The sequence below is a fragment of the Streptomyces sp. NPDC086023 genome (genome assembly GCF_044540325.1).
GTDB lineage: Bacteria > Actinomycetota > Actinomycetes > Streptomycetales > Streptomycetaceae > Streptomyces.
Genome location: NZ_JBITRX010000010.1, coordinates 158,009 through 215,679, shown reverse-complemented (window position 1 = coordinate 215,679; position 57,671 = coordinate 158,009). Strand labels below are relative to the sequence as shown.

At 72.6% G+C, this 57,671-nt stretch carries 44 protein-coding genes (1 of these 44 cut by a window edge); 23 read left to right on the top strand and 21 right to left on the bottom strand.

Annotated features, from left to right (window positions below; all coding sequences use genetic code 11):
• Positions 1-91: 91 nt before the first annotated feature.
• The gene (locus ACIF6F_RS21330; RefSeq protein ID WP_399948764.1) at positions 92-580 is read right to left on the bottom strand and encodes an adenylyltransferase/cytidyltransferase family protein; all 489 of its coding nucleotides are present in this window, start codon (positions 578-580) and stop codon (positions 92-94) included.
• A 172-nt stretch (positions 581-752) separates the two neighbouring features.
• Here ACIF6F_RS21330 and ACIF6F_RS21325 point away from each other — a divergent pair, with 172 nt between their 5' ends.
• From ACIF6F_RS21325 to ACIF6F_RS21315, 3 genes are all read left to right on the top strand, one after another.
• Positions 753-1,958 carry a glycosyltransferase family 4 protein gene (locus ACIF6F_RS21325; RefSeq protein WP_399948991.1) on the top strand — a complete coding sequence of 402 codons (1,206 nt, stop codon included), beginning with the start codon at positions 753-755 and terminating at the stop codon, positions 1,956-1,958.
• On the top strand, positions 1,955-3,736 hold the full coding sequence (locus tag ACIF6F_RS21320; RefSeq protein ID WP_399948762.1) for a lipopolysaccharide biosynthesis protein: 1,782 nt from the start codon (positions 1,955-1,957) through the stop codon (positions 3,734-3,736). The genes ACIF6F_RS21325 and ACIF6F_RS21320 overlap by 4 nt, the downstream gene beginning before the upstream one ends.
• Positions 3,737-3,819: 83 nt before the next feature.
• A complete protein-coding gene (locus ACIF6F_RS21315; protein ID WP_399948760.1) occupies positions 3,820-5,061 on the top strand; it encodes a hypothetical protein in 1,242 nt (413 codons plus the stop codon).
• A gap of 56 nt (positions 5,062-5,117) precedes the next feature.
• Here ACIF6F_RS21315 and ACIF6F_RS21310 read toward each other — a convergent pair whose 3' ends face one another.
• From ACIF6F_RS21310 to ACIF6F_RS21300, 3 genes are all read right to left on the bottom strand, one after another.
• Positions 5,118-6,041: an RNA polymerase sigma-70 factor gene (locus tag ACIF6F_RS21310; RefSeq protein WP_399948759.1), complete on the bottom strand. Its 924-nt coding sequence runs from the start codon at positions 6,039-6,041 to the stop codon at positions 5,118-5,120.
• 68 nt (positions 6,042-6,109) lie between these two features.
• Positions 6,110-6,583 (bottom strand): carboxymuconolactone decarboxylase family protein, encoded by a 474-nt coding sequence (locus ACIF6F_RS21305; RefSeq protein WP_399948757.1) that lies wholly within the window; start codon positions 6,581-6,583, stop codon positions 6,110-6,112.
• 95 nt (positions 6,584-6,678) lie between these two features.
• Positions 6,679-7,809 carry an AI-2E family transporter gene (locus tag ACIF6F_RS21300; protein WP_399948755.1) on the bottom strand — a complete coding sequence of 377 codons (1,131 nt, stop codon included), beginning with the start codon at positions 7,807-7,809 and terminating at the stop codon, positions 6,679-6,681.
• A 132-nt stretch (positions 7,810-7,941) separates the two neighbouring features.
• Here ACIF6F_RS21300 and ACIF6F_RS21295 point away from each other — a divergent pair, with 132 nt between their 5' ends.
• Positions 7,942-8,817 (top strand): DMT family transporter, encoded by an 876-nt coding sequence (locus ACIF6F_RS21295; RefSeq protein ID WP_399948753.1) that lies wholly within the window; start codon positions 7,942-7,944, stop codon positions 8,815-8,817.
• 38 nt (positions 8,818-8,855) lie between these two features.
• Positions 8,856-9,218, top strand: coding sequence for a DUF4180 domain-containing protein (locus tag ACIF6F_RS21290; RefSeq protein WP_399948751.1), 363 nt, complete (start codon positions 8,856-8,858; stop codon positions 9,216-9,218).
• A gap of 54 nt (positions 9,219-9,272) precedes the next feature.
• Here ACIF6F_RS21290 and ACIF6F_RS21285 read toward each other — a convergent pair whose 3' ends face one another.
• Positions 9,273-10,745, bottom strand: coding sequence for a hypothetical protein (locus ACIF6F_RS21285; protein ID WP_399948749.1), 1,473 nt, complete (start codon positions 10,743-10,745; stop codon positions 9,273-9,275).
• Between the two features lie 195 nt (positions 10,746-10,940).
• Between ACIF6F_RS21285 and ACIF6F_RS21280 the strand changes: the two genes are divergently transcribed.
• Both ACIF6F_RS21280 and ACIF6F_RS21275 read left to right on the top strand, forming a co-directional pair.
• A complete protein-coding gene (locus tag ACIF6F_RS21280; protein WP_399948747.1) occupies positions 10,941-11,480 on the top strand; it encodes a WcaF family extracellular polysaccharide biosynthesis acetyltransferase in 540 nt (179 codons plus the stop codon).
• A gap of 10 nt (positions 11,481-11,490) precedes the next feature.
• The gene (locus tag ACIF6F_RS21275) at positions 11,491-12,609 is read left to right on the top strand and encodes a glycosyltransferase (protein WP_399948745.1); all 1,119 of its coding nucleotides are present in this window, start codon (positions 11,491-11,493) and stop codon (positions 12,607-12,609) included.
• A gap of 77 nt (positions 12,610-12,686) precedes the next feature.
• Here ACIF6F_RS21275 and ACIF6F_RS21270 read toward each other — a convergent pair whose 3' ends face one another.
• From ACIF6F_RS21270 to gmd, 3 genes are all read right to left on the bottom strand, one after another.
• Positions 12,687-13,364: a hypothetical protein gene (locus tag ACIF6F_RS21270; protein ID WP_399948743.1), complete on the bottom strand. Its 678-nt coding sequence runs from the start codon at positions 13,362-13,364 to the stop codon at positions 12,687-12,689.
• Positions 13,365-13,443: 79 nt separating this feature from the next.
• Positions 13,444-16,230, bottom strand: coding sequence for a DNRLRE domain-containing protein (locus ACIF6F_RS21265; protein ID WP_399948741.1), 2,787 nt, complete (start codon positions 16,228-16,230; stop codon positions 13,444-13,446).
• Positions 16,231-16,463: 233 nt separating this feature from the next.
• Positions 16,464-17,477 carry a GDP-mannose 4,6-dehydratase gene (gmd, locus tag ACIF6F_RS21260; RefSeq protein WP_399948739.1) on the bottom strand — a complete coding sequence of 338 codons (1,014 nt, stop codon included), beginning with the start codon at positions 17,475-17,477 and terminating at the stop codon, positions 16,464-16,466.
• 86 nt (positions 17,478-17,563) lie between these two features.
• Between gmd and ACIF6F_RS21255 the strand changes: the two genes are divergently transcribed.
• Complete coding sequence (locus ACIF6F_RS21255; protein ID WP_399948737.1) at positions 17,564-18,508, top strand: GDP-L-fucose synthase family protein; 945 nt, start codon at positions 17,564-17,566, stop codon at positions 18,506-18,508.
• Positions 18,509-18,526: 18 nt separating this feature from the next.
• Here ACIF6F_RS21255 and ACIF6F_RS21250 read toward each other — a convergent pair whose 3' ends face one another.
• Positions 18,527-20,002 carry a sugar transferase gene (locus tag ACIF6F_RS21250; protein WP_399948735.1) on the bottom strand — a complete coding sequence of 492 codons (1,476 nt, stop codon included), beginning with the start codon at positions 20,000-20,002 and terminating at the stop codon, positions 18,527-18,529.
• Positions 20,003-20,457: 455 nt separating this feature from the next.
• Between ACIF6F_RS21250 and ACIF6F_RS21245 the strand changes: the two genes are divergently transcribed.
• Entirely contained in the window at positions 20,458-22,665 is a 2,208-nt protein-coding gene (locus tag ACIF6F_RS21245) for a M4 family metallopeptidase (RefSeq protein WP_399948988.1), read from the top strand.
• A gap of 182 nt (positions 22,666-22,847) precedes the next feature.
• Entirely contained in the window at positions 22,848-24,275 is a 1,428-nt protein-coding gene (locus tag ACIF6F_RS21240; protein WP_399948733.1) for a nitronate monooxygenase, read from the top strand.
• A 205-nt stretch (positions 24,276-24,480) separates the two neighbouring features.
• Here ACIF6F_RS21240 and glgP read toward each other — a convergent pair whose 3' ends face one another.
• Positions 24,481-27,117, bottom strand: a complete 2,637-nt coding sequence (gene glgP, locus ACIF6F_RS21235) for an alpha-glucan family phosphorylase (protein WP_399948731.1) — start codon at positions 27,115-27,117, stop codon at positions 24,481-24,483.
• Between the two features lie 355 nt (positions 27,118-27,472).
• Here glgP and ACIF6F_RS21230 point away from each other — a divergent pair, with 355 nt between their 5' ends.
• The 4 genes from ACIF6F_RS21230 (at position 27,473) to glgB (ending at position 35,387) form a co-directional block, all read left to right on the top strand.
• A complete protein-coding gene (locus ACIF6F_RS21230) occupies positions 27,473-29,482 on the top strand; it encodes an alpha-1,4-glucan--maltose-1-phosphate maltosyltransferase (protein ID WP_399948729.1) in 2,010 nt (669 codons plus the stop codon).
• Entirely contained in the window at positions 29,479-31,176 is a 1,698-nt protein-coding gene (treS, locus tag ACIF6F_RS21225; RefSeq protein ID WP_399948727.1) for a maltose alpha-D-glucosyltransferase, read from the top strand. The genes ACIF6F_RS21230 and treS overlap by 4 nt, the downstream gene beginning before the upstream one ends.
• Positions 31,177-31,359: 183 nt before the next feature.
• Entirely contained in the window at positions 31,360-32,865 is a 1,506-nt protein-coding gene (locus tag ACIF6F_RS21220; protein WP_399948725.1) for a maltokinase, read from the top strand.
• Positions 32,862-35,387 (top strand): 1,4-alpha-glucan branching enzyme, encoded by a 2,526-nt coding sequence (gene glgB, locus ACIF6F_RS21215; RefSeq protein ID WP_399948723.1) that lies wholly within the window; start codon positions 32,862-32,864, stop codon positions 35,385-35,387. Before ACIF6F_RS21220 ends, glgB begins: the two co-directional genes overlap by 4 nt.
• Before the next feature lie 20 nt (positions 35,388-35,407).
• On the opposite strand, the gene trxA is transcribed toward glgB, so the two are convergent.
• Positions 35,408-35,746, bottom strand: coding sequence for a thioredoxin (gene trxA, locus ACIF6F_RS21210; protein WP_399948721.1), 339 nt, complete (start codon positions 35,744-35,746; stop codon positions 35,408-35,410).
• A 26-nt stretch (positions 35,747-35,772) separates the two neighbouring features.
• Positions 35,773-36,177, bottom strand: a complete 405-nt coding sequence (locus ACIF6F_RS21205) for a MerR family transcriptional regulator (protein WP_399948986.1) — start codon at positions 36,175-36,177, stop codon at positions 35,773-35,775.
• A gap of 103 nt (positions 36,178-36,280) precedes the next feature.
• On the opposite strand from ACIF6F_RS21205, the gene ACIF6F_RS21200 reads away from it, so the two are divergent.
• The 3 genes from ACIF6F_RS21200 (at position 36,281) to ACIF6F_RS21190 (ending at position 39,828) form a co-directional block, all read left to right on the top strand.
• A complete protein-coding gene (locus tag ACIF6F_RS21200) occupies positions 36,281-37,177 on the top strand; it encodes an NAD-dependent epimerase/dehydratase family protein (protein ID WP_399948719.1) in 897 nt (298 codons plus the stop codon).
• Between the two features lie 190 nt (positions 37,178-37,367).
• A complete protein-coding gene (locus ACIF6F_RS21195; RefSeq protein WP_399948717.1) occupies positions 37,368-38,945 on the top strand; it encodes a hypothetical protein in 1,578 nt (525 codons plus the stop codon).
• Between the two features lie 184 nt (positions 38,946-39,129).
• Entirely contained in the window at positions 39,130-39,828 is a 699-nt protein-coding gene (locus ACIF6F_RS21190; RefSeq protein ID WP_399948715.1) for an XRE family transcriptional regulator, read from the top strand.
• Between the two features lie 104 nt (positions 39,829-39,932).
• Here ACIF6F_RS21190 and ACIF6F_RS21185 read toward each other — a convergent pair whose 3' ends face one another.
• Positions 39,933-40,958 carry a 6-phosphofructokinase gene (locus ACIF6F_RS21185; protein WP_399948713.1) on the bottom strand — a complete coding sequence of 342 codons (1,026 nt, stop codon included), beginning with the start codon at positions 40,956-40,958 and terminating at the stop codon, positions 39,933-39,935.
• 293 nt (positions 40,959-41,251) lie between these two features.
• Here ACIF6F_RS21185 and pta point away from each other — a divergent pair, with 293 nt between their 5' ends.
• From pta to pyk, 3 genes are all read left to right on the top strand, one after another.
• Entirely contained in the window at positions 41,252-43,345 is a 2,094-nt protein-coding gene (pta, locus tag ACIF6F_RS21180; RefSeq protein WP_399948711.1) for a phosphate acetyltransferase, read from the top strand.
• Positions 43,346-43,374: 29 nt separating this feature from the next.
• Complete coding sequence (locus tag ACIF6F_RS21175) at positions 43,375-44,580, top strand: acetate kinase (RefSeq protein WP_399948709.1); 1,206 nt, start codon at positions 43,375-43,377, stop codon at positions 44,578-44,580.
• A 63-nt stretch (positions 44,581-44,643) separates the two neighbouring features.
• Positions 44,644-46,074 carry a pyruvate kinase gene (gene pyk / locus ACIF6F_RS21170; RefSeq protein ID WP_399948707.1) on the top strand — a complete coding sequence of 477 codons (1,431 nt, stop codon included), beginning with the start codon at positions 44,644-44,646 and terminating at the stop codon, positions 46,072-46,074.
• 119 nt (positions 46,075-46,193) lie between these two features.
• On the opposite strand, the gene ACIF6F_RS21165 is transcribed toward pyk, so the two are convergent.
• The 4 genes from ACIF6F_RS21165 to ACIF6F_RS21150 all read right to left on the bottom strand — a co-directional run bounded on the left by ACIF6F_RS21165 (position 46,194) and on the right by ACIF6F_RS21150 (position 50,382).
• Positions 46,194-47,483, bottom strand: coding sequence for a hypothetical protein (locus tag ACIF6F_RS21165; protein ID WP_399948705.1), 1,290 nt, complete (start codon positions 47,481-47,483; stop codon positions 46,194-46,196).
• On the bottom strand, positions 47,473-48,072 hold the full coding sequence (locus ACIF6F_RS21160) for a DUF6114 domain-containing protein (RefSeq protein WP_399948703.1): 600 nt from the start codon (positions 48,070-48,072) through the stop codon (positions 47,473-47,475). The genes ACIF6F_RS21165 and ACIF6F_RS21160 overlap by 11 nt, the downstream gene beginning before the upstream one ends.
• Positions 48,073-48,183: 111 nt before the next feature.
• On the bottom strand, positions 48,184-48,813 hold the full coding sequence (locus ACIF6F_RS21155) for a DUF6230 family protein (RefSeq protein ID WP_399948701.1): 630 nt from the start codon (positions 48,811-48,813) through the stop codon (positions 48,184-48,186).
• A gap of 600 nt (positions 48,814-49,413) precedes the next feature.
• Positions 49,414-50,382, bottom strand: coding sequence for a tetratricopeptide repeat protein (locus tag ACIF6F_RS21150; protein WP_399948699.1), 969 nt, complete (start codon positions 50,380-50,382; stop codon positions 49,414-49,416).
• A gap of 220 nt (positions 50,383-50,602) precedes the next feature.
• Here ACIF6F_RS21150 and ACIF6F_RS21145 point away from each other — a divergent pair, with 220 nt between their 5' ends.
• Positions 50,603-51,286: a TetR/AcrR family transcriptional regulator gene (locus ACIF6F_RS21145; RefSeq protein WP_399948697.1), complete on the top strand. Its 684-nt coding sequence runs from the start codon at positions 50,603-50,605 to the stop codon at positions 51,284-51,286.
• Positions 51,287-51,319: 33 nt separating this feature from the next.
• On the opposite strand, the gene ACIF6F_RS21140 is transcribed toward ACIF6F_RS21145, so the two are convergent.
• The 4 genes from ACIF6F_RS21140 to ACIF6F_RS21125 form a co-directional block, all read right to left on the bottom strand.
• Positions 51,320-53,020 (bottom strand): methylmalonyl-CoA mutase, encoded by a 1,701-nt coding sequence (locus ACIF6F_RS21140; protein ID WP_399948695.1) that lies wholly within the window; start codon positions 53,018-53,020, stop codon positions 51,320-51,322.
• 107 nt (positions 53,021-53,127) lie between these two features.
• Positions 53,128-53,460 carry a DUF3817 domain-containing protein gene (locus ACIF6F_RS21135; protein WP_399948693.1) on the bottom strand — a complete coding sequence of 111 codons (333 nt, stop codon included), beginning with the start codon at positions 53,458-53,460 and terminating at the stop codon, positions 53,128-53,130.
• A 62-nt stretch (positions 53,461-53,522) separates the two neighbouring features.
• Positions 53,523-54,032 (bottom strand): MarR family winged helix-turn-helix transcriptional regulator, encoded by a 510-nt coding sequence (locus tag ACIF6F_RS21130; RefSeq protein ID WP_399948691.1) that lies wholly within the window; start codon positions 54,030-54,032, stop codon positions 53,523-53,525.
• A gap of 10 nt (positions 54,033-54,042) precedes the next feature.
• The gene (locus ACIF6F_RS21125) at positions 54,043-55,278 is read right to left on the bottom strand and encodes an MFS transporter (RefSeq protein WP_399948689.1); all 1,236 of its coding nucleotides are present in this window, start codon (positions 55,276-55,278) and stop codon (positions 54,043-54,045) included.
• 729 nt (positions 55,279-56,007) lie between these two features.
• On the opposite strand from ACIF6F_RS21125, the gene ACIF6F_RS21120 reads away from it, so the two are divergent.
• Entirely contained in the window at positions 56,008-56,994 is a 987-nt protein-coding gene (locus ACIF6F_RS21120) for a DUF5937 family protein (RefSeq protein ID WP_399948687.1), read from the top strand.
• Between the two features lie 127 nt (positions 56,995-57,121).
• Positions 57,122-57,671, top strand: partial view of a glycoside hydrolase family 6 protein gene (locus tag ACIF6F_RS21115; RefSeq protein ID WP_399948685.1) — the 5' portion only. 485 nt of this gene lie beyond the right edge of the window; 550 of the gene's 1,035 nt are visible here — the first part of the coding sequence; it begins with the start codon at positions 57,122-57,124; its stop codon lies beyond the right edge, outside the window.

Genomic DNA, 57,671 nt, shown 5'->3' with positions numbered 1-57,671 from the left:
CCCGGTGGTCTGCCGGGCGGCGGGCGGCCTGCGGAACGGCGGACCGGCCCGCGCCCGGACCGGCTGTCCGGTCCGCCCGCTCCGGCGCCGGTCAGCGCAGTTCGGCGGTGAGCGACGGCTCGGCCGCGAGCGGCTGCGAGAGCGCGTCCAGGGCGCGGCGCAGCTGCGTGCTGGACGTGTGCACGGTGTACGGGAAGTAGACGACGTCCACGCCGACGGTCGCGAAGTCGGCCTCCAGCTTGTCGCCCTTGGGCGTGCCCCGCCAGTCGTCGCCCTTGAAGATCACGTCGAAGCGGACCTGCTTCCAGGTCTCCAGCTTGTCCGGAACCGTCTCCACGAAGGCCGCGTCCACGTACTTGACGCTGCGCACGATCTCCAGACGCTCCACCAGCGGGATCATCGGGCGGCGGCCCTTGGCCAGCTCGGCCATCTCGTCCGAGACCACTCCTGCGACGAGGTAGTCACACTGACTGCGCGCGTGGCGGAGGATGTTGAGATGTCCGATGTGGAACAGATCGTAGGCGCCCGGGGCATAGCCGACCCGGTACGGCTTGCGCACGGACGAACCGGCTTCGGACATGTCTCGCTCCGTCATCGATAACCCCCCAGAAGCCGCACTCCCCAGTGCGGCGGATTATCAGACGATAGCGTGCACGTTCCGCACCGTGCGGGTGAACGATTAGGGTGGCGGCCGCGCCACCCAGGGGGGAAGGGGACCTTCAGTGTCCATATCCGGCCGCAGAACACTGCTTCTGGTGTCCACGAACTACGCACCCGAACACGCCGGAATCGGCCCATACGCCACGCAGATCGCGGAGCACTGGGCCGGTCTCGGCCATGACACCCACGTGTTCGCGGGCATGCCGCACTACCCCTCGTGGTCGCTCGACCCGCAGTACAAGGGGGCGTTCCGGCGCACCGAGAAGCGCGCGGGCGTCACCGTGCACCGGCGCAGGCACACCGTCCCGGGCCGTCAGACCGCCGTCAAGCGGGCCGCTTTCGAGGGCTCGATCCTGGTGCACGGCGCCGTGGCCCCGCCGCGGATGCCCAAGCCGCACGCGGTCCTCGCGCAGATGCCCAGCCTGGCCGGCGGCGTGCTGGCCGCCCGGCTCGCCGCGCGCTGGAAGGTCCCGTACGTCCCGGTGGTCCAGGACCTGATGGGCGCGGCCGCCGCGCAGAGCGGGATCAGCGGCGGCGACAAGGCCGCGGCGCTGGCCGCCAGGGCGGAGGCGTACGCGCTGAAGCGGGCCACCCTGGTCGGCGTCATCCACGAGACCTTCGTGGACAAGGTCGTCGCGATGGGCGTGGACCCGAAGCGGATCCGACTCGTCCCGAACTGGTCGCACGTCGAGGTCCCTTCGGCGCCGCGCGGCGAGACCCGCCGCCACATGGGCTGGGCACCGAACCAGACGGTCGTGCTGCACTCCGGCAACATGGGCCTCAAGCAGGGCCTCGAAGTCCTGGTGGGGGCGGCCCGGCTGGACCCGCGGGTCCGCTTCGTGCTGATGGGTGACGGAAGTCAGCGTTCCGCTTTGGCCGAACTGTCCGCTGATGTACCCAACCTGGACATCATCCCCCCTGCCGAGGACGGAAAGTTCCCGGATATCCTCGCCGCGGCGGACGTACTCGCTGTCACGCAGCACGCGGCCGTCCTGGACATGAGCGTGCCGTCCAAGCTGACCTCCTACTTCGCGGCCGGGCGACCGGTCGTCGCGTCGGTCGCGGCCGAAGGCGGCACCGCCCAGGAGGTTCAGCGCTCGGGCGCCGGTGTGCTGGTGGCACCGGAGGACCCGCGCGCCCTGCTCAAGGCCGTGCACGCACTGGCCGACGACCCGGTCACGGCCGACGAGCTCGGCGCCGCGGGCCCGCGCCACGTGGCCGCGAACCTCAGCCGCGAGGCGGGCCTGGCCCGGATCGACGCACTGATAGACGAAGCACTTGGGGGACCCCTGCCGTGACGGAGACGAACCGGCCCGCCGCGGCCGTGACCGCGGGCGAGGACGAACCGGACCTTCTGAGGGACCAGTTCCGGCAGCTGACCCGCTACCGGCGGATCCTGCTCGGGGGCATCGGCGTCGGCCTGGTCGGCGGCGCGTGGCTGGGGATCACCTCCGCCGACACGTACGTGGCCAGCTCCGACGTGGTGCTGCGGGCGCCCGCGCTGAACCCGTTCGACGCGAACGGCTCCTCCCCGGACAAGCTGATCAACATCGGCTCGGAGCGGCAGGCCGCCCTCGGCAACGAGGTCGCCAAGAACGCCGCCAAGGACCTCGGTGTGGCCGACGACGAGCTGGGCGCCCTGCGCCGCGGCCTGCAGGTCACCAACCCGCCGCAGACCCTCGTGCTGCGCTTCACGTACACCGCGAGCTCGCCGCAGGAGGCCGCCAAGCGCGCCAACGCGATGACCGAGGCGTACCTGAAGAACCGCCAGGCCGCGTACGAGGCCCAGCGGGACAACATGGTCAAGGCGAAGAAGAAGCAGGTCGCGCCCATCGCCGAGCGCATCGAGGACCTGAACAAGGAGATCAGCCGGACGCCCGACGGCCCCGGCCGGGACACGCTCTACACCCAGAAGGCCGAGGCGGCCAGCACCAAGGGCAGCATCGACGGCGACATCCAGAAGCTCGGCTCTCTGGACATGTCCCCGGGCCGGATCACCAACACCGCCACGCCGCCCAAGGCCCCGGACGGCCCCGGACTGATCATGTCGCTGCTGATCGGCGGCGCCGTCGGCCTGGCCATCGGTCTCCTCGCGGCCTGGGTGCGGCTGGTCTTCGACCCCGCGCCCCGCTCCGACGGCGACGTGGCCCGCGCCCTGCGCGCTCCCGTCCTCGGCAACCTGCCGCGCGACCGCACCGGCGGCGGACCGCTGCTCGCGGCCGGCGAGGCGGACCCGAGGCTCGCCGAGGAGTACCGCTCGGTGGCCTTCCGGCTCGCGTACGACGCCCGGTTCGCGGACCGGCGACGGCTGCTGGTGGTCGCCCCGCGCGGCTCCAGCGAGACGGCGGCCGCGGTCGCCGTGAACCTCGCCGCCTCCTTCGCGGAGACCGGCAAGGACGTGCTGATGATCGAGGCCGACCTGCGCACCCCGGTGCTGGCCAGCCAGCTGCGCACCGACACCGGTGCCCGGCCGCGCTGGAGCAGCCAGATGTCCGGGGCCGCCGAGACCGAGTGGCCCGACGGCCGCCAGCTCGTCGTGGACGCCGGCGAGTCCGGCTCCTTCGACCTGATCCCCGGCGAGAGCGTGCGCAACGTCGCCCGCGCCCTGACCTCGCAGCGGGCCTCCCGCCTGATCTCCGAGGCCGACTCCCCCAACTCGACCGTGGTCGTGCTGGCACCGCCCGTCCTGTCGTACGCCGACGCGCTCGCGCTCGTCGACCGCGTGGACGGCGTCCTGGTGGTCTGCGCCCCGCGCGCGGTGCACCGTACGGACCTGGTCCGCATCCGCGAGCTGATCAGCGGCGCGGGCGGCACGGTGCTGGGCGCGGTGCTGCACAGCGCGCTGCCGGCCGACAAGAAGGGCGGCCGGAAGGGCGGCAAGGACGCCGGCCGGCGCCCCGAGCCGGCTCCGGCCCCCGCGCCGCCGCGGCGGCAGCACGTGCCGCCGCCGTCCGCCGCGGACCGCGAGCGGGAGCAGGTCCGGGACGCGGAGCGGGTGCCGGACCCGACCCAGCACATCCCCGGCGACGGCAGTGACACGGTCGCCCTGCGCATGGTCCGCCCGGGCGAGCGGTGACGGCCGCCCCCGGCGCGATACCGGGGCCGCGGACGGACGGGCCGGCGGGCGGGGCGCCCCGTGAGCCCCGCCGGCTGGTCGCGGTGGCCTCGTCCGTACTGGACCAGGCCGCGTCCAGTCTGACCAACATCCTGGTCCTGGTGCTGGCCGCGCGGCTGTCGTCCGCCGACGGCTTCGCCGCGTTCTCGATGGTCTACGTGGCCTTCAGCGTGCTGCTCGGGCTCAACATGGCGTACGTCGGCCAGACCGTGGTGCTGGAGCGCGGCGCCGGGACCGGTGCGGTGTGCCGGTCCGCGGTGGCGTTCACCGCCCTCGGCTCGGTGGCCGCCGGCGCGCTGACGGCGTCGGCCGGGCTGCTCGTGTCCGGGCCGGCCGGCGGGGCGTTCCTCGCCCTGGGCGCCGTACTCCCGCTGGTGCTGAGCCAGGACGGGCTGCGGTACTGCTTCTCCGCCCTGCGGCAGCCGCACCGGGCGCTGGCCGCCGACTCCGTACGGCTGCTGTGCGTGCTCGGCGCGCTGGCCGTACAGCCCCCGGGGGCCTCGCCGGTCCGGCTGGTGCTGGTGTGGGGCCTGTCGGCGCTGCCGGCGCTGGCGCTCGGGCTGTGGCTGCTGCGGCCGTTCACGGCCGGCACGCGGGCGGACGTACGCCCCTACCTGCGGCGGGGTCACCTGGGGCGCCGCTTCGTGGTCGAGTTCGCCGTGGGCAACGGCTCCAGCCAGCTCGCCGTCTTCGGGCTCGGCGTGCTGGCCACCCCGCTGGCGGTGGGTGCGCTGCGCGGTGCGACCACCCTCTTCGGGCCGCTGAACGTGCTGTTCAACTCCGCGAACGCCTTCGGGCCGCCGCTGCTGGGCCGGTTCCGCGGCAAGCGCGCGGTGATACGCGCCACGCTCGGCCTCGGCGGGGTGCTGGCGCTGGTGGGCGCGGGGTGGGGCGCGGCCCTGTACGCGCTGCCGGACCGCCTGGGCCGCGAACTGCTGGGCGCCACCTGGGACACGGCGGCCGCGCTGCTGCCGGCCACCGGGGCGCAGTACGCGGTGATGGGGCTCGGCACGTGTGCGCTGCTGACGCTGCGGGTGCTGAGCCCCAAGGCCACGCTGTCGGTGCAGGTCGTCTTCTCGCTGCTGTCCGTGGGCTTCCTGCTGGGCGGCTACGCGGTGTGGGGGGTTGCCGGGGCGGCGTGGGGGCTGGCGCTGGGCTCCGCCCTCAAGGCGGTGGCCGCCTGGTGGCGCGTCTCCCGGGTGACGCCGGTTGCCGATGCCGGTTCCGGGCCGTCCGGTGCCGGTGAGGCTCCCGGGCACCCTGCCCCGACCCCGGCCCAGGGCTGACCCGTCCCGGGGCCCCGCGCCCGGCCCCCGCAAGGGGTCCGGGCGCGGCACGACCGCTACGGCGTGGGCCGACGGAGTTGCCTCAGCTCGCGCTGCAGCGCCCACGCGTCCCCGACCGGCCCCACATGCCCGAGCTTGTCGGGGTTGAGGACCAGACGGATCGTCTGCACCCGCCCGTCCAGCACGTCCAGGGCCATCGCCTGGACCACCCTCCCCTCCCGGTCCCGGAAGAGCGCGCCCGGCTGGCCGTTGACCTGCCGCGGCTCCAGCGTGACGTCGATTCCCGCCAGCCGGGGGAACACCGCCGCCAGCAGCCGGGCCACGTTGTCCGCGCCGTGGATCGACCTGGCCAGCTGCGGCGCTTTGCCCCCGCCGTCCCCGGTCATCGCCACGTCGGCGGCCAGCAGGTCCTGGAGCCCCGCGACGTCGCCCTCGTGGAGGGCGTCGAAGAACCGGGCCGCCAGTTCGTCCCGTTCCCTGCGGTCCGCCTCGAAGCGGGGCCGGCCCTCGCGCATGTGCCTGCGCGCCCGGGACAGCAGCTGCCGGCAGGCCGGCTCCGAGCGCCCCACCGCCTCGGCGATCTCGTCGAAACCGAAGGCGAAGACGTCCCTCAGCACGAACACCGACCGCTCCAGCGGGGTGAGCCGTTCCAGCAGGAGCAGCGCGGCCATCGACAGCGAGTCGGCCAGTTCGGCGGACCGCTCCGGGTCCTCGTAGGGGTCGGCGAGCAGCGGCTCGGGGAACCACGGGCCGACGTACTCCTCCCGCCGGACCCGCGCGGAGCGCAGTACGTCGATCGACAGGCGCGTCACCGTGGTGCACAGGTAGGACTTGACCGAGGCGGGCCGGGTCGTCGACCGGTCGTACCGCAGCCAGGCCTCCTGCACGGCGTCCTCGGCCTCCGCGACGCTGCCCAGGATCCGGTACGCGATCGAGAACAGCAGCGGCCGCAGCTCCTCGAACTCCTGCGTCTTGCCCATGTCGTGCCTCCCCCTCTCCGGCCCGGGGCCGGTGGCCGGCCCCGGGCGTACGTCGTCCCGGCTTCCGTTCAGTGGAACTGGCCCGGCACGTAGTCGCCGGCCGGCTGCTGGGTGATCACGTTCAGCCTGTTCACCATGTTCATGAACGAAACCAGCACCACCAGGGCGGTGAGCTGCTCCTCGTCGTAGTGCCGGGCGGCCCGCTCCCAGACCTCGTCGCGGACGCCGCCGGCGCCGTCGCCGACACGGGTGCCCTCCTCGGCCAGCTCCAGCGCCGCGCGCTCGGCCTCGGTGAAGACCTTGGCCTCCCGCCAGGCCGCCACCAGGTTCAGCCGTACCGCCGTCTCGCCCGCGGCCGCCGCGTCCTTGGTGTGCATGTCGATGCAGACGGCGCAGCCGTTGATCTGGCTCACGCGCAGGGCCACCAGCTCCTGCGTCGCGGCCGGCAGTGCCGACGCCCTGAGCTCCCGGCCCGCGGCCATCAGGTGCTTGAAGGCCTTGGGGGCGTCCGAGCCGGTGACGAAGTCCAGTCGCGCGTCCATGGTGTGCTCCTCCGGTGTGGTGTCGGGCTACACCCACGGGACGGGACAGGCCCACGGTCCGTGACACGGCCTGGAGGTGACCCGCGCCACATCCCTCAGAGCTGGTTCGGGGCGGGCTCCGGGTCCGGGTCGGGGTCCGGGGGGCCGGCCGGGTCTCCGCCGCCTTCCGGGTCCTCGGGGGCCTCCCGTTCCGGCGCCGCGCGGAGGGCCGTGTGGACCGCCCAGACGACCGAGACCAGCGGGACCGCCACCACCGCGCCCACGATGCCGGCGGCGATGGTGCCGGCGACGACCGAGATCGCGACCACCAGCGGGTGCAGCCGGACCGCCCAGCTCATGACCAGCGGGTGCAGCAGATGGCCCTCGATCTGGCCGATGATCACGATCAGCGCGACCACGATCCCGGCGACCAGGGGCCCCTTCGACGCCAGCGCGACCACCGCGGCCACCGCCAGCGCCACCGGCGAGCCGATCAGCGGCACGAAGGCGGCGAAGAACTCCAGCAGCGCCAGCGGCACCGCGAGCGGCACCCCGAGGAAGTACAGGGCGATGCCGACCAGGACCGCGTTGACGGCCGCCACCAGCACGATGCCGTGGGTGTAGCCGGTGAACGTGCGCCAGGCGGCCTCCCCCGCCACCCCCCAGCGCCCGCGCACCCCCTCCGGCAGCTGCCCGCGGTACCAGCCCCACATCCGGTCGCCGGAGTACGTGAAGAACACCGCGGAGAACAGGGCGAGGGCCAGCACCGTCAGGACGTGCACCAGCTGGCCGGCGCCGCTGAGCGCGGTGGACACCAGGGTCGACCGGTGGCTCGACAGGTACTCGCCGAGCCGGGCCTCCAGGTTGCCCAGCGCCTGCGGGTCCACGTGGAACGGCGGCCGGGACAGCCACTCCTGGATGCTGCCGAGCCCGTCGCGGAACTCCCGCACCAGCGTGGTCCGCTCCCCCGCCACCGCCTCCCCCACGAAGGCGAGGAGCCCCAGGACCAGCGCGATGCTGCCGAGCATCGTCAGGCCCACCGCGAGCCCGCGCGGCAGACCCCGGGCCACCAGGTCGGCGACCGGCCGCAGCAGCGCGGTGACCACCAGGCCCAGGAACAGGGCCACGCCGATCTCGTGGAAACGGCCGAGGACGGCGAAGACCGCGTACACGGCGGCGGCGACGACGATCAGGCGCCACGCGTACGCCGCGGCCGTGCGCAGGAGCGGTGACACCCGGGGCTGCATGCCCTTGGACGTACCACCGGCGGCCGGGCCCGCCACGCGCAGGGCCCGAGGTTCCCCCGACCGGGGGGCCGTACGGGCGACCCGCGCCGGGCCGTCCGCTCCCGGGCCCCGGCTGGCCCGAGGCTGGACCCCGTGTCCCTCGTCCTCCCGGTCGTCTTCGCCGTGTTCGCCGCCTTCAGCAACGCTGCCGCCACCGTGCTCCAGCGGCGGGCTGCCCTGACCGTGCCGCAGAGCGAGGGCTTCCGGCCGGGCCTGGTCCTGGACCTGCTGAAGCGCCCGCTCTGGCTGGGCGGCATCGCGGCCGTGATCGCGGCCGGGGCGGGCCAGGCGCTGGCCCTGGCGACCGGCCCCCTGTCGCTCGTACAGCCCCTGTTCGTGCTGGAGCTGCCGCTGGCCCTGCTGATCGCCTCGCTGTTCGCCCGGCGGCCGCTGCCGGGCGGGCTGTGGCTCGCGGTGGCCGCCGTGGTGGCCGGGCTGGCGGTGGCGATGGTGGCGGCGGCGCCGGACGGGAACCGTACGCAGGTGCCCCTGGACCGGTGGGTGCCGGCCCTGGCCGGGTGCGCGGCGGCGGTGTGCGCGCTGGCGGCGGCGGGGCTGCGGCGCCCGCCGGGCCGGGCGCGGGCCGGCTGCCTGGGCGCGGCCACCGCGATCTGCTACGCGGTGACCGCCGCGCTGATGAAGTCGGCCGTGCACGTGCTGGACGAGCGGGGTCTCGGCGGCTTCCTGACGGCCTGGCAGACGTACGCCTTCGCGCTCTCCGGGATCGCCGCGCTGCTGCTCCTGGAGCACGCCATGCAGGGCGGCCCGCTGATCGCCTCGCAGCCCGCCCTCACCCTGGGGGACGCGAGCCTGAGCCTGCTGCTGGGGGTGCTGCTGTACGAGGAGCACGTACGGGCGGGCTGGTGGCTGGTCCCGGAGCTCGCGGGGCTGGCGCTGATCATGACGGGCGTCCTGGCCCTCTCCCGCCGGTCACCGGAGGAGGAGGCGGCCGGAGGGGTGGCCGAATAGGGTCGCCCGGCGGGACGCCGCTGCCTACGCTGCCCGTCATGAACACGCTTGAGATGATCCACGACGTCCCGGTCCTGCTCTGCTCCGCCGAGGGTGCGCCCGTACGCGGCGAGGCCGACGCGCTCGACCTCATCGGCGAGGCCTGGTACCAGGGCGCCCAGTGGGTGGTCGTGCCGGCCGGGCGGTTCGACGACGCGTTCTTCCGGCTGCGCACGCGGGTGGCCGGGGACATCGTGCAGAAGCTGGTCAACTACCGCATGGGGATGGTGGTGCTGGGCGACGTCTCCCGGCACACGGAGGCGAGCGAGGCGCTGCGGGACTTCGTCCGCGAGTGCAACCGCGGCGGCCAGACCTGGTTCCTGCCGGACCTGGAGGCGCTCCGCGCCCGGCTCGCCGGCTGACCGTCCGACGGGCCGAGGAGGGCAGCCCCGCACTCCTCGGCCCACCGGTGGCCGTCAGCGCAGGGTCCGCTTGTCCTGGCGGTACGTCATGACGATGGCCAGGCACAGTCCCGCGATCGCCACACGGCCCGAGGCCTGCAGGAGCGGGCCGCGCAGCAGGATGAACGAGTAGCCCGCGACCAGTGGGACGACGATCGAGATCAGGCTGCCGGGGGGCGACCTGCGGGTGGCCCGGCGGGCGTAATTGCGGTCGACCCGGGCGGACGCGTACCCCAGCCCCAGCAGCCCGGCCCCCATGCCGACGGGTCCGAAGTCCAGCCACAGCTCCGCCCACACCGGGGAGGAGAGGTTGGTGTTCACGGTGCCCATCCACTGGCCGACCATCACGCCCGTGTCGCGCGGTTTCCCGGGCCAGACCGAGCGCGGCACGATGAAGAACACCGAGCCGGCCAGCTGGCGCCCGTAGAAGTGGCCGGGGCCGGAGTCGGCGAAGGTGATGGTGTTGGCGAACATGCCGACCTGGTCGTAGTCCTTGAGCGCCATGGGCTCCAGGAACGAGGTCGTCTCGACCGGCTTGTAGTTCTTCTCGTCGTACCGGAACCGGTCGGCGAACGGGAAGATCAGCAGGGCGGCGATCACGCCCATGCTGAGCGCCACCCGGTACATCGCCGCGCTCACCGGGAAGACGGTGAAGAGCAGCGAGAACATCACGGTCATGAACCAGTAGCGCGGGTTCGAGACCGGGTTGTTGACGATGGCGTTGAGCACGACCAGCGCGGCCGTGGTGGCGATGACCGAGGGCATCCGGCGGGCCCGCGTCGAGGTGACCAGCCAGCGGGTGTACATCAGCAGGGCGAGCAGGGCCGGCACGGTGCCGAAACCGCGCAGGAAGGCCTGGCCCGCCTGGCTGTCGTCGGCGGAGACACCGGCCTCCTCGATGCCGGCGATGATCTCCTGCCGGCTGCTGAAGAAGACGGCGGGGCCGCCGAGCTTGAGGATGAACAGCGCGGAGCAGCCGAAGGCGATGACCGTCAGCAGCTGGAGCCGGCGACGGTGCACCATCACCGGCCGCTGCTCCTTCTCCGTGCGGCGGTCGGGCCGGCTGCGGGCCAGCAGCGCGCCGACGTCGAAGGCGATGCAGCCGAGCAGGATGAGCGCGATGGCCTGGGTGAGGTCGGACCGGGGGCCGACCACGGGGGTCGGGACCTGGCCCAGCACGGCCTGCGCGAGGGGGGCCACGCCCAGCGCCATGTAGACGAAGAGCCAGAAGGAGCCCTGGAGCAGCTTGCGGCGGCTGGTCAGGATCATGCCGGAGAGACGGGCGCCGGCGTACATGGTGAGGGCGAGCTGGAGCCAGAAGGCCGCGTCGCGCACACCGGCCCCGGACTGGGAGGCGATGAACAGCGGCAGGAAGACGGTGAACCCGAGCGCCAGCGGCACCGACAGGGCACGGGAGAGCAGCGTGCGGGGCGTGGTGACCTTGCCCCACTGCGCCTCGTCGGGCTCGTCGCGTCCGCGCGGCGGCACGGGCGGCCGGGGCCCCGACCCCCAGGGCGCGCCCGGCGTGGGTCCCTGTATGTCTGTCGCCGCCACCGCGCCCCCACCCCTGTCGTGCAATTCGGCCCGAAGTCTAGTCAGCGGTCCGCGGAGCGGCGATGGGCGGTCCGTTGAACCGATAATGTGAACGCCCGGTGCCAGGGGGGTGCCGGTGGGGGTGAATCGATGCGTGATCTCCCGGCCTTCACGCTGGCCGGTTACGACAAGGGCCGGGGCAAACTGACCCAGGCGCTCTGGTTCGCCGTGATGAACACGGTCTTCATGGCCTGGTTCACGCCGGCCCGGGTACGGGTGGCCCTGCTGCGCGCCTTCGGCGCCGAGATCGGTACGGGCGTGCTCATCCGGCACCGCGTCCGCGTCCTGTGGCCCTGGAAGCTCCGCATCGGCGACCACACCTGGATCGGCGAGGGCGCCTGGCTGCTGAACCTGGAGCCGGTCACCATCGGGGCCAACGTGTGCGTGTCCCAGGAAGCGCTGCTGTGCACCGGCAGCCACGACCACCGCGCCGCCGACTTCCGCTACCGCAACGCCCCCATCACCGTCGAGGACGGCGCCTGGGTCGCGGCCCGCGCCACCGTGCTCGCCGGGGTCACCATCGGCCGCCACGCGGTGGCCGCCGCCGGGGCCGTGGTCCACAAGGACCTGCCCGAGCTGACGCTGCAGACCATGGACGGCCGCCGCCGCGCCGTCGACGAGCCCAAGTGAGGGTGCACCAGTGAGAGTCCTGCACGCGGTCACGCTGCATTCCCCCACCCACGCCTTCGGCGGTCCCGTACGGGTGGCCCTGAACCTGTCCAAGGGCCTGCGGGCCCGCGGCCACGAGGCCGCCCTCGTCGCGCTCGGCGAGGGCTTCGACGACCCCTGGCCCACCGAGGTCGAAGGGGTGCCCGCCCGCCTCTACCCGGCGCGCAGGCTGCTGCCGCTCGGCTTCAGCGGGATGACCTCGCCCGCCCTGCTGGCCCGGGCCGGCCGGCTGGTGCGGGACGCGGACCTGGTCCACGTCCACCTGGCCCGCGACCTGGTGACCCTGCCCGTGGCGCTGGCCGCGCTGCGCGCCGGCAAGCCGCTGGTGCTCCAGACCCACGGCATGGTGGACCCGAGCGGAAAGCTGCTGGCCAAGGTGCTGGACGCGGTGGCGGTGCGCCGGCTGCTGCGCGGCGCGGGCGCGGTGCTGTACCTGACGCCGCACGAGCGCGAGGCGCTGGACGCGGTGGTGGGCGGTGCCGGGCTGGACAACACGGTACGACTGGTCAACGGCGTACCGGCGCAGGACGAGCGGCCGCCGCTGGCCGGCCCGCCGCGGATCCTGTACTCGGCCCGGCTGCAGGCCCGCAAGCGGCCGGTGGACTTCGTGCGGGCCGCCGCGCTGGTGCGGGAGAAGGTGCCGGACGCGGAGTTCGTGGTGGCCGGTCCCGACGAGGGCGAACTGGCCGCCGTGGCCGAGGCGGTCGGCTCGCTGGGACTGGACGACTCGGTCTCCGTACCCGGGGCGCTGACCAGCGCGCAGGTCCTCACGGAGCTGCGGCGGGCGCACGTGTACGTCCTGCCGTCGGTGGACGAGCCGTTCCCGATGTCGGTGCTGGAGGCCCTCGCGGTGGGCGTGCCGGCCGTGGTCACGCACTCCAACGGGCTGGCCCGCGACATCGCCGGCGCCGGTGCCGGACGCGCGGTGGAGCCGGGTCCCGAGGGCGTGGCCGCCGCGGTGCTGGAGCTGCTGGACGAGGAGGCGAACCGGGACGCGTCCACCGCCGCCCGCAAGCTGGCCGCGGAGTCGTTCTCGATGGACGCGGTCCTGGACACGCTCCTCGACACCTACGCGCGGGTTGCCGGGTAGGGAAAGGCGGAGAGGGCCCGTACCCGCGTGTCGTGCACGCGGGTACGGGCCCTCGCTGCTGCGCGGGAGCCGGACGGCTACGCGGGGATCCAGGCGTAGCAGCCGGTGGAGACGAACTCCGCGGTGCCCGCGGGGATCTTCGCGGTGATCTTCTCGCCGGGCTTGGTGCCCAGCTCAGGGCCGGCGGCCAGGCTCTTGCCCGAGCTGCTCCTGGCCTGCCAGGTGCAGCTCGCCGTCGGGGCCGGGGCGCGGTAGGTGCCCGGCTCCGGCCGCTTGTGGGTGCCGTCGCCGAAGCCCTGCTTCGCGGCGGCCAGGACCGGCTTCTGCTCGGGGCAGAGGTACGGGATCGCGCCCTCGGCCGCGGGGATCTCGCCCGCGACGATGGAGGCCACGGCGGCGTCCTTGTCGTGCTTGGCGGTGCGGGCGACCCGCTGGCAGGCCTCCTGTCCCGTCTGGAGGACGGCTGCCGGGTCGGTCTTCTCGGGCACCCGGCCGCTCAGGTACTTCTTCTCCTGCGGGGTGAAGGACCCGGTGACCGGCTTGAGCGCGTCGTCCGAGACCACCGGCCCGGTGGGCTTGGCCGCGGGCGGTGCGGTCGAGGGCTCGGCGGTGGGCGGCTCCGGCGCGGAGGAGCTGGCCGGCGGCTTGGCGTTGGCGGTGCCGCCGTCGGCCTTGTCGCCCGAGCTGCAGGCGGTGAGCGTGAGGGCGGCGGCCAGCAGGGCCCCGGCCGCGACGCGTCGGTTCAGGTGACGCATGAGGTGGCTCCAGGTGTGTCGGTGCAGGTGCGGGGTCCGGCCTGGTGGGCCGGACCCCGCACCTTCGTTCACTCGGCCGTTACGGCTGGCCGAAGGTGAGGATCAGCTGCGGCGTCCCCTCGTTGGCCGTGGACTCGGAGGACCACAGCCACAGCGGGTCGCTGCCGTTGCCGGTCAGCGCCACGCTGTACTCGCTGCCGAGGACGGCCGACAGGGCGGCCGTGTCCAGGTCGACGTTGTGCACGGCGGAGCCGTCGGCGATGCCGCCGATGGTGCCGAGCACGGTCGCGCCCAGCGCCGGCTTGGTGTTGTACGAGGTGCTCGCGCCGCTCCAGGTGCCGGTGACCGGGACCACGGAGACGGTGTCGGCGGTGCCGGCGCCCGTCTGGGTGGTGGTCTTGATCTGGAGGGAGGCGGCCTTCAGGACCTGGCCGGCCGGGGCGGCCGGGAGGTTGAAGCGCAGGTAGGTCTCGTACAGCGAGCCGCTGCCGCGGACCGCCATGGAGGTGGCGGTGCCGTAGCTGGCGCTGGGGGCACCCTGGTTGACGTAGGTGTCCTCGGCCGCGGAGACCTCGGTGACCGTCTCGGTCTGGGCCTTGGCCAGGTTGTAGTGGTTCTGGACCTGGGCCTGGGTGAGGGCGGTCGGGTAGACCGCGGTCTCGTCGAGCTGGCCGGCGAAGAAGTTGCTCGTCGGCCGGTTCGGCCAGCTGGCCAGGTTGTCGCCGCCGACGTGCCAGTAGCCCGCGTAGGCCTGGTGCGTGGTGACGCTCAGGGTGCCCTTGTTCTGGCCGTCGACGTACAGGGCCATGCCGCTCGGGCCCTGGGTGGCGACCACGTGGTGCCACTTGTTGTCGTTGTACGAGTCGAACAGGCCGGTCGTGATGGTCCGGGTGGAGCCGTTGTAGACGCCGAAGACCAGACGACCGGAGTTCGTCATGTAGATCTGCTTGTCGTAGCTGCTGCTGTTGCGGGTGGTGTTGTTGCCGAACCCGATCAGCTTGCCGCCGCGCGTGGTGCCGGTCTTGAACCAGGTCTCCAGGGTGTAGGCGGAGCCCACGGTCTGGCGGCGGTCGCTGTGCAGCTGCTCGTCGGTGCCGTTGAAGCCGATGGCCGTGCTGCTGCCGGTGATGGCACCCGGGGCCTGGCGCAGGGCGGGGCCGTTGATGTGCAGACCGCTGGTGTTGCCGTTCGACGAGTCGGCCACGTAGGGGGTGACCGCGTCGTCGTAGCGCCAGTACAGTTCGGCGCCGTCCTGGCGGACCTGGTTCGGGTACGCCTGGACCGAGGCCGGGACGGTCACGGTGGAGGCGGTCGACAGGGCGCTGGTGTTGCCCGCGGCGTCGGTGGCGGTCACCCGGTAGGTGTAGGAGTTGCCGGCCTTGACGGTGGTGTCGGTCCAGGAGGCCTGCGGGCGCTCCCACTCCAGGGACTCGGCGGTGACGGTGGCGACCGGGGTGGCGGAGCCGTTCCGGTAGACCCGGTACGTCAGCTTGCTGTCGTCCTGGTCGTAGCTGGTGCGCCAGCGGACCTGGGCCTCGCCGGGCTTGACGGAGGAGGCGCTGGCGACCGGGGTGGTCGGGGCGCCGACGTCGCCGGTGGAGGCGAAGCGGGTCAGGCCCATCTGCGGCTTGCCGTTGATGAGGGTGAACTCACCGCCGACCCACATGTACTTGACGTCGTTCTTCTCCGCGATGGCCATGACGCGCGGGCCGATGCCCTCGCCGATGCCGTCGTTGGCGTTGGGGTGCCAGCCGAGCTTGCGGGGGCTGCGGACGTAGCCGTCGACGGGCGCGGGGGCTGCGCCCTCGTGGTTGGTCAGCTGGGCCAGGAGGAAGTTCCGCTTGCCGTCGGGGAACTGGAGCTCGGTGGAGCAGTCGTGCGCGTGCGAGGAGCTGTAGAGCACGCCCTGGTACGGGAGCACGAACTGGGTGGCGCCGAGGCAGCGGTCGCGCCACTTCTCGGAGAAGTCGCTCAGGCGCAGGCCGATGCGGCCGTCGAAGACGCCACCGCCGGAGCCCTCGTTGCCGGTGTAGAAGCCGCCCTCGTCGTCGGTGGCGATGTGCTTGACCACCGAGTTCGTGGGGATGTAGCCGTTCGGGTACGTCTTGGTGTTCGCACCGGTGGTCGCGTCGACCACGGCCAGCGCGTGGCTGTTGGCGCCGTTGACGTAGAAGAAGTCGCCGCCGAGGATCACCTTCGCGCCGTCGGGCGTGACGGCGATGGCGCGGCCCGGCTCGTCGGCGTTGGCGGTGAACGGCTTCAGGGCCCCGGTGGAGGCGTCGACCGCGGCGAACCGCTGGCGGGTCGCGCCCTCGACGGTGCCGAAGTCGCCGGCCGCGTAGAGGGTGTCGTCCGTGACGGCGAGCGCGCGGACGGTGGCCGGGAAGGCCGGGTGGAACGCAGCCTTGGGGGTGCAGCTCTCGATGTCGATGGCCGCGACGCTGCTGACCGGGACGTTGTTGACGGCGCCGAAGTAGCCGCCCGCGTACAGCGTCTTGCCGTCCTTGGAGACGGTGAGCGCGCGGACCGTCGCGGAGCCCTCACCGACGGTGAAGGACAGCTCGCAGTCGGTCGGCGCGCCGGTCGCGGCGTCCAGCGCCACGAAGTTGACGGCCTCCTTCTCGGTGCCGCTGCCGCCCTCGGGCGGGGTGACGGCGGAGAAGGTGCCGCCCGCGAACACGGTGCCGTTGGCCTGCGCCATGGCGAACACGATGCCGTTGGTCTGCCAGGTCGGCAGCTCGTCGGCCGTGAAGGCCACGGGCGTGGTGATGGCGGACGCCTGAGGCATCACCATCAGCCCGATGCCGGCACCTGCGCCGGCGAGAGACAGGACGAGGGCGGCGGTCAGCCCTCTTGATCTACGCATGAGCCCCCCAGGGCAATTCGCCCGGTGATGAATGGCTGAAATTATCCGAACAGCCATATGTACTGGCGCAGATTAGGGCTCAAGCGAGGGCCCGGTCACCCCACTTGACCCATTGCATACCAATGGGTTCGAGCGAATCGGTGCACTGCGGACATACGGCACTACGGACGTTCGAACGACATGTTCCGGCCACGACCCGGTGGGGGTGACCGGAACATGCAAACTCTAGGACCTCAGCGGTCGATCCGGACGGTTGCCCCGGCCAACTGGTCCTCGACCTGGCGGATGTCGGCGTCCACCATGATCCGCGCCAGCTCGTCCACCAGGACCGTCGGCTTCCAGCCGAGCAGCTCCTGGGCCTTGCTGGAGTCGCCGATCAGGGCGTCGACCTCGCTCGGGCGCTCGTACTTGGGGTCGTACCGCACGTGCTCGTTCCAGTCGAGGCCCGCGTGCGCGAAGGAGGCCTCCACGAACTGGCGGACCGTGGCCGCGACGCCGGTGGCCACCACGTAGTCGGTGGGCTCGTCCTGCTGGAGCATCCGCCACATCGCGTCGACGTACTCCGGGGCGTAGCCCCAGTCGCGGACCGCGTCGAGGTTGCCCAGGTACAGCTTGTCCTGGAGGCCCGTCTTGATCCGCGCCACGGCGCGGGTGATCTTGCGCGTCACGAAGGTCTCGCCGCGGCGCGGGGACTCGTGGTTGAAGAGGATGCCGTTGACGGCGTACATGTCGTACGCCTCCCGGTAGTTCACGGTGGCCCAGTACGCGAAGACCTTCGCGGCGCCGTAGGGGCTGCGCGGGTGGAACGGCGTGGACTCGTTCTGCGGCGGCGGGGTGGAGCCGAACATCTCGGAGGAGGAGGCCTGGTAGATGCGGGTGTTCACGCCGCTCGCCCGGATCGCCTCCAGCAGCCGCAGCGCGCCGAGACCCGTCACGTCGCCGGTGTACAGCGGGGCGTCGAAGGAGACGCGGACGTGGGACTGGGCGCCCAGGTTGTAGACCTCGTCGGGCTGGATCTCGCGCAGCAGGTTCACCAGGGCCACGCCGTCCGACAGGTCCGCGTGGTGCAGCACGAAGGAGCGGTTGGCCGTCTGCGGGTCCTGGTAGACGTGGTCGATCCGCTCGGTGTTGAAGCTGGACGACCGCCGCACGAGCCCGTGCACCGTGTAGCCCTTCGAGAGCAGGAGCTCGGCCAGGTACGAGCCGTCCTGTCCCGTCACGCCGGTGATCAGTGCGGTCTTGCTCATGCGGGTTCCCCCAGGATCGTTGTTGTTCGTACTGAAATACGGGGTTGGTCCCCTGCGGGTGAAGCGGGTTTGACATCATCCGACGCATGACTGCATCGATGCCGTACCTGCCCACGCACGCCCGCGTCTTCGTCGCGGGTCACCGCGGCCTCGTGGGCTCCGCCGTGGCCCGGCGGCTCACCGCCGACGGCCATGAGGTGATCACCCGCGGCCGCGCCGAGCTGGACCTGCGCGACGCCTCGGCCACGGAGGCCTTCCTCAAGGACGTCCGGCCCGACGCCGTGGTTCTCGCCGCCGCCAAGGTGGGCGGCATCATGGCGAACAGCACCTACCCGGTGCAGTTCCTCGAGGACAACCTGAAGATCCAGCTGAGCGTCATCGCCGGAGCGCACGCCGCCGGCGTCGGCCGCCTGCTGTTCCTCGGCTCCTCGTGCATCTACCCGAAGCTGGCGCCGCAGCCGATCAGCGAGGACGCGCTGCTGACCGGCCCGCTGGAGCCGACCAACGAGGCGTACGCGCTGGCCAAGATCGCCGGCATCGTCCAGGTGCAGTCGTACCGGAAGCAGTACGGCGCCTCGTACATCTCGGCCATGCCGACGAACCTCTACGGCCCGGGCGACAACTTCGACCTGGAGACCTCGCACGTGCTGCCCGCCCTGATCCGCCGCTTCCACGAGGCGGCGGCCGAGGGGCGCGAGGAGGTCACGCTGTGGGGATCGGGCACGCCGCGCCGCGAGTTCCTGCACGTGGACGACCTGGCGGCCGCGTGCGCGGTGCTGCTGGCCTCGTACGACGGCGACGAGCCCGTCAACATCGGCTGCGGCGAGGACCTGACCATCCGGGAACTCGCCGAGACCGTGGCCGACGTGACCGGCTTCCGCGGCCGGCTCGCATGGGACACGAGCAAGCCCGACGGCACGCCGCGCAAGCTGCTGGACGTGTCCCGGCTGACCTCCCTCGGCTGGAAGCCGGGGATCCCGCTGCGGGACGGCATCGCGTCCACCTACCGGTGGTGGCGCGAGCAGAGCTGAACTCATCCGTGGTGCTCCTCAGTACGCTCCGCGCCCGTCGACGACGGCGCGGAACGTACGGGCCACCAGGTCGACGTCGCTGGTGAAGGACCAGTTGTCGACGTACTGGAGGTCGAGCTGGATGGTCTCGTCCCAGGACAGGTCGGAGCGGCCGCTGATCTGCCACAGGCCGGTCATGCCGGGGCGGACCGTGAGGCGGCGCAGCTCGACCTCGTCGTACTCGGCGACCTCCTCGGGCAGCGGCGGCCGGGGGCCGACCAGCGACATGTGGCCGGTGAGCACGTTGATGAGCTGCGGCAGTTCGTCGAGAGAGGTACGGCGCAGGAAGCGGCCGACCCGGGTGATCCGGGGGTCGCGGCGCATCTTGAACATGTGGCCGTCGTTCTCGTTCACCCCGGCCAGCTCCGCCTTGCGCTGGTCGGCGTCGACGACCATGGTGCGGAACTTCCACATGACGAACGGGACCCCGTCCCGGCCGATGCGGCGCTGCCGGTAGAAGGCGGGGCCGGGCGAGCCCAGCCGGATCGCGGCGACGAGGGCGAGGAAGACGGGCGCGAGGACCAGCAGGCCGAGGCCGGCACCGACCCGGTCGAGCACCGACTTCAGTACGGGCTGCACGCCGCGGCGCACCGGGGGCGCGACCCGCAGCACGGCGAGGCCGCCCGCGGAGAGGGTCTCCAGTCGCTTGACGGATATCTCGACGAGGCCCGGGAACACCGCCAGTTCGAGGCCGGCGTCGTGCAGGGCCCAGGCCACGCGGCGCAGCCGCTCGCCGGCCAGCCGGGCACCGGGGGCGACCAGGACGAGGTCGGCGCGCAGGCCGCGGACCGCGGCGAGGACCGTGTCGGCGTCCCCGGCCGGGGACGCCGGCATCTCGTGGGCGAGGCGGGCGGGCACCGGTACGCCGCTGGTCGTGCGGCCCGGGCCGACGGGGAGGGCGCCCACGACGACGTACGGGTGGTCGGTCCGGCCGGCCAGGTGGGCGATGACGCTCTCGGCGGCGTCCGGCTCCCCGATGACCAGCACCCGGCTGACGGCCTGGGCCTCGCGGCGGGCCGCGGCGAGGTGGCGGTAGGTCAGTTTGTGGCAGACGAGGGTGACCAGGAGGGCCGGCAGCAGGGCCGCGAGGGAGACCAGCGGGTGACTGGACTCGCCCGTGGCGGCCCGGGCAACGGCCAGGACACCGAGCAGAATCAGCCAGTCGTGGAGTACGGGCAGCGCTCCCCGGGACTCGCCCAGCACACGGGCGGAGTAGCGCCGGCGGAGCGTCTGGACGCCCGTCCAGGCGAGCGCGGCGCCGACCGCGCAGAGCACCGGTCGCGGCTGGTGGGAGGCCTCGAAGGCCAGGGCGACCGGGACTCCGGCGCCGAGCAGGTCGGAGCTCAGCGCGGCGGGCAGGTACCAGCGGGCCTTGTCACCGAGGCCGCGCGGGGCAGCTCCCGACACCGGCTCCGATCTGGCCACTCTCTGAGCGGGAACGTGAACATGCCTCATGGGCCCCCCTGGCACGTGTGGTCTCGACTGTCGCGCTCGTCCACCGCTTCCCCTGGCGATGGACGTCTGACGCACCGGGAAACAGTACGACAAACACCCGTACGGTAAGTGCCGTTTACGGCAAAGAGACATCTCGTTGCCCAGTCGTTAACAGCCGGTAGCCCTCATTCCAGATGACGGATGCCAGGCCACCCACCTGGGCGCCCATAAGGAGATGAACGGTTCGTATAGCGGACATGCCGCTTCGGACAACGAACCATTTCTGGCCAACCTTGCGTTGCGCCCCTGACATGTTCATGCCTCTGATGGCACTCTTCACTCCGTTCTGCGCACCGCCTGCTCTGCCCGGTGGCCCACCCAGCCGTCCGGAACCCCCCTGCAGAAGGAGTCCTGCGTTGAGTCCCACCCCCCATAGGCGTGCCACCGCGGCCGGCGCGCTCGTTGCCGCTGCGGCCATGCTCGCCGTCGGCATCCAGGCCGGTTCCGCCACCGCCGACGCCACCGCGTCGACCGCGGCCCAGGCCGCCCGCCCGAACCCGGGCGCCGCTGCCGTCAAGCTGACCCCCTCCCAGCGTGCGACGCTGATCGCGGAGGCGGGATCCGGCACCGCCCAGGCCGCCAAGGCCCTCGGGCTCGGCGGCCAGGAGAAGCTCATCGTCCGTGACGTGGCCAAGGACGCCGACGGCACGACGCACACCACGTACGAGCGGACCTTCGCCGGACTGCCCGTGCTCGGCGGCGACCTGACGGTCCACGCCCGCAACGGTGTGACCAAGTCCGTCACCAAGGCCACCCACCACACCATCAGCGTGCCGACGACGTCCGCCACGGTCGCCGCCTCTGCCGCCGAGAAGCAGGCGATCGGCGCCGCGAAGGCCGAGGGCGCCAAGGACGCCAAGCCCTCCCGGGCGGCCCGCAAGGTCGTCTGGGCCGCCTCCGGCGCCCCCGTCCTCGCGTACGAGACCGTCGTCGGCGGCCTCCAGCACGACGGCACGCCGAGCGAGCTGCACGTGGTCACCAACGCCAGGACCGGCGCGAAGATAGCCGAGTGGCAGGGCATCGAGACCGGCACCGGCAACACCATGTACAGCGGCACCGTGACGCTGGGCACCTCGCAGTCGGGCAGCACCTGGAACCTGACCGACGCGGGCCGCGGCAACCACAAGACGTACAACCTCAACCGGGGCACCTCCGGCACCGGCACGCTGTTCTCCGGACCCGACGACGTCTGGGGCAACGGCTCGCCCTCCAACCTGGAGACGGCCGGCGCCGACGCCCACTACGGCGCCGCCCTGACCTGGGACTACTACAAGAACGTGCACGGCCGCAACGGCCTGCGCAACGACGGTGTGGCGCCCTACACCCGCGTCCACTACGGCAACAACTACGTGAACGCGTTCTGGTCGGACTCCTGCTTCTGCATGACGTACGGCGACGGTGACGGCAACGCCAAGCCGCTCACCTCGATCGACGTGGCCGCGCACGAGATGACCCACGGCATGACCTCGGTCACCGGCAACATGACCTACTCGGGCGAGCCCGGCGGTCTGAACGAGGCCACCTCCGACATCTTCGCGGCGGCCGTCGAGTTCTACGGCAACAACGCCAACGACGTCGGCGACTACCTCGTCGGCGAGAAGATCGACATCCGCGGCAACGGCACCCCGCTGCGCTACATGGACAAGCCGAGCAAGGACGGCTCGTCCAAGGACGCGTGGTACTCCGGCATCGGCTCCATCGACGTCCACTACTCCTCGGGCCCGGCGAACCACTGGTTCTACCTCGCCTCCGAGGGCAGCGGCCCGAAGGTGATCAACGGCGTGAGCTACGACTCGCCGACCTCCGACGGCCAGCCCGTGACGCCGATCGGCCGTGCCGCCGCCGAGAAGATCTGGTTCCGCGCGCTGACCGTGGGCTACTTCAAGTCCACGACCAACTACGCGGACGCCCGCGTCCAGACCCTGAAGGCCGCGGCCGACCTGTACGGCCAGGGCTCGGCCACGTACAACAACGTCGCGAACGCCTGGGCCGCCATCAACGTCGGCGCGCGCATCGTCAACGGCGTCTCGGTCACCAACCCGGGCAACCAGAGCACCGTCGTCAACACGGCGGCCAGCCTGCAGATCCAGGCGACCTCCACCAACCCGGGCGCGCTGAGCTACTCGGCCACCGGCCTCCCGGCCGGCCTGTCGATCAACTCCTCCACCGGTCTGATCTCCGGCACCGCCACCACCGCGGGCACCTCCAACGTCACGGTGACGGTCACGGACTCGACCAACGCGACCGGTACCGCGTCGTTCACCTGGACGGTCGGCACCAACCAGCAGAACGTCTTCGAGAACACCAACGACTACGCGATCAACGACAACTCGACCGTGGAGTCGCCGATCGCCGTCACCCGTACGGGCAACGCGTCGTCGGCCCTGAAGGTGGACGTGAACATCGTCCACACCTACGTCGGTGACCTGAAGGTCGACCTCGTCGCCCCCGACGGCTCCGTCTACAACCTGCGCAACCGCACCGGCGGCAGCGCGGACAACATCGTCCAGTCGTTCACGGTGAACGCCTCCTCCGAGGTGGCCCAGGGCACCTGGAAGCTCCGTGTCGCGGACCTCGCGTCCCTCGACACCGGCTACATCAACAGCTGGAAGCTCACCTTCTGACCGGGGCGAGTGACAGCAGCGCCACCTGAGTGACCCACAGAACGGCCCGGGGACCATCCCCGGGCCGTTCTGCCCGTACGGACGGGACCTTCGCCGCACTCCCGGGCCCCCGCCCCGCGCCACACTGGAGCCGCGAACCTACGGAACCGTAGGTTCAGAGGCGACCCGAGGACGCGACACGCATGCCCGAGACCGCAGAACACCCGTGGCTGATCCAGGGCGGCATGGGCGTCGCCGTCTCCGGCTGGCGGCTGGCCCGCGCCGTCTCGGGCCCCGGCCGGCTCGGCGTGGTCTCCGGCACCGCCCTCGACGTCGTCCTGGCCCGGGTCCTCCAGCTCGGCGACCCCGGCGGCCACGCCCGCCGCGCCCTGGCCGCCTTCCCGGCCCCCGGCCTCGCCCGGACCGCCCTCGACCGCTGGTACCGCCCGGACGGGCTGCCCGACGACGCCCCGATGCGCAGCACGCCGAAGCTGCGCGCCACCGGCGGCGGCCCCGCCGAACTGCTCACCGTCCTCGGCAACTTCGTCGAGGTCTGGCTGGCCAAGGAGGGCCACGACGGCCCCGTCGGCGTCAACTACCTGGAGAAGATCCAGCCGGCCACCGCACCCGCGATGTTCGGGGCGATGCTCGCGGGCGTCGACCACGTCCTGGTCGGCGCCGGCGTACCGGGGCAGATCCCGGCCATCGCCACCGCCCTCTCCCGGTACGAGCCCTGCGTCACCCGGATCACCGTGGAGGGCGACGACGAGCCGCTGGAGCAGCGCTTCGACCCGGTCGCGCTGCTCGGCGGCCGGCCCGCCGGCCCCCTCCGCCGCCCGCGGGTCCTGGCGATCGTCTCGCTGCCGGTGCTCGCCGCCTACCTCGCCCGGGACCCGGCCACCCGCCCCGACGGGGTCGTCATCGAGACCAGCCGGGCGGGCGGGCACAGCGCGCCGCCGCGCGGCCCCCTGCGGCTCGACGCGGCCGGCGAGCCGGTGTACGGCCCCCGGGACCACCCCGACCTGGCCCGGATGGCCGGCCTCGGCCTGCCGTTCTGGCTCGCGGGCGGCCAGGCCGGCCCCGAGGCGGTGGCCGCCGCCCGCGCCGCCGGCGCGGCCGGGGTGCAGATCGGCAGCGCCTTCGCGCTGTGCGAGGAGTCGGGGCTGGCGGAGCCGCTGCGGCGGGAGCTGCGGGAGCGGGCCGCCGCCGGCACCCTCCGGGTCCGCAACGACCCGGACGCCTCCCCCACCGCCTTCCCCTTCAAGGTGGCAGAGCTCCCGGGCACGCTCTCGGAGCCCTCGGTGGCGGGGGCCCGCCGCCGAGTGTGCGACCTGGGGTTCCTCCGTACGCCGGTGCGCGGGGCGCGCGGGCCGGCGTACCGGTGTGCGGCCGAGGCGGAGGCCGCGTACGTGCGCAAGGGCGGCGCCCTCGCGGACACCCGCGGCCGGCTGTGCCTGTGCAACGGGCTGCTGGCCACCGTCGGCCTGGGCCAGCGCCGCCCCTCCGGGCGGCTGGAGCCGCCCCTGGTCACGATCGGCCAGGACCTCTCCTTCCTGGCCCACCTGTCCCCCGCCGGCGCCCCGTACACGGCGGCCGACGTCATCTCCTGGCTCAGCCCAGGCGCTGCCTGAACCCTGCGGGGCCGGTTCCCCTACCCGCCCTCCTCCGTTCCTCCCCCAGCCCCAGCGAATTCCAGCCTCGCCGGCGTTTGAGGCGCGGGGGTCTGGGGGCAGAGCCCCCAGGTTCGGGAAAGGGGCGGGGTGGGGAACCGGCTCCGCGCGGCGGCAACGAACCGCACCCTGCACGGGACCGGCACGGGACCCGCCCCCCGGAGGGCTACCGCAGCGGCGGCGGCGCAGCCGTGGACGCGGCAGTCGACGGCGCGGCCATCAGCCCCAGCTCCGCCCCGTGGGCCAGCAGCCCGTGGGCCGGCAGGATCCGCACCGTGTAGCCGAAGGGCCCGGTGCGGTCCAGGGCCAGCGGCCCCTCGTACAGCCAGCGGCCCTCCAGGTCCGGGCCACCTGCCGGCTTGAGCGGGAACACCCGCGCGTCGGTGATCACGTCCTCCGCGTCCACCCGGCCGGCCAGCGCCTGCACCTCCACGTCGTCCGGCCCGAGCGCGTCCAGGCTCACCTGCACCCGCAGGCTCAGCGTGGCGCCCAGCTGCGCCGTGCCGTTGACCGGGGTGGCCGCGAGGGCCTCCACGTGGTCCACCGCCACCCCCGCCCAGGCGGACCGCACCCGGGACTTCCAGTCGGCCAGTTCGCGGGCGGCGTCCGGGACCAGGGCACGGTGGGCCCGGGCGGCCGGTGTATACAGCCGCTCCACGTACTCGCGCACCATCCGGCCCGCCAGCACCTTCGGTCCCAGCGACACCAGCGTCCTGCGGACCATCTCGATCCACCGGCCCGGCAGGTTGCCGCCGCCGGAGCGGTCGTAGAAGCGCGGTACCACCCGGCGCTCGATCAGCTCGTAGAGGGCCGCCGCCTCCAGGTCGTCGCGGCGGTCCTCGTCCGTGCCGGCGCCGTCGGCGGTCGGGATGGCCCAGCCGAAGTCCGGCTCGAACCACTCGTCCCACCAGCCGTCCAGCACCGACAGGTTGAGGCAGCCGTTCAGCGCCGCCTTCATGCCGCTGGTCCCGCAGGCCTCCAGCGGCCGCAGCGGGTTGTTCAGCCACACGTCGCAGCCCGGGTAGAGCTTCTGGGCCATCGCCATGCCGTAGTCGGGCAGGAAGACGATGCGGTGCCGCACCCGCGGGTCGTCGGAGAACCGCACCAGCTCCTGCACCAGCCGCTTGCCCCCGTCGTCGGCGGGATGGGCCTTGCCCGCCACCACGATCTGGACCGGCCGCTCCGGGTCGAGCAGCAGCCTGCGCAGCCGCTCCGGATCGCGCAGCATCAGCGTCAGCCGCTTGTACGAGGGCACCCGGCGCGCGAACCCGATGGTCAGCACGTCCGGGTCCAGCACCGAGTCGACCCAGCCGAGTTCAGCGGCCCCGGCGCCGCGCTGCCGCCAGGAGGCCCGCAGCCGCTCGCGCACCTCCTGCACCAGCTGCTCGCGCAGCCCCCGGCGCAGGTCCCAGACGTCCGCGTCCGGGATGTCCGCCACGGCGTCCCAGCGCGCCGAGCCGCCCACCGACAGGGCGTCCTCGGCCCGTCCGGCGCCGATCTGGCGGGCGCCGAGCCGCATCACCTCGGGCGCCACCCAGGTCGGCGCGTGCACGCCGTTGGTGATGGAGGTGATCGGCACGTCGGCGGGGTCGAACCCGGGCCACAGGCCCGCGAACATGCCCCGGCTGACGGCCCCGTGCAGGGTGGAGACGCCGTTGGCGCGCTGCGCCAGCCGCAGTCCCATCACGGCCATGTTGAAGATGCCGGGGTCGCCGCCCTCGTAGGTCTCCAGGCCGAGCTCGAGGATGCGGTCGACGGGGATGCCGGCCAGTTCGCCGCCCTCGCCGAAGTGGCGGGCGACCAGGGCACGGTCGAAGCGGTCGATGCCTGCGGGGACGGGGGTGTGGGTGGTGAAGACGGTGCCCGCCCGGACCGTCTCCAGGGCTGCGTCGAAGCCCAGGCCTTCACCGGCGAGTTCCCTTATGCGCTCCAGGCCGAGGAAGCCGGCGTGTCCCTCGTTCGTGTGGAAGACCTCGGGCTCCGGGTGACCGGTCAGGGCGCAGTACGTGCGGACCGCGCGCACCCCGCCGATGCCCAGCAGCATCTCCTGGAGCAGCCGGTGGTCGCTGCCGCCGCCGTAGAGCCGGTCGGTCACCTCGCGGGCGGCGGGGTCGTTGTCCTCGACGTCGGAGTCGAGCAGCAGCAGCGGCACGCGGCCCACCCGCGCCTGCCAGACGTGGGCGTGCAGGGAGCGGCCGGAGGGGAGCTGGAGGGTGATCCGGCAGGGGTCGCCGTCGGGCCGGCGGAGCAGGGAGACGGGCAGCTCGTTCGGGTCGAGCACGGGGTAGTGCTCCTGCTGCCAGCCGTCCCGGGAGAGGGACTGGCGGAAGTAGCCGTGGCGGTAGAGCAGCCCGACGCCGATGAGCGGGGCGCCGAGGTCGCTGGCGGCCTTGAGGTGGTCCCCGGCGAGGATCCCGAGGCCGCCGGAGTACTGCGGCAGCGCGGCGGTGATCCCGAACTCGGGCGAGAAGTAGGCGACGGCTGCGGGCAGTTCCGGGGCGTTCTCCTGGTTCTGGTACCAGCGGTCGCCGCGGAGGTAGTCGTCGAGGTCGGCGGATACGGCGGCCAGCCGGCGCAGGAACCTGCGGTCCTGGGACAGCTCGGCGAGGCGGGCGGCGGAGACGGAGCCGAGCAGCCGGACGGGGTCGCCGCCCGCCGCGTGCCAGCCCTCGGGGTCGACGGATTGGAAGAGTTCGCGGGTCTCCGCGTGCCAGGACCAGCGCAGGTTGCGCGCGAGGCCGTGGAGCGGCTGGAGGGGTTCCGGCAGGACGGGGCGCACGGTGAATCGACGGATTGCCTTCACGTGTCCACCTTCGCAGGGGAGGTACGGATCGTCATGGACGCACCACGCTGTGCGTTCCGGCTTCACCCCAGGAAAGGTAGCCGCGTCGAACTCCCGCCGTTCCCGTTACGTATGAGTAGTTGACCCGAAGACCGGATTGCACCGCCCGAAGGCGGGGAAAGGCTGACCGCGTGCCTCCCCCGCCGGGAGTGCACCGTGCACCCGCCCCCCACTTCCCGCCACCCGAGTGAACGCGGACAGGAGCGGCCATGCCCGCACTTCAGCCGTCGTTGGAGCGGCTAGAAACAGACCGAGCAGAGCGTGCCGCCCCGGCGCGTCTCGGACCATGCCCCCGGAACCACCCCCAGGTGATCTCATGATCGGTCGCATTCCCGTGCTGGACGTCCGCCCTGCCGTCGACTGCGGCGCCAGGCCCGCGAAAGCGGTGGTGGACGAGGTGTTCGAGGTGTCGGCGACGGTCTTCCGCGAAGGGCACGAGTGCGTCGCGGCGCACCTGGTGCTGCGGGACCCCGCCGGCAAGGAGCAGCCGCCCGTCCCGATGCGGGAGCTGGCCCCCGGGACCGACCGGTGGGGGGCGCGGGTCTCGGCGCCGGCGGAGGGCCGCTGGACGTACACGGTGGAGGCGTGGAGCGATCCGCTGGCGACCTGGCGGGAGCACGCGGGCATCAAGATCCCGGCCGGGATCGACACCGCCCTGGTGCTGGCGGAGGGCGCGGAGCTGTTCGACCGGGCCGCCACGGGCGTGCCGAAGCGGGACGGCCGCGAGGTGGTGCTTGCGGCGGCGGACGCGCTGCGGGACGAGGCGCGTCCGGCGGCCGAGCGGCTGGCTGCCGCGGTGGCGCCCGAGGTGACGGAGGTGCTGGCGCGGTTCCCGCTGCGGGAGCTGGTGACGCCGTCGAAGGCGCTGCCGCTGCTGGTGGAGCGCAAGCGGGCGCTGTTCGGCTCCTGGTACGAGATGTTCCCGCGCTCGGAGGGCGCGGTGCTGCCGACGGGCAACCGGCGCAAGCCGAAGAGCGGCACCTTCCGCACGGCCGCCGAGCGGCTGCCCGCGGTGGCCGCGATGGGCTTCGACGTGGTCTACCTGCCGCCGGTCCACCCCATCGGCACGACCTTCCGGAAGGGGCCGAACAACGCCCTGAAGGCCGGGCGTTACGACGTGGGGGTGCCGTGGGCGATCGGTTCGCCGGAGGGCGGCCACGACGCGGTCCACCCGGACCTGGGCACCCTCGACGACTTCGACCGCTTCGTGGCCCGGGCGGCCGAGCTGCGGATGGAGATCGCGCTGGACTTCGCGCTCCAGTGCTCGCCGGACCACCCGTGGGTGGAGAAGCACCCGGAGTGGTTCCGGCACCGGGTCGACGGCACGATCGCGTACGCGGAGAACCCGCCGAAGAAGTACCAGGACATCTACCCCCTGGACTTCGACCGGGACATGGACGGTCTGGTCGAGGAGACGGTACGGATCCTGCGGTTCTGGATGGACCACGGGGTGCGCATCTTCCGGGTGGACAATCCACACACCAAGCCGGTGGTGTTCTGGGAACGGGTGATCGCGGAGGTCAACCGCAGGGACCCGGACGTGATCTTCCTGGCCGAGGCGTTCACCCGGCCGGCGATGATGCGGACGCTGGCCGCGGTGGGCTTCCAGCAGTCGTACACGTACTTCACCTGGCGCAACACCAAGGCGGAGCTGACGGAGTACCTGACGGAGCTGTCGGGTGAATCCGCTGCGGCCATGCGGCCCAACCTCTTCGTCAACACGCCGGACATCCTGCACGCCTACCTGCAGCACGGCGGCCGCCCGGCGTTCGAGGTCCGCGCCGTGCTGGCGGCCACCCTGTCCCCCACCTGGGGGGTGTACGCAGGCTACGAGCTGTGCGAGAACACCCCGCTGCAGGAGGGCGGCGAGGAGTACCTGGATTCGGAGAAGTACCAGCTCAGGCCGCGTGACTGGGCAGCGGCGGACCGCGAGGGCCGGACCATCGCGCCGCTGATCACCTCGCTGAACCGGCTGCGCCGCCGCAACCCCGCGCTCCAGCAGCTGCGCGACCTGCACTTCCACGAGACCGACAACGACCAGGTGATCGCGTACTCGAAGACGGCGGAGACGCCACAGGGCCGGAACACCGTGCTCGTGGTCGTCAACCTGGACCCGCACCACACCCAGGAGGCGACCGTCTCGTTGGACATGCCGGTACTCGGGCTCGACTGGCACGGGTCCCTCCCGGTGCGTGACGAGCTCACCGGCGACACCTACTACTGGGGCAGGGCGAACTACGTGCGCCTCGAACCGGGCCGCTCGCCCGCGCACGTTCTGGCGGCCCTGCGACCGTCCCCGCCGAACGGAGGGTCACCCGCCTCATGATGATCAACGATCCCGTCCACGACACCTTCGAGGACACCCCCGCCAAGGACCGCGACCCCGAGTGGTTCAAGCGCGCGGTCTTCTACGAGGTCCTGGTCCGCTCCTTCCACGACAGCAACGGGGACGGCGTCGGGGACCTCAAGGGGCTGACCGCCAAGCTGGACTACCTCCAGTGGCTCGGCGTGGACTGCCTCTGGCTGCCGCCGTTCTTCAAGTCCCCGCTGCGGGACGGCGGTTACGACGTCTCGGACTACACGGCCGTGCTGCCGGAGTTCGGTGACCTGGCGGACTTCGTGGAGTTCGTCGACGCGGCGCACCAGCGCGGGATGCGGGTGATCATCGACTTCGTCATGAACCACACGAGCGACCAGCACGAGTGGTTCCAGCAGTCGCGGATGCATCCGGACGGCCCGTACGGCGACTACTACATGTGGGCCGACAACGACAAGCAGTACCAGGACGCCCGGATCATCTTCGTCGACACGGAGACCTCGAACTGGACGTACGACCCGGTGCGCAAGCAGTACTACTGGCACCGCTTCTTCTCGCACCAGCCGGACCTCAACTTCGAGAACCCCGCCGTCCAGGAGGAGATCGTCTCCGCCCTGCGCTTCTGGCTGGACCTCGGCATCGACGGCTTCCGGCTGGACGCGGTCCCGTACCTGTACGCGGAGGAGGGGACGAACTGCGAGAACCTCCCCCGCACCCACGCGCTGCTGAAGCGGATCCGTGCCGAGATCGACGCGCACTACCCGGACACCGTGCTGCTGGCCGAGGCCAACCAGTGGCCCGAGGACGTGGTGGACTACTTCGGCGACTTCGCCAAGGGCGGCGACGAGTGCCACATGGCCTTCCACTTCCCGGTGATGCCGCGCATCTTCATGGCGGTGCGGCGGGAGTCGCGGTACCCGGTCTCCGAGATCCTGGCCAAGACCCCGGCCATCCCCTCGGGCTGCCAGTGGGGCATCTTCCTCCGCAACCACGACGAGCTGACCCTCGAAATGGTCACGGACGAAGAGCGCGACTACATGTACGCGGAGTACGCCAAGGACCCGCGGATGCGGGCCAACATCGGCATCCGCCGCCGGCTCGCCCCGCTGCTGGACAACGACCGCAAGCAGATGGAGCTGTTCACCGCCCTGCTGCTGTCGCTGCCCGGCTCGCCCGTCCTCTACTACGGGGACGAGATCGGGATGGGCGACAACATCTGGCTGGGCGACCGGGACGGCGTCCGCACCCCGATGCAGTGGACCCCCGACCGGAACGCGGGTTTCTCCTCCTGCGACCCGGGCAGGCTGAACCTGCCGGTCATCATGGACCCGGTCTACGGGTACACGGTGACCAACGTCGAGGCCGCGATGTCCTCCCCGTCCTCGCTCCTGCACTGGACGCGGCGGCTGATCGAGATCCGGAAGCAGAACCCCGCCTTCGGACTCGGTTCGTACACCGAACTGCCGTCGTCCAACCCGGCGGTGATCGCGTTCCTGCGGGAGTACGGGGACGACCTGGTCCTCTGCGTGCACAACTTCTCGCGCTTCGCCCAGCCGACCGAGCTGGACCTGCGGTCGTTCAACGGGCGGGTGCCGATGGAACTGACCGGGGAGATCCGCTTCCCCCCGATCGGCGAGTGGCCGTACCTGCTGACCCTGGCGGGCCACGGCTTCTACTGGTTCCGGCTGCGCGGGGAGTCCTGACCGCGTCCGCGCGGTCGGCGCACACGACCTCACCAAGTGCACAGCGGCTCGCGGCGAACGGGTCAACCGCCGTCCCTGTACGGACCATCCTGACCCGACACTCGCTCACGACCGGACAGCAACTGCCGTGATCCGGGACACTCTGCGCATTCAGTGGCGGGCCCGGGGAAAGGACGCGATGCCATGTCGGAGGCTGCATCCGCCCGGGCGCTGGAACCCCTGCTGCGCGGCTGGCTGCCGCGCCAGCGGTGGTTCGCGGGCAAAGGGAGGGCCATTTCGCGGATCGAGGTGGTCTCGGCGGCCGAACTGCTGCCGCCGGGCACCTCGCCACGGCTGCTCCACCTGCTGGTCGACGTCGACGACGACTGCTACCAGCTGCTGCTCGGGCTGCGCCGGAACCTGCCCCCCGCCCTCGCCCCGGCCCTGATCGGCCGGGTCGAGGCGGGGGCGTCGGGCGCGTACGCCGGACTGACGGTGTACGAGGGCCTCGGCGACCCGCGGCTGGCGGGGCTGCTGCTGGAGCGGCTGCGCACGCCGGGCGTGCTCGGGCCGCTGCGGTTCGCCCGGGACGAGAACGTGCGGATCCCGGCCGGGCTGGCCCCCAGACCCCTGTCGGGCGAGCAGTCCAACTCCTCGCTCATCTACGGGGATACGTTCATCCTGAAGGTGTTCCGCCGGGTCGGCCCGGGCACCAACCCGGACCTGGAGCTGCCCAGGGCCCTGGCCGGGGCGGGCTGCGCGCGCGTCCCGGCGCCGGTTGCCTGGTACGAGGCCGAGCCGCCCGGACCGTCCGGTGCGGGCGAGCCGCTGACCCTCGGCGTGCTCCAGCCGTACCTGCGCGGCTCCGACGACGGCTGGCAGCTGGCGCTGCGCCGGCTCGGGGCCGGCGACGCCTTCACGGACGAGGCGTACGAGATGGGGCGCGCCACGGCCGAGGTGCACAGCGCGCTGGCCGCGGCCCTGCCGACGGTGCGGCTCGGTCCCGCCGAGACCGCTCGGCTGGCGGCGGCGATGACCGCCCGGCTCGCCTCGACCGTTCGGGAGGTGCCGGCGCTGCGGCCCTACGAGGCGGGGCTGCGGGCCGCGTTCGACGCGCTGGCCCGGATGCCCGGCGGACGCGGCGGCCGGGGCGGCTGGGCCCAGCGGATCCACGGCGACCTGCACCTCGGCCAGACCCTGCGGGCCGCCGACGGCAGCTGGCGGCTGATCGACTTCGAGGGCGAGCCGGCCCGGCCGCTGGCCGAGCGGCGCTGCCCCGAGCCGGCGGTCAAGGACGTGGCGGGGATGCTGCGCTCCTTCGACTACGCGGCCCGCTCCCACGAACCCTGGTCCCCCGCCTGGGCCGAGGCCTGCCGGGCCGCCTTCTGCTCGGGCTACGCGGCGACCACCGGCCGCGACCCGCGCGAGGACCCGGTCCTGCTGCGCGCCTTCGAGACCGACAAGGCCGTGTACGAGGCCCGGTACGAGTACCGGCACCGGCCCGACTGGCTGCACGTGCCGATGGCCGCCATCCGGCGGCTGGCCGCGGGCGGCGAGGCGGCGGTCAACCCCGCCACCTCCCGCGCGCCCGCAGACCGGCCCCCGCGCCGCAGCCGCACCCCCGGACCGGCCAAGCCGGCCAACAACCCCGCCCCTGGCTCCCTCCCGACCCCCCACCGCCCGCAGCCCCCGAGGAGGCCGCACACGTGACCCCCGCCCGTCAGCCGTCCCGTACCGTCGCCAAGCAGCCCGCGAAACAGTCCGCCAAGTCGCCCAGGAGCGCGGCCGGGCCGGAGGAGCGGCCCGACGGGGTCCCGCCGGGCCGGGTCGGCACGCTCGACGCGGAAGAGCCCCCGGCCGGCCCGGACACCGCCGGCCCGGACACCGCCGCCTTGGACGCCCCGGCCGAGCCTCCCGCGGCCAGGACCGCCACCCGCAGGACCGGCACCGCGAAGACCGGCACGGCGAAGGCCGCCGCCGGGGCCGCGGCCGCCAAGCCGCCCCGCGCCCGGCGGGCCCCCGCGGCCCGCCGCACCCGGCCGGCGCCCGCGCTGTCCGACGAGGACCGGGGCCGGCTGCTGTCCGGCACCCACCACGACCCGCACGCCCTCCTCGGGGCCCGGGTGTGCCGGGGCGGGGTGGCCTTCCGGGCGCTGCGCCCGCACGCCCGTGCGGTCACGGTGGTGGCCAAGGGCCTGCGGGCCCCGCTGCACGACGACGGGGACGGGCTGTTCTCGGGGCTGCTGCCGCTGGCCGCGGTGCCCGACTACCGGCTGCTCGTGACGTACGAGAGCGACGAGATCGAGGTCGAGGACCCGTACCGGTTCCTGCCCGCACTCGGCGAGCTGGACCTGCACCTGATCGGCGAGGGCCGGCACGAGCAGCTGTGGAAGGCCCTCGGCGCGCAGCCGATGGTGCACGAGGGGGTGGCCGGCACCCGGTTCACGGTGTGGGCGCCCAACGCCCGCGGCGTGCGGGTCACCGGCGACTTCTCGTACTGGGACGCCACCGCCTCCCCGATGCGCTCGCTCGGCTCGACCGGCGTGTGGGAGCTGTTCCTGCCGGGCGTGGGCGAGGGGACGCTGTACAAGTTCGACATCGCCCGCCCCGACGGCAGCCACACCCTGCGCGCCGACCCGATGGCCCGGCGCACCGAGGTGCCGCCCGCGAACGCGTCGGTCGTGACCGACTCCCGCCACGAGTGGGGCGACGCGGAGTGGATGGAGCGGCGCGAGGACCGCCCGGCGCACACCTCGCCGTTCTCCGTGTACGAGGTGCACCTGGCGTCCTGGCGGCCGGGACTCACGTACCGCCAGCTCGCCGAGCAGCTGCCGGCGTACGTGAAGGAGCTGGGCTTCACGCACGTGGAGCTGATGCCCGTCGCCGAGCACCCCTTCGGCGGGTCCTGGGGCTACCAGGTCACCGGCTTCTACGCGCCGACCTCGCGGATGGGCACGCCGGACGACTTCCGGTTCCTGGTGGACGCGCTGCACCGGGCCGGGATCGGCGTGATCGTCGACTGGGTGCCGGCGCACTTCCCGCGGGACGAATGGGCGCTGGCGGAGTTCGACGGGCGGCCGCTGTACGAGCCGCAGGACCCGAAGCGGGCCGCGCACCCGGACTGGGGGACGCTGGAGTTCGACTACGGCCGCAAGGAGGTCCGCAACTTCCTGGTGGCCAACGCCGTGTACTGGTGCGAGGAGTTCCACGTCGACGGTCTGCGCGTGGACGCGGTGGCCTCGATGCTGTACCTGGACTACTCGCGCGGGCCCGGCGAGTGGTCGCCGAACGCGCACGGCGGGCGGGAGAACACGGACGCCGTGGCCTTCCTCCAGGAGATGAACGCCACCGTGTACCGGCGCTGCCCGGGGGTGGTGACCATCGCGGAGGAGTCCACGGCCTGGGACGGGGTCACCCGGCCCACGCACCACGTGGGCGCGGGCGGCTTCGGCGGCCTCGGCTTCGGCCTCAAGTGGAACATGGGCTGGATGCACGACTCGCTGGGGTACGTGGCGCACGAGCCGGTGCACCGGAAGTACCACCACCACGAGATGACCTTCTCGATGGTCTACGCGTACAGCGAGAACTACGTGCTGCCGATCTCGCACGACGAGGTGGTGCACGGCAAGCGCTCGCTGGTGTCGAAGATGCCGGGCGACTGGTGGCAGCAGCGGGCCTGCCACCGCGCGTACCTCGGCTTCATGTGGGCCCACCCGGGCAAGCAGCTGCTGTTCATGGGGCAGGAGTTCGCGCAGGGTGCGGAGTGGTCGGAGGCGCACGGTCCCGACTGGTGGCTGGTGGACCCCTCGTACGCGGCGGCGGCCGACCACATCGGGGTGCGGGACCTGGTGCGCGAGCTGAACACGGTGTACGCGCAGGCGCCGGCCCTGTGGGAGCGGGACACCGTGCCCGAGGGCTTCGCGTGGGTCGTGGGGGACGCGGCGGAGGACAACGTCTTCGCGTTCCTGCGGTACGACGCCCAGGGCGCCCCGCTGCTGTCGGTGAGCAACTTCTCGCCGGTGGTCCGGCACGACTACCGGCTGGGCGTGCCGGACCCGGACTCGGTGCCCGCCTGGAGCGAGGTGCTGAACACGGACGCGGCCCGGTTCGGCGGCAGCGGGGTGCTCAACCCCGGTCCCGTCAAGCCGGACGAGGTGCCGGCGCACGGGCGGGGGGCCAGCCTGCGGCTGACCCTCCCGCCGCTGGCGACGGTCTGGTTCCGGCCGGCGTGACCCGGCCGGCGTGATGCGCCTCAGGCGGTCAGGGCCTCGTCGAGCTCCTGGAGGAGCTTGCGCTTGGCGCGGGCACCGACCATCTGCCTGACGGGCTCGCCCCGCCGGAAGACGAGCAGGGTCGGCATGGACAGCACCCCGTACCGGGACTGGGTGACGGGGTTGCTGTCCACGTCGATCTGCACGACCTTGATCCGCCCGGCCTCCTCCGCGGCCACCGCGCTGAGCACGGGGGCCAGCTGGCGGCAGGGGCCGCACCAGTCCGCGGTGAACTCGACGAGCACCGGCAGCTCGGCCGCCAGCACCTCCGCGTCGAAGTCCGCGTCCGTCACCTCGGGCACTCCGGCCGCACGCACCATGGGTCCTCTCCTATCCGGTCATCCGGTCATCCGGTCAGTTCGCAGCGCGGCTCCGGACCGCCCGGGGCCTCCGCCTCGGCGGCCAGCTCCGCGCTCGCGAGCTGGCGCGCCACCTGCTGTCGTACGTCCGTCAACTGGCCGATCAGCTCGTCGAGTTCGGCGAGCTTGCGGCGGTACACCGCGAGCGAGGCGGGGCAGGCGTCCCCGGCCGGGTGACCCGCCCTGAGGCAGTCCACGAAGGGCCGGGTCTCCTCCAGGCCGAAGCCGAAGTCCTGGAGGGTGCGGATCTGCCGCAGCAGCCGCAGGTCCTCCTCGCCGTACTCGCGGTACCCGTTGACGGCCCGGCGGGCGGGCAGCAGCCCCCGGGACTCGTAGTACCGCAGGGTCCGCGTGGTGGTCCCGGCCCGTGCGGCCAGCTCGCCGATGCGCATGGCCACGACCGTAATCCTTGACGCCCGCGTCAAGGCAAGGGAACAGCGGGCGGTCCCGGGCGCTTGTAGGAGGGACACGGCGGTATCGAGGAGCGGGGGACGCGTGAGCAGGGTGTGTGTCATCGGGGGCAGCCGGTACTTCGGCAAGCGGCTGATCCGGCGGCTGCTGGAGCGGGGCGACGAGGTGACGGTGGTCAACCGGGGCTCGGCGCCGGCGCCCGAGGGGGTGGAGCTGCTGGTGGCGGACCGCAACGACGAGGCCGCGCTGCGGGCGGCGGTCGGGGACCGGCACTTCGACGTGGTGGTGGACCAGGTCTGCTACACGCCGGTGCAGGCCGCGATCGCCCGCCGGGTCTTCGAGGGCCGCACCGCGCGGTACGTGATGACCTCGACGATCGAGGTGTACGAGCACGAGGACGCGCCCGGTGGGGTGCCGGAGGACGCGGTCGACCTGTCGGCGGTGGCGGTCCGGCCGGAGCTGCCGTGGGGCGACCCGGTCTTCCTGGACGAGCACTACGGCGAGGGCAAGCGGCAGGCCGAGGCGGTGTTCGCGGCGGCGCCGGCGTTCCCGTACGTCACGGTCCGCGTGGCGCACGTGCTGGGCGGCGCGGACGACTTCACCGGGCGGCTGGAGCACTACGCGGACCGGCTGCGGGCGGGCGAGCCGATCGCGGTCGACGTGCCGGGCCACCCGTCGACGTACATCCACGTCGAGGAGATCGCGGACTTCCTGGCCTGGGTGGCGGGGGCGGAGTTCACCGGGCCGGTGAACGCGCACGCGCACGGCCCCCTGGACACGGCCGACGTGGCGGCGGTCCGGGCGGTCACGGGCGGGCCCGAGCCGGTCTACCGCCCGGTGGCGGAGGGCGAGCCGGCCTCGCCGTTCTCCTTCGCGCGGGCGTACGGCATGTCCAACGCGCGGGCCGAGGGCCTGGGCTTCCGGTTCTCGCACACCGGGGACTGGCTGGCCGCCGCGGTGGCGGAGAGCCTGACGCGCTGACGGGGCCTCCACGACCCCCGTACGCGGAGGCCCCGTCCTGGGATCACGGACGGGGCCCGGGTCCGGTTCACACGGCGGCGGGGATTCTCGCGCCCACCGGCCGGAATCCGCGCCTCGGGGAGGACAACCATCGGGCCGCGTGGCGAGTCGGACAGGTGAACGAACATCCACGCCCTTCCCTGGGGGAATCTTGAGAAAGCTCACGGCCGCGGTCGGCACCGTCCTCGCAGTGACCGCGACCACGCTGGCCGTCGCGCCGCAGGCGCAGGCGGCCGAGGTCCACCTGCAGTCACACGCGTGGACGGCCCAGGAGAACGGCAGGATCCACGCCGTCTTCAACGTCCTCGACGACGACGTGCACCCGTCGGACGTCAGCCTCCGCGTCCGACGGAAGGGCGCCGACCAGGTCCTCACCACACTGAAGCTCAACGGCACCGAGTCCTGCCCCGAGACGGGCTGCTGGGACTCCACGTTCCTGAGCGAGCCGGCCAGGCTGCCCGGCCTCGGCGTCTACACCGTCGACGTGGTGGTCGACGAGGGCCAGGCGGACGAGCGCGTCGACCGCGACAACAGCGAACTCGACTACGGCCTCGACCCGCAGCTGACGGTCGCCGGCGACCACCCGACGGACTCCTGGGAGCACCCGGTCACGGTGACCGGCACCCTCCGGGCCGAGGACCCCGACACCCACGAGATCAAGCCCTTCCCCGGGGCTTCCGTGTCGAAGGACGTGCCGCACGGCGGCACGTGGGAGCGGACGGACGCGGACGGCCGCTTCACGGACGTGCCCGAATTCCGGGAGGCCACCGAGGTCGCGCTCACGTACTCGTTCCACTCCGCCAGGGCCTCCCTCACGGTGAAGCGGGACCGGAAGGACCTCAAGCTGGCCGTGGACGCTCCCGGCGGCACGATCACCGCTCCCTCGGGCAGCACCATCCCCGTCCGCGGCAGGGTCACCGGCACCACGGACTCCGGCGTCGACAAGCCCGTGAGCGACATGTACATGTTTGCGGACGGCAGGTACACGAGCTCGTGGACGAAGGCCGACGGCAGCTTCTCGTTCACGTACGGCGTCGGACGGAACACCTCGGTCACCGTCATGCCCGGCGGGACGTACCACTTCAACCCCGCACCCCGGCAGGTGGTGAAGCTCCGCCTCGTGCCGACCAGGTTCGAGTCGCTGAAGGCCGCCGTGAGCAAGTACCGCAAGGTCACGTTCACCGGCACCCTGGGGGTCGCCGAGGGCTCCTACCCGGCCGGGACGACGGCCCTGGTGGACATGCAGCACTCCGCCGACGGCAGGACCTGGTCGACCGTCGGCTCCTTCACCGCCCGGTACGGCGAGGCCTTCAGCAAGTCCCCGAGCAGGACCGCGCCGGCCGGCAGCGGCCACTGGCGCCTGCGGATCGCGGCCGCGGCCCAGAGCAGCGCGTCGTTCAGGCTGGGCCGCAAGGCCACTCTGCTCGTCAACGACGACGTGACGCCGGAGCCGGTCCGCAAGGGTGCGACGCTCACCGCGAAGGGGGGCCTCCTCCAGGAGTACGGCAGCTCCTGGAAGTCCTTCGCGGGGCAGACCGTCCGCGTGTGGTTCAAGGCTTCCGGCTCCACCGCCTGGAAGCAGCTCGGCACGGCCACCACCGGGAACGACGGCACGTTCAGCCGGAAGTTCACCGCGCGGCAGGACGGCACCTGGCAGGTCCGGTACACGGACACGCCGAGCACGCACTACGCCGACCTCGGACGCGAGGATTTCGTGGACGTGCGCTAGGAAGTTACCGTGTCGTACGGGTGGCGGAGGCTGGAAGTCCACCGTCATAGTGGATCTTCAACCAGCATGGTTACCGGACAGTCGCGGGGGAAACGGGCGAAAGCACCGGACCTCCTCGTACGTTCATACGAGTTGTGACCTTGGGCGAACAGCCCGTAGTCATCACAACTCCGCCACTTCTACGGTGTGCCTCGTGCACCAGAGCCCCCCTTTTGACGCCCTCGCCGCCCGCCGCCTGCGGGCGGCCCTGGGCATGGCGCCCGGCCACGTCGCGTACGGACTCCACGCCCAGTACGGACTGCTCGTCACCCCCGAGACGGTGATGGCGTGGGAGCGCGGGGAGATCGCGCCCACCTCCGCCGAGCTCACCGCACTCGCCGGCGTGCTGTGGTGTTCGCCCGGCGAACTGCTGGCCCGGCCCCGCACCCTGCGCGAGCACCGCATCGCCAAGGGCATGGCCGTCGAGGAGCTGGCCCGGCGGCTGGGCATCGACGCGTCCTCGTACCAGAAGATGGAGGACTCGGGCCGCTGGAAGGGGAACGAGCGGCAGACCGCGGCCCTCTCCTACGCCCTCTCCCTGACCCTGCCGGACCTGGTGACCGCCCTCGGCAGGGAAGAGGAGCTGGCGGAGGTGCTGCAGAGCGCGGTCACCACGCGCTGGCAGGCCTACGTCAAGCCGCTGGCCAAGCTCGTCCCGGTCCCCCGGCAGCAGCTGGACCGGGTCGTGGAGCAGCTCTACGACGAGTACCAGTCCAGGATGGTCGCCACCCTGAGCTGGGGCGGCGGCGGTGGCCAGGCCGGCAGCGGCGACGCGGGCCGCGAGTTCCTGGCACAGATCGTGGAGCGGTTCTGGGAGCTGACGGGAGGCTCGCGGCCCTCCTGAGACGGCCTCGGGCGGACCGTGCGAACGGCCCCGGTGCACTCCTCGACGGAGCGGACCGGGGCCGTTCGGCGTGGAAGTGGGGCCGGAGGTCCCGGCCCGCCGGGTCAGAAGACCGACTCGGCCTCGAACATGCGGGCCTCGGGCACCCGCTTGAGCTCGGTGACCGCGGAGGCCAGCGGCGCCATGACGATGTCGGTGCCGCGCAGGGCGGTCATGTTGCCGAAGTCGCCGCGGTGGGCGGCCTCGACCGCGTGCCAGCCGAAGCGGGTGGCGAGGACGCGGTCGTAGGCGGTGGGGACGCCGCCGCGCTGGACGTGGCCGAGGATGACGGGGCGGGCCTCCTTGCCGAGGCGGCGCTCCAGCTCGACGGCGAGGCGGTTGCCGATGCCGGCGAAGCGCTCGTGGCCGTACTGGTCGATCTCGCCCTTCTCGTACGGCATGGAGCCCTCGGCCGGGTGGGCGCCCTCGGCCACGCAGACGACGGCGAACTTCTTGCCGCGGTCGAAGCGCTCCTCGACCATCTTGACCAGGTCGTCGACCTGGAAGGGGCGTTCGGGCAGGCAGATGCCGTGGGCGCCGCCGGCCATGCCGGACTCCAGGGCGATCCAGCCGGCGTGCCGGCCCATGACCTCGACGACCATGACGCGCTGGTGCGACTCGGCCGTGGTCTTGAGGCGGTCTATGGCCTCGGTGGCCACGGTGACGGCCGTGTCGAAGCCGAAGGTGCGGTCGGTGGCGGAGATGTCGTTGTCGATGGTCTTCGGGACGCCGACCACGGGCATACCGGCGTCCGAGAGGATCCGGGAGGCGGTCAGCGTGCCCTCGCCGCCGATCGGGATGAGCACGTCGAGGCCGTAGCGCGTGCGCAACTCCGCGCAGTTCTCGGCGGCTTCGCTCAGGCGGGCCCGCTCCATGCGGGCCGAGCCGAGGATGGTGCCGCCGCGGGCCAGGATGCCGCTGACCGCGTTGAGGTCGAGCGGGCGGTAGTGGCCGTCGAGGAGACCCTTGAAGCCGTCCTCGAAGCCGATGACCTCGTCGCCGTGACCGACCAGCGCACGGTGCACGACGGACCGGATGACGGCGTTCAGGCCGGGGCAGTCTCCGCCTGCGGTGAGGACTCCGATACGCATCGTGCTGTGTCTCCTGCTTCTCGTCGTACAAGTGCGGCAGTACGGGTCGGACTGTCCGATTGTTCCACGCGCCCCGGAAGGGGTGCGCTCCGTACTGCTCCGCCCGAAGGGACTTCCGGACCTCGTCCGGGGCCTTTCGGCCCGGGGCGTTCCGCGCATTCGGAGGGTCTTCTTCCGGGGGCGCCTGCACCATGGCGAGGGGTATTGTCAAGGGGGCAAGCCCACACCAACTGGGAAATTCAACTCTTAGAGCCGCTTCCGGACCGGACAGCGAACAGGGATGGAGAGCACGCGTGACCCGCAGCGTGTACGTGACCGGCATCGACCGGGGAGACGGCCGGCAGGTCGTCGAGCTGGGAATCATGGAGCTGCTGGCCCGCCAGACGGGCCGCGTGGGGGTCTTCCGCCCGCTGCTGCACGACGGACCCGACCGGCTGTTCGACCTGCTGAAGGCGCGCTACCGGCTGGAGCAGGACCCGGCGACCGTGCACGGCATGGAGTACCACGAGGCCACCGCGATCCTGGCCGAGAAGGGCACCGACGAGCTGGTCTCGCGGCTGGTCGACCGCTTCCACCGGATCTCCCGCGACTACGACGTGATGCTGGTGCTCGGCACCGACTTCGCCGACACCAGCCTCCCGGACGAACTGGCCCTGAACGCCCGGCTGGCCAACGAGCTGGGCGCGGTGGTCGTCCCCGTGGTCGGCGGTACCACCCAGACCGCGGAGTCGGTGCGCGAGGAGGCCCGCAACGCCCACCGCGCGTACGAGAGCCTGGGCTGCCAGGTGGTGGCGATGGTGGTCAACCGGGTGGCCCCGGCCGACCGCGACGTCATAGCCGAGCGGCTCGCCGCCCGGCTCCCCGTGCCCTGCTACGTACTGCCGGACGACAAGTCGCTCTCCGCCCCCACCGTCGACCAGATCCGCCGCGCCCTGGACGGCGAGGTGCTGCTGGGCGACGAGGCCGGACTGGCCCGGGACGCCCTGGACTTCGTGTTCGGCGGCGCCCACCTGCCGAACTTCCTCAACGCCCTGACCCCCGGCTGCCTGGTGGTCACCCCCGGGGACCGCTCGGACCTGGTCGTCGGCGCCCTGGCCGCGCACACCTCGGGCACCCCGCCGATCGCGGGCGTGCTGCTCACCCTCAACGAGCGGCCGGCCCAGCACGTGCTGACCCTGGCCTCGAAGCTGGCCCCCGGCACCCCCGTGGTGTCGGTCGCGGGCAACAGCTTCCCCACCGCGGCCGAACTCTTCGCGCTCCAGAGCCGGCTGAACTCCGCGACCCCGCGCAAGCTGGAGACCGCCCTCGGCCTCTTCGAGCGCCACGTCGACACCGCCGAGCTGCGCGACCGGATCTCCGTGGCCCGCTCGACCCGCGTCACCCCGATGATGTTCGAGCACCAGCTGCTGGAGCGCGCCCGCTCGGAGCGCCGCCGCGTGGTGCTGCCGGAGGGCGCCGAGGACCGGGTGCTGCGCGCCGCCGACGTGGTGCTGCGCCGGGGGGTCTGTGACCTGACCCTGCTGGGCGACGAGCAGGCCATCCTCAAGAAGGCCGGCGACCTCGGCGTCGACATCTCGGCCGCGCAGCTGATCGACCCGCTGACCTCTCCCCTGCGGGAACGTTTCGCCGAGTTCTACGCCAAGGCCCGCGCCCACAAGGGCATGACGGTCGAGCTGGCCAACGACGTGGTGACCGACGTCAACTACTTCGGCACCCTGATGGTCCAGGAGGGACTGGCCGACGGCATGGTGTCCGGCTCGGTGCACTCCACGGCCGCGACCATCCGCCCGGCCTTCGAGATCATCAAGACGAAGCCGGAAGCCTCGATCGTCTCCTCCGTCTTCTTCATGTGCCTGGCCGACAAGGTGCTCGTGTACGGCGACTGCGCGGTCAACCCGGACCCCGACGCCGAGCAGCTGGCCGACATCGCGATCCAGTCGGCGGCCACCGCCGCCGCGTTCGGCGTCGAGCCGCGGATCGCGATGCTCTCGTACTCCACCGGCACCTCGGGCACCGGGGCGGACGTGGACAAGGTCCGCAAGGCCACCGAGCTCGTCCGCGCGCAGCGGCCCGACCTGCTGATCGAGGGTCCGATCCAGTACGACGCGGCCGTCGAGCCCTCGGTGGCCGCGACCAAGCTGCCGGAGTCCGACGTGGCCGGCCGCGCCACCGTGCTGATCTTCCCGGACCTCAACACCGGCAACAACACGTACAAGGCGGTGCAGCGTTCGGCCGGCGCCGTCGCGGTCGGCCCGGTTCTCCAGGGTCTGCGCAAGCCCGTCAACGACCTCTCCCGGGGCGCCCTGGTCCAGGACATCGTCACGACCGTGGCGATCACCGCGATCCAGGCGCAGGGCGGCAACACCCCCGCGAACCCGGCCGTATGACCTCCCCTCACCCAGAAAGCTCCGCACCTGTGACCGCATCGCGCGTACTCGTCCTCAACTCCGGCTCCTCCTCGGTCAAGTACCAGCTGCTGGACATGGCCGACCGCACCCGGCTGGCCGTCGGCCTGGTCGAGCGCATCGGCGAGCAGACCTCCCGGCTCGTCCACACGCCGCTGACCGGCGGCGGTGCCAGGCGCGAGCAGACCGGACCGATCGCGGACCACGGTGCCGCGCTCAAGGCGGTGGCAGCCGAGCTGGCCGCCGACGGGCTCGGACTCGACTCCCCCGAGCTGGCCGCGGTGGGCCACCGCGTGGTGCACGGCGGCACCCGGTTCACCCGGCCGACGGTGATCGACGACGAGGTGCTGGCCGAGGTCCAGAAGCTGGTGCCGCTGGCGCCCCTGCACAACCCGGCCAACGTCACGGGCATCCAGGTGGCGCGCTCGCTGCGCCCGGACATCCCGCAGGTGGCGGTCTTCGACACCGCATTCCACGCGACGATGCCCGAGTACGCGGCCCGGTACGCGATCGACACCGAGATCGCCGACCGGCTCTCGATCCGCCGGTACGGCTTCCACGGCACCTCCCACGCCTACGTCTCGCGGGCCACGGCGGCCCTGCTGGGCAAGGCCCCGGGCGAGGTCAACGTGATCGTCCTGCACCTGGGCAACGGCGCCTCGGCCTCGGCGGTGCGCGCCGGTGTCTGCGTGGACACCTCGATGGGGCTTACCCCGCTGGAGGGCCTGGTCATGGGCACCCGCTCGGGCGACCTGGACCCGGCCGTGATCTTCCACCTGGCGCGGGTGGGCGGGCTGTCGGTGGACGAGATCGACGACCTGCTGAACAAGCGGAGCGGCCTGCTGGGGCTGTGCGGCGACAACGACATGCGGGAGGTCCTGCGGCGCGCGGGTGAGGGCGACCAGGCGGCGCGGACGGCGTTCGAGACGTACGTCCACCGGCTGAAGAAGTACATCGGCGCGTACGCGGCGGTGCTCGGGCGGGTGGACGCGGTGGCCTTCACGGCGGGGGTCGGCGAGAACGCGGCCGCCGTACGGGAAGCTGCGGTCAGCGGCCTGGAGGAGCTGGGGCTGGCGGTGGACGCCGGGCTGAACTCCGTACGGGCGGACGAGCCGCGGCTGATCTCGCCGGAGTACGCGCGGGTGGCCGTCGCGGTGGTGCCCACGGACGAGGAGCTGGAGATCGCCACCCAGGCCTTCGAGCTGGTTACCCATTAGTCACTTGGACTTTCCACCAGACGGAATATTCCGCTGCGAAACAAACCGGATAGGATCCGCTCCATGCGCCGTTCCAAAATCGTCTGCACGCTGGGCCCCGCCGTCGACTCGCTCGAGCAGCTGAAAGCTCTCATCGAGGCCGGTATGAACGTGGCCCGATTCAACTTCAGCCACGGTTCCCAGGCAGAGCACCAGGAGCGGTACGACCGCGTCCGGCAGGCCGCGGAAGAGACCGGCCGGGCCATCGGCGTCCTCGCCGACCTCCAGGGCCCCAAGATCCGTCTGGAGACCTTCGCCGAGGGTCCCGTCGAGTTGGTGCGCGGTGACGAGTTCACCATCACCACCGAGGACGTCCCCGGCGACAAGTCCATCTGCGGCACCACCTACAAGGGCCTGCCCGGGGACGTCTCCAAGGGCGACCAGGTCCTGATCAACGACGGCAACGTCGAGCTCCAGGTGACGGCGGTCGAGGGCCCCCGGGTCAAGACCATCGTCATCGAGGGCGGCGTCATCTCGGACCACAAGGGCATCAACCTGCCCGGCGCCGCGGTGAACGTCCCCGCCCTGTCCGAGAAGGACGTCGAGGACCTCCGCTTCGCGCTCCGCATGGGCTGCGACATGGTCGCGCTGTCCTTCGTCCGCGACGCCAACGACGTCAAGGACGTCCACAAGGTGATGGACGAGGAGGGCCGCCGGGTCCCCGTCATCGCCAAGGTGGAGAAGCCGCAGGCCGTGGAGAACATGGAGGCCGTGGTCCTGGCCTTCGACGCGGTCATGGTGGCCCGCGGCGACCTCGCCGTGGAGTACCCGCTGGAGCGCGTCCCGATGGTGCAGAAGCGCCTCATCGAGATGTGCCGCCGCAACGCCAAGCCGGTGATCGTCGCGACCCAGATGATGGAGTCGATGATCACCAACTCCCGCCCGACCCGCGCCGAGGCCTCCGACGTGGCCAACGCGATCCTGGACGGCGCGGACGCGGTCATGCTGTCCGCCGAGTCCTCGGTGGGCGCCTACCCGATCGAGACCGTCAAGACGATGTCGAAGATCGTCACGGCGGCCGAGGAGGAGCTGCTCTCCAAGGGCCTGCAGCCGCTGGTCCCGGGCAAGAAGCCGCGTACGCAGGGCGGCTCCGTCGCCCGCGCGGCCTGCGAGATCGCCGACTTCCTCGGCGGCAAGGCGCTGGTGGCCTTCACGCAGTCCGGTGACACCGCCCGCCGGCTCGCGCGCTACCGCACGACGCAGCCGATCCTGGCCTTCACCACGGACACCCACACCGCCAACCAGCTCACCCTGACCTGGGGCGTCGAGACGTTCGTCGTCCCGCACGTGGACAACACCGACGCCATGGTGGACCTGGTGGACGCCGAGATGCTGAAGCTGAAGCGCTTCAACGCCGGCGACACCATGATCATCACCGCCGGCTCGCCCCCCGGCGTCCCCGGCACCACCAACATGGTCCGCGTCCACCACCTGGGCGGCGCAGCCAACGGCTGATCCCCGCCCCTCCCCCGGCTCCGTCCGGGGAAACCCCGCCGCACGGACGACCGAGGGCGGCACCCCGTCAGGGGGTGCCGCCCTCGGCTTGTGTCCGCCGGGCCGTGCGAGGGCCTGACCTACTCGATCCAGCTGTGCAGGCCGGGCACCGTGAGGTTGCCGCCGAGCTGGCTGGCCTGGACGACCTTGGCGTTGGTGAAGAACGCGAAGGGGACGTTCAGCGGCGGCGGGGTCTCCGGGCTGAAGGTGACCGGGATGAGGCCGAAGAGGTTGCCCTTCAGCTCCTCGGTGTACATCGTCACCGTGCCGCCGCGGATGGTGGAGGTCGAGCCGCTGCGGGCCTTCAGGTGGGCGACCTTCCGGGGCGGCTTGCCGACCCGCTGGTACAGGTCCTTGATGTCCACCTCGGACGCGGTGAACTTGAGGACCTTCTTGATCTTGCCGCTGGCCGTCTTCACCTCGACGATGCCGTGGTAGTCCAGGCCCCGCAGTGTCAGCAGCGAGCTGTCGAGGTACCAGGGCTCGTCCGGCAGGAGCGGGATCCCGGTCTCCAGTTCCGCCGCGGCGAGGGCCTTCGGGTCGGCGGTCGGGCAGGGGAAGCGCTCCTTGCCGTCCTCGTCCCTGCCCTCGTCGTCGTCCTTGGTGCCGGCGCCGAGGACCGACTTCTTCTTTTTCTTCCCGCCGGTCTCGTCCTTGGGCTCGACCGCGGTCTTCCTGACCTCGTCCGAGAGGTCCTCGACCGTGGCGCCGGACTTCCTGGCCGCCTCACGGATCGCGGACTCCGTCGACGAACCCGTGCTCGCGGTGCTCGTCTTCGCCGTCGTGGTGGAGGTGGCGGTCGGGGTCGGGGCCGGGGTGGCCGACTTGCCCAGGCTGCCGAGGTCGTCGACGAGGTTCTGGAGCTTGTCGCCGACACCCAGCGGGTCGAGCAGGCCGGTGGTGCCCGAGCCGCCGGTGGCGCGCTCGGTGTCGGTCGCCCGGGTGGTCTCCGCGGCCTTCGGCTCGCTGGTCGCGGAGGACCTGGCCGAGGGGGACTGGGAGGGCGACGGCTGCGTCGTCGCGCGGGGCGTGGCGGACGGGGACGCGGAGGGCTCCGCGGTCTTCTTCTTCCGCTCGGCCTTCTTCGTGGCCTCGGCCTTCGGCGACTCCGACTCCGGGGGCTCGTCGGAGCGGGTGACGCACGGGCCGGGCGCGAAGGGTATTTCCTTGTCGTCGGCCAGGGCGAGCTTGGGGGCCATGCCCATGCCGACGAAGACGGCGGTCGGCATGGCGGCCAGGGCCATCGTCTTGCCGACGGGTATCTGCAGCTTGGTCAGCAGCGACTTACGGGGCGCCGCGTGGCGCGGGCCCTTCCTCTCACGGGACTCTGCGCCTGGGGCCACGGCCCGCTGCGTCTCGTCACCCCGCACTGTTCCTCCCGCCATTGGCGTGGGCAGTCGTCTCGGTCGCATCGGCCTTCTCGAACGAGACGCTCTCGGCGTGCTCGTGAGGGGGCTCCTGCGGGTCCGTTTCCGAGCGGGGTCCGGGGACGTACTCCAGCTCGTGCGCACCGGCCTCGGCCGCGGCCTCGTCGGCGTCCTCGGTCTCGTCCTTGGGGACGCCCGGGGCCCAGGACAGCGCGAGGGCGCCGCCGAGCAGCGAGCAGAGGAAGCCCATGAAGAAGCCGCCGAGGTTCGACACCGGGAGCGAGACCAGCGCCAGCAGGATCGAGGCGATGCCGGCGAAGACCCGCATGCTCTGCTGGAACCACAGGCAGAAGCCCAGCGTGATCAGCAGGACGCCGATGATCAGCGAGCCGGCGCCGGCGGTGGTCGCCATCGCGATGGTGACGTTGCCCAGGCGCAGGTCGGCGTACGGGAAGTAGGCGATCGGCACGCCGCCGAGAAGGGTGAACAGTCCGGCCCAGAAGGGACGGCTGCCGCGCCAGTCGCGGAACACGCGCCGGCCGGTCGCGAGCCAGTGTTCGTCCTTGTGGGAAACCGGGGCCTCGGCGTTCATTGGACAACAGCTCCCTGGAAACGGTGGTACGGAGAACTACGTGAAGTGCCCGGCCGGGCGGGAGACACAGGCGCCACCCGCCCGGCCGGTCAGGCCGCTAGGCGGTCAGGCCTAGTAGCAGGACGGGCCGTCCTTGATCAGACGCAGGCTCAGGTCGGGGAGGCTGAACGTCCCCGCCGTGGTCGCCCACGCCTTCTGCTCGACGTTCTTCAGCACGGCCTTCTTGGCGCGCTGCGAGAACGCGTACGGGCTGGCGACCGTACCCGGCTGCGGCTTCGTGGCGTGGCTGGAGTCGCCCACCGCGACGCCGATGTCGAGCTGCTCGAAGTACGCGTCCGCGTCGAGCTCGGCGACGTCCAGGTAGATGTTGCTGGCGACGGCCGGCTCGCCCTTGTGGCCCGTGCGGAGCTGCAGGGTGATGTTGCCGAGGCCGGGCACCGGGGTGACCAGCGACTGGCACATGTTGGTGATCGTGGCCTTCTTGAAGCCAGAGATCGTCACCGGGTGGTGCTGGGGGTTGCCCTTGAGGTCGTGACCCTCGGCGACACCGCCGTACTGGATCAGGTCCTCACCGACCAGCTGGTCCGCAGAGACCTTGAAGTCCTGACCGGACACGCTGAACGACGCGGCGAGCGCGCCCTGCGCCAGACCCACACCGACGGCAGCGGTGGCCGCGATGCTCGGCACCATGACGAGCGCGAAGCGCTTCCATCTGGTCCCACCACGAACCTGGGAATTCATTTCTCGTTCCTCCTTCTCGGACGTACATCTCCGGTCCGGGTCGAGCCCGTCCTGGGATGGGAGAAGTGCTACGTCCTCGGAGGAGCGCAGGCGACCGGAACGCGGAAACGCGTCCGAAACACCGGCGATCACCCCCGAGCGACAACCACTGGCCGCGCAGTCGCGCGGCCGAGGACAGGCCCCGCCGGTCGGCGGAGACCCCCCTGTCCAGACAGCCGGGGCAAGCCGCCGGCTCACTCGGTGGGGACCCATGTCCACGGCCCCGGGTGTGCGGGGGCTGCGGGATGGACCGAGCGTGGCCGATCGTGGTGCATTCGGGGCCGGGGCACAAGGGGGTTCGTTACTGGCTAGTAACGGCCCGATAACCGTGGTACGACACGGCGGCGCCGAGCGGGCACACAGGGTGTCGCCGAGGGCCGCGACAGAAGGGGAGATCGAACGACAAACCGGGCAGATCCGGGGGTTCGATTTACTGCGAGTAACAGCGGCCGCGATTACCAAGTTTTGGCAAAGCGCGGCCGCTGTTTATCTCTGTGTCAACAAATCACCGGGGTCCGGTGGGGGCGAAGCGGAACCTTCCGCACCCCCCGGGGGCGGACCTCAGAAGAGCACGCGCGCCAGCGCCGTGCGAGCCCGCGTCACGCGCGGGTCGTCCGAGCCGATGACCTCGAACAGCTCCAGCAGGCGCAGGCGCGCCGCCTCGCGGTCGTCGCCGACCGTCTGCCGGACGGTGTCCACAAGTCGGCCGAAAGCGTCCTCGACATGACCGCCGACCAGGTCCAGGTCGGCCGCGGCGATCTGGGCCGCCGGATCCGCGGGCCGCTCGGCGGCGTCCCTGCGGACCTGCTGCGGGTCCATGTGCTGGACGCGCGCGAGGAGTTCGGCCTGGGCCAGGCCCAGCTTCGCCTCGGGGTGCCCGGGGTCCTCCGCGAGCACGTTCTTGTACGCCTGCACGGCACCGCCCAGGTCACCGGCGTCCAGCGCCGAGACGGCCGCCTCCAGCAGGGCGTCGTACGGGCCCACGGGCGCCTCGGCGGGCTCCCGGCCCGGCACGGCGTCGGGGTCGACGGCGATGCCGGTGAGCCCGAAGCGCTCCTCGGCCACCTGGATCAGCTGGGCCAGCGTCTCGCGGATCTGCTGCTCGGGCGCCGCGCCCTGGAACAGCGGCAGGGCCTGTCCGGCCACGACGGCGAAGACCGCCGGGATGCCCTGGATGCCGAACTGCTGCATCAGCATCTGGTTGGCGTCGACGTCGACCTTGGCGAGGACGAAGCGGCCGTTGGCCTCGACGGCCAGCCGCTCCAGCAGGGGGCCGAGCTGCTTGCAGGGCTCGCACCACTCGGCCCAGAAGTCGATGACGACCGGGACCTCGGTGGACCGCTGGAGCACGTCACGCTCGAAGCCGGCCTCGTCGACGTCGATGACCAGCGCGGAGGGCGGTACGGCCGCGACGCCGCCCTGCCGGGCGGACTCCGCACGGGCCTGCTCGGCCTTGGCCTTGGCCTCGCCGGCCGCCTTCACAGCGGCGAGGTCGACCACGCCGCTCATGGACATGTTTCTGGGCTGCATGCGTACATCCTCCCCCCTGCGCGCGCGGCCGCGAAAAGACCGGCTGAAAACACGCTCCTCGACGGAACGCGTGATGATGAAAAGCTGCGGCGCGCGGGTCCCCACCCGGCGCCAGTGGCTGTCGCTCTTACGCTACGAGTCGTAGCGTAACTAAACCGAGCCCTTCGCGCCCCGTGATCTGGGTCACGGCGGTTTCCCTACTGGCGGGTATGGTCACGGGATGCGCATCAGCTGTTCCCTCGGCAACTCCGGCGACTCCGGCCGCGGCAGCGGTTCCGGCGACGCCGGCAGGCCGCAGCCGTCCGGCCGCACGGGCCGGCCCCGCAACGCGGCGGCCGACGCGGCGATCCTCGCCGCCACCCGGGACGCGCTGGTGGAACTGGGCTGGTCCAAGCTGACGATGGGCGACGTCTCCGCCCGCGCCGGGGTCGCCAAGACCACCCTCTACCGCCGCTGGGCGGGCAAGAACGAGCTGGTCGTCGACGCCGTCGCCGAGCTCTTCGACGCGCTGGAGCTGCCGGACCGCGGCTCGCTGGAGGCGGACATCGAGTACGTGGTGCTCCAGTTCGCCGCCCTGCTGCACCGCCCCGAGGCCAAGACCGCGCTGATGGCCGTGGTCGCCGAGTCCACCCGGGACCCCGCCCTGCGCGACCGGATCCGGTCCGCCATCGTCGAGCGCCAGAAGCACCTGGTGGTCCTGGGGCGCGAACGCGCCCAGGCGCGGGGCGAACTCCCCCGCGAGGAGGACGAGTCCCTCGCCGGCCACACCACCGACCTGATCTTCGACGTGATCGCGGGGACCGTGGTCCACCGCGCGCTGGTCAGCGCCGAGCCCGTCGACGAGCTGTGGGTGGCCACCTTCACCGCCCTCCTCATGCACGGCCTGAAGGGCGCGGCCCGGTAGGACCGCGCCCTCCCGGCGCACACGCGGACCGGCTCAGAAGCCCGCGGGTTCGGTGTACGTGCCCCATTCGTCGCGCAGCACGTTGCAGATCTCGCCGAGCGTGGCCTCGGCGCGCACGGCGTCGAGCATCGCGGGGATCATGTTCGAGCCGTCCCGGGCCGCCGCCAGCATGGCGTCCAGGGAGGCCTTCACCTTCGCGTCGTCCCGGCGCTCCTTGCGGTCGCCGAGCAGGCGCACCTGCTCCCACTCGACCTCGTGGCTGACGCGCAGGATCTCCAGGTCGCCGGTGACCGAGCCGTGGTGGCAGTTGACGCCGACGACCCGCTTGTCGCCCTTCTCCAGCGACTGCTGGTAGCGGAAGGCGGACTCGGCGATCTCGCCGGTGAACCAGCCGTCCTCGATTCCGCGCAGGATGCCGGAGGTGATCGGACCGATGGGGTGCTTGCCGTCCGGGTGGGCGCGCAGGCCGCGCTCCTTGATCTGGTCGAAGATCTTCTCGGCGTCGGCCTCGATGCGGTCGGTGAGCTGTTCGACGTACCAGGAGCCGCCCAGCGGGTCGGCCACGTTGGCGACGCCGGTCTCCTCCATCAGCACCTGCTGGGTGCGCAGGGCGATCTCGGCGGCCTGCTCGCTGGGGAGGGCGAGGGTCTCGTCGAGGGCGTTGGTGTGCAGGGAGTTGGTGCCGCCGAGGATCGCGGAGAGCGCCTCGACCGCGGTGCGCACCACGTTGTTGTACGGCTGCTGGGCCGTCAGCGAGACGCCGGCGGTCTGGGTGTGGAAGCGCAGCCACATCGCCTTGTCGGTCTTGGCGCCGTAGACCTCCTTCATCCAGCGGGCCCAGATCCGGCGGGCCGCGCGGAACTTGGCGATCTCCTCGAAGAAGTCGAGGTGCGCGTCGAAGAAGAAGGACAGACCCGGGGCGAAGACGTCCACGTCGAGCCCGCGGGACAGGCCCAGCTCCACGTAGCCGAAGCCGTCGGCGAGGGTGTACGCCAGCTCCTGCGCGGCCGTGGCCCCGGCCTCGCGGATGTGGTAGCCGGAGACCGAGAGGGGCTTGTACGCCGGGATGCCCTGGGCGCAGTACTCCATCAGGTCGCCGATGAGGCGCAGATGGGGCTCGGGCTCGAAGAGCCACTCCTTCTGCGCGATGTACTCCTTGAAGATGTCGGTCTGGAGCGTGCCGTTGAGCACGGCCGGGTCGACGCCCTGGCGCTCGGCGGCGACCAGGTACATGCAGAAGGCGGGCACGGCGGGCCCGGAGATGGTCATCGAGGTGGTCACGTCGCCGAGCGGGATGTCCCGGAAGAGGACCTCCATGTCGGCGGCGGAGTCGATGGCCACGCCGCAGTGGCCCACCTCGCCGAGGGAGCGCGGGTCGTCCGAGTCGCGGCCCATGAGGGTGGGCATGTCGAAGGCGACCGAGAGGCCGCCGCCGCCGGCGGCCAGGATCATCTTGTAGCGCTCGTTGGTCTGCTCCGCGTTGCCGAAGCCGGCGAACTGGCGGATGGTCCAGGTGCGGCCCCGGTACCCGGTGGGGTGCAGGCCGCGGGTGAAGGGGTACTCCCCCGGCCAGCCGATGCGGTCGAAGCCGTCGTACGTGTCGCCGGGCCGCGGCCCGTACACGGGCTCGACGGAGTCGCCGGAGAGGGTGGTGAAGTCGGCGTCCCGCTTGCGGGCCTTGTCGTAACGGGCCTGCCAGCGGAGGCGGCCCTGCTCGATGGCGTCAGCGTCCATGCCTTCGAATTTACTAGGACGTCCTACTAAATGTCGATGGCAAACCCCCGGGAGTCACCCGGGGGCAGGTCACGATTGCGTCGGCGCGGGGTCCCGCGCCCCCGCCGTCAGGCCTTGGCGGGCGCCGGGCGGCCGTCGACCACCAGCGGCTCCACCTCTTCGCGGACCTTGCGCTCGACGAAGAAGGCGGCGAGCGGGATGGTGCCGGAGACCATCACCCAGAGCATCTTGCCGAAGGGCCACTTGGCCTTGGAGCTGAGGTCGAAGGCGAAGACCAGGTAGATCATGAAGAGGACGCCGTGGACCTGGGAGACCACGAAGGTCAGGTCGGCGCCCTTGTCGAAGCCGTACTTGAAAATCATGCACGTGCAGAGCACGAGCAGCATGACGGCGGTGGCGAAGGCCATCACCCGGTACCTGGTCAGCACGCTCTTCTTCATGCCCACGAGCGTAACCGCCCGTTTTAACAGATCTTGACCGCCCCCCGAGGACCGGGCGCGCGCTACCTCTCGTCGAAGTCGGCCGCGGCCACCCGCAGCGGGCGGAGCATGGCGAAGATCTCCGCGCACTCCTCCGCGTCGTAGACCCCGAGGCCGAAGTCCATCGCCATCAGGTCGCGGGTGGCGGCCTCGACGACCTCGCGGCCCTTGTCCGTGATGGAGGCGAGCGTGCCGCGGCCGTCGTTCGGGTTCGGGCGCTTGGCCACCAGGCCGGACCTGACCAGGCGGTCCACCGTGTTCGTCACCGAGGTGGGGTGCACCATCAGCCGCTCGCCGATCTTCGACATCGGCAGCTCGCCCTCCTTGGAGAAGGTGAGCAGGACCAGGGCCTCGTAGCGCGCGAAGGTCAGCCCGTACGGTTTGACGACCGCGTCCACCTCGCCGAGCAGGATCTGATGGGCCCGCATGATCGAGGTGATGGCGGCCATCGAGGGCGCGGGGCCCCAGCGTCGCTGCCAGAGTTCGTCGGCACGGGCGATCGGGTCGAAGGGAAGGCTCAGCGGCTTGGGCACGCACCCGACCTTACCGGCCGGTCATATGCTGGTCAGCCCCGTCTCGCCCCTCGGTCTCGCGCAGCTCGCGCAGGAGCAGCAGCACGCACGCGGTGCCGAGCAGCGCCGCCCAGGTGACCACGGTGTGCACGGCGAAGAACTCCGCGGCCAGGCCGGCCAGCGCCATGCCGACGCCCTGAAGGGTCATCAGGCCGGTGCTCAGCAGGGTCATCGCCCGCCCCCGCAGTTCCTCGGGAACGGCGTCGACGTACCACTGGTCGAGGCCCAGGGTGTACGCGTGGGCCAGTCCGGCGAGCAGCAGCGCGGCCAGCAGCGGCACGATCCCCGGCCGGACCGCGTACACCAGCAGCGGCAGCAGGCTCACGGCCGCCAGCGGTCGGACGATCCGGGAGCGGGCGGCCGCACCGAGGGCGGAGCCGGCCCACAGCTCGCCGGCGATGGTGCCGACCGGAAGGGCGCACATCAGCAGGCCCAGGGCCACGGTGCCGGAGCCGATGCCCGTGGCGTACGGGGCCATCAGCGCCTCGGGGGCGATGGTGAAGACGGCGGGCACCCAGAACATCAGGGTGAGCGCGCGCATCCGGCGGTCGCCGAGCACGGCCCGCGCCCCGGCCAGCGGGGAGCGGCGGTCCCCGTCGGCCCGGGCCGGGCGGCGGCGGGTGCCGAAGCGGAGCAGGGCGGCGGAGGCGAGGAAGGTGCCGGCGGTGACGCCGAGGGCGGCACGCGGGGCGAGGACCGTGAGCAGCACGCCGCCGATGCCGAAGCCGGCGAGCTGGGCGGACTGGGCGACCATGCGGAGCAGGGAGCGGCCGAGTACGTACGCCTGCCCCTGGCCGAGGACGTCGGCGAGGGAGGCGTTGCGGGTGCCCTGGAAGAGGGGCGCGACGAAGGCCATGGCGCACCGGAGCACGAGCAGGGCGGCCACGGGGGTGCCGGGCAGCACCATGGCGGCGGCGCAGGCGGCACACAGCAGATCGCAGACGACGAGCACCCGGCGGGCGGGGACGCGGTCCGCGACGCCCGCGAGCAGGGTCCCGCCGAGCACGTGGGGCAGGAAGCCGAGGGCGAAGGTCAGCGCGCTCATGAGCGGCGACCCGGTGATCCGGAAGACGAGGACGGTGAGGGAGATCTCGGCGACGACGAGCCCGAGCACGGACAGCAGGTGCGCGGCGAACACGGCCCGGAACTCCCGTACCCGGAACGCGGCGCCGTACCCCGCGCGGGGCGACTGACTGACAGCGGTCATGCGGGCCACCATCAGGCCGCCGCCGAGCCGGGGGTTATACATTCGCCCCATCCCGAATCTCCGCCCGGCCCCGCCCCGGACCGGGCCGAACCCGGTCCGGGGCGGGGCCGGGACCCGGGTGGTTCCGGAACCCGGGGCGAGGCCAAGGTCCGGGCCGGGCGGGGGCCCGGGGCGGGGCCGAGGGCGGGGCCACGGTCCGGGGCGAGGCCGGGACCCGGGCCGAGCTGGGGCCCGGGCCGAGCTGGGGCCCGGGCCGAGCTGGGGCCCGGGCCGAGCTGGGGCCCGGGCCGAGCTGGGGCCCGGGCCGGGCGGGGGCCCGGGGCGGGCGGGGGCCCGGGGCGGGGCCGAGGGCGGGGCCACGGTCCGGGGCGAGGCCGGGACCCGGGCCGAGCGGGGGTCCGGGCCGAGCTGGGACCCGGGCCGAGCTGGGGTCCGGGCCGGGCGGGGGCCCGGGGCGGGGCCGGGGGCGGGGCCAGGGTCCGGGCCGGGCCACGGTCCGGGGCGGGGCCGAGGGCGGGGCCACGGTCCGGGCGGCGCCGGGGGTCCGGGGCGGAGTCCCGGTGAACGGGAGAAGGGTGGGGAGGGGCCAGCCCCGCAGGGCCGGCATCCGCCACCCGCGCCCCCGCCCTCCGGCGGTGTCCGCACCCCCCGCCGCCCGTACTACCGTCACCCACACCGCACACAAACCAACCGCACCCGCACCCGCACCCCCAAGGAAAGGCGACCCGCATGCCCTTCCGGCTCTGCTTCGGCGACGGCGACCTGCTGCGGTGCCGCTTCGCGGTGTCGCCCCGCTGGGAGACGCAGGAAGCCGTCCGCACGCTCCAGCGGCCCGGCCGCCACGGCTACCACCTGCCCTGGCTCCGCGCGATCCGCGCCTCCGCGGCCTCCCTCGACCTGCGCCCCCTCTGGCTGTTGATGCCCCTCCGCGGCCACACCCCCGACTTCCTCGGCCCGCCCCCGATCGGCCCCGCGGCCTCCTTCGACGAGGAGATCGCCGCCATCCGGGCCGCCGACCCCGACGCGGCCCGCGAGGACATCGCCCGCTCCCTGGTCTGCACGCCCGGCGCGTACGAGAGCCCGCTGGGCCGGGCCATGCTGGCCGACCCGGCCCGCGCCGTGCGCGACCTCGCGGACCTCACCGAGGCCGCCTGGCGCACCCTGGTCGAGCCGCACTGGCCCCGCCTGCGCGCCCTGCTCGAAGCGGACCTGGTCTTCCACTCGCGCCGGCTGGCCGAGGGCGGCCTGGAGGCCCTGTTCACCGGCCTCCACCCGTCCCTCACCTGGCACGACGGCACCCTCACCATCGACCGCCCCGGCACCCACGTACGCGAACTCGGCGGCCAGGGCCTGGTCCTGATGCCCAGTGCCTTCGGCTGGCCCGAGGTGGTCTCCGGCTTCGACCCGCCCTGGCAGCCCACCCTCGTCTACCCCGCCCGAGGCATCGGCGCGCTGTGGACCGCGGCGGGCACCCGCACCCCCGAGGCCCTCGCCCGGCTGCTCGGCAGGGGCCGGGCGGACGTGCTGTGCGCGCTGGAGGCCCCGGAGGCGACCACCGCGCTCGCGCAGCGGCTCGGCATGGCGCCCTCCACCGTCTCCGCTCACCTGTCGGCGCTCCGCGACGCCGGACTGCTGCTCTCGCACCGGCACGGCCACCGGGTGCTGTACGAGCGCACGCCGCTCGGCATCGCGCTGGCCACGGGCGGCACCCCGTAGCCGGGACCACCCGGCCCCGCACCCGGCAGAAGCCCCCGAAGGGCCCGGTGTCGCACCGCCCGCCCCACCTGTCCGCTATGTCACGATGACCCGGTTCCCCGTATCCCCACCCTGCCGAGGGGCCTGGATGTCCGGCCACAGACGAACCGCCCGGCGGACCGCGAGCGGCCTGGCGCTGCTGCTCGCCCTCACCGCCGCCTGCTCCCCCGGGTCCGGGCCCTCGGACACCGCCGCCACCGGCCGGACCCCCGCGACGCCGGCCGCGACCGGCGGCCCCTCCACCGGGTCGCCCTTCTGGGTGGACCCGCAGAGCGACGCCGCCCGCCAGGTCGCCCTGTGGGAGCAGCAGGGCAGGAAGGGCGACGCGCAGGTGCTGCGCCGCATCTCCGAGCGGCCGATGGCGCTGTGGGGCCCGGGCGACGACCCCGGACCGGAGATCCGGCGGGCCCGCGCGGGGGCGGCCGCGGAGGGCCGCACCCTGGTCCTGGTCGCGTACAACATCCCGCACCGCGACTGCGGCCAGCACTCGGCGGGCGGTGCCTGGAACGCGGACGCCTACCGCCGCTGGATCGGCGCCTTCGCGGACGCCATCGGCGACGCCCGGGCCATCGTGGTGCTCGAACCCGACGCGGTCCCCCACATCGTCGACGGCTGCACCCCGGCCGAGCACCACGACG

Coding starts and splice junctions, on each gene's coding strand:
- ACIF6F_RS21150 (WP_399948699.1), bottom strand. CDS start 50,382: ATGCAGCCCAGAAACATGTCCATGAGCGGCGTGGTCGACCTCGCCGCT.
- ACIF6F_RS21205 (WP_399948986.1), bottom strand. CDS start 36,177: ATGCGCATCGGCGAGCTGGCCGCACGGGCCGGGACCACCACGCGGACC.
- ACIF6F_RS21135 (WP_399948693.1), bottom strand. CDS start 53,460: ATGAAGAAGAGCGTGCTGACCAGGTACCGGGTGATGGCCTTCGCCACC.
- trxA (WP_399948721.1), bottom strand. CDS start 35,746: ATGGTGCGTGCGGCCGGAGTGCCCGAGGTGACGGACGCGGACTTCGAC.
- ACIF6F_RS21185 (WP_399948713.1), bottom strand. CDS start 40,958: ATGCGTATCGGAGTCCTCACCGCAGGCGGAGACTGCCCCGGCCTGAAC.
- ACIF6F_RS21270 (WP_399948743.1), bottom strand. CDS start 13,364: ATGCGTCACCTGAACCGACGCGTCGCGGCCGGGGCCCTGCTGGCCGCC.
- ACIF6F_RS21145 (WP_399948697.1), top strand. CDS start 50,603: ATGCGCATCAGCTGTTCCCTCGGCAACTCCGGCGACTCCGGCCGCGGC.
- ACIF6F_RS21140 (WP_399948695.1), bottom strand. CDS start 53,020: ATGGACGCTGACGCCATCGAGCAGGGCCGCCTCCGCTGGCAGGCCCGT.
- treS (WP_399948727.1), top strand. CDS start 29,479: ATGATGATCAACGATCCCGTCCACGACACCTTCGAGGACACCCCCGCC.
- ACIF6F_RS21160 (WP_399948703.1), bottom strand. CDS start 48,072: ATGAACGCCGAGGCCCCGGTTTCCCACAAGGACGAACACTGGCTCGCG.
- ACIF6F_RS21230 (WP_399948729.1), top strand. CDS start 27,473: ATGATCGGTCGCATTCCCGTGCTGGACGTCCGCCCTGCCGTCGACTGC.
- ACIF6F_RS21305 (WP_399948757.1), bottom strand. CDS start 6,583: ATGGACGCGCGACTGGACTTCGTCACCGGCTCGGACGCCCCCAAGGCC.
- ACIF6F_RS21220 (WP_399948725.1), top strand. CDS start 31,360: ATGTCGGAGGCTGCATCCGCCCGGGCGCTGGAACCCCTGCTGCGCGGC.
- ACIF6F_RS21240 (WP_399948733.1), top strand. CDS start 22,848: ATGCCCGAGACCGCAGAACACCCGTGGCTGATCCAGGGCGGCATGGGC.
- ACIF6F_RS21280 (WP_399948747.1), top strand. CDS start 10,941: ATGCGTGATCTCCCGGCCTTCACGCTGGCCGGTTACGACAAGGGCCGG.
- ACIF6F_RS21155 (WP_399948701.1), bottom strand. CDS start 48,813: ATGAATTCCCAGGTTCGTGGTGGGACCAGATGGAAGCGCTTCGCGCTC.
- ACIF6F_RS21300 (WP_399948755.1), bottom strand. CDS start 7,809: ATGCAGCCCCGGGTGTCACCGCTCCTGCGCACGGCCGCGGCGTACGCG.
- ACIF6F_RS21255 (WP_399948737.1), top strand. CDS start 17,564: ATGACTGCATCGATGCCGTACCTGCCCACGCACGCCCGCGTCTTCGTC.
- ACIF6F_RS21290 (WP_399948751.1), top strand. CDS start 8,856: ATGAACACGCTTGAGATGATCCACGACGTCCCGGTCCTGCTCTGCTCC.
- ACIF6F_RS21120 (WP_399948687.1), top strand. CDS start 56,008: ATGCCCTTCCGGCTCTGCTTCGGCGACGGCGACCTGCTGCGGTGCCGC.
- gmd (WP_399948739.1), bottom strand. CDS start 17,477: ATGAGCAAGACCGCACTGATCACCGGCGTGACGGGACAGGACGGCTCG.
- ACIF6F_RS21125 (WP_399948689.1), bottom strand. CDS start 55,278: ATGACCGCTGTCAGTCAGTCGCCCCGCGCGGGGTACGGCGCCGCGTTC.
- ACIF6F_RS21245 (WP_399948988.1), top strand. CDS start 20,458: ATGCTCGCCGTCGGCATCCAGGCCGGTTCCGCCACCGCCGACGCCACC.
- ACIF6F_RS21265 (WP_399948741.1), bottom strand. CDS start 16,230: ATGCGTAGATCAAGAGGGCTGACCGCCGCCCTCGTCCTGTCTCTCGCC.
- ACIF6F_RS21310 (WP_399948759.1), bottom strand. CDS start 6,041: ATGGGCAAGACGCAGGAGTTCGAGGAGCTGCGGCCGCTGCTGTTCTCG.
- pyk (WP_399948707.1), top strand. CDS start 44,644: ATGCGCCGTTCCAAAATCGTCTGCACGCTGGGCCCCGCCGTCGACTCG.
- ACIF6F_RS21330 (WP_399948764.1), bottom strand. CDS start 580: ATGTCCGAAGCCGGTTCGTCCGTGCGCAAGCCGTACCGGGTCGGCTAT.
- ACIF6F_RS21250 (WP_399948735.1), bottom strand. CDS start 20,002: ATGAGGCATGTTCACGTTCCCGCTCAGAGAGTGGCCAGATCGGAGCCG.